Below are 55,977 nucleotides of genomic sequence, written 5' to 3'. Positions count from 1 at the left end.
TGCTCCTCCCCTTTTGACTGAACGATAATCGGAGCCGTCCTCCTGAGGCGACGCCAATGGGCTAAGCGGATTGCGGGTTCGTCTCCTTCGCCTCGCGAAGAAGCACGGACATGTCGGGGATGCCATCGGTGGCCGTCGCACCCTTGAGGCAATGCGCAGCTGCGGCATGGGCGACGGCGCAGATATGCTCGACCGGCCAGTTCTCATGCAGGCCGTAGAGCACGGCGGCGCAGAAAGCGTCTCCTGCGCCGACGGTACTGACGATGTCATCGGGATCGACAGCTCGTGAACGCGTGATGATCGTGGAAGCGCCTGATGCAAACCAGAAGCAGGTTTCCGGTGCATGGATGATCGCGCCCTTGACGACACCAGCGGCAAGCAGGCGCTCGCCCGCTTCCAAAAGCCCCGCCTCGATCAAATCTCCCTTCGCATCGCGAACGATAACGCCGGTTGCCCGCCCCGCCTCCATCTCGTTGATGATCAGATAATCGCAGAAGGGCAGAGCGACACCGACCTTCTTCGCAAATTCCGGGTCTTCGCTCGATACGAAATCCACACAGGTCGTAAGCCCGGCGCGGCGCGCCGCTTCCAGCAGGCGCGACGCTCCCGAACGACCGTCGGGACCAATGCCGTCGAGACCCGGCAACAGCATGAGATAACCGAGATAGAACAGCCGATAGCCGGCCTTGGCGAAGGCTGCGGGTGAGACAAGCTCGTCCGTGACGGCATCGTTGGCGCCGCCATGATAGAAGAAGGTCCGGTTCTGACCGGGCACATTCATGACATGCGTATGCGCCGTCACCCGGTCGGCAAGCGCGATCAGCCCACCGACATCGACGCCGGCAACTGCCAGGCGGGCCTTGACGATTTCGCCGTCCTGATCAGCGCCGATGCATCCCGCCGCCGCCAGCTTTCCGAGAAACCCAAGCGAGGCCAGATCGGTGACGACATTGGCCGCCCCGCCCCCCACGCCCAGATCCTGGTGCAGGATATGCGCGAGATTGCCCTGTTCGGGCCAATAGGACAGGGTGTGGACGCGATCGACAATGAAGTTTCCCGCGCAGACGATGCCGCCATGCTTCTGACCGTCGCGATCGCAAACCTCCTCCCCGGCTCGCATCAGTTGACTCCTTCGTTCCACAAGGGTCTCAGCGGCGGCTCGTCTTCCTCGATCGCGGCGAAGCGTGCGATCGGCTCCAGAAAGAAATTGTCGCTGTTGTCGTCGTTGACCTGACTGACCTCGCCGACAAGCACAGGTCCGCCCTCTTTCCTGCCGTAGAAGCGGTGGTAGAGCCCGGTGCGGATCGTCACGCTCTGCCCAGGCTGGAGAACCAGCGGTTCCCATGCAGCGAGCCGGTGCGCCAGCCCGTCTACCGGCACCGTTAGATCCTCCGCCAGCACATTGCCATCGGCATCGGTTGCGGCGAATTCGATGACGAGATCGCCGCCGGCGCGATTGATGATGTCTTCCATCTTCGCCGCATGACGGTGGGTCGGCGTGACCTGCCCTTCGCCAACGAAGAGCAGCTTTTCGGCATAGGTCCGTTCACCCAAGACATCGACGATGCCATTGCGCAGGCTAAACAGCACGAGACCGCATTCGGCAAACCGGTTCGAGCCGAAATCGGTGACATCCCAACCCAGCTGATGGGCGCGCAAATAGGCTGATGCCTCGGGATGAGCGGCAAAATCCGCCGCCGTCCAGGAACCCCATGCCGGCAGGGACCAGTGCCAGCGCTCGAGGCTCTCGGTTGCCCGCAGCAACGCGGCGTTGATCGCAGAACGCTTCATCAGGCTGACGCCCCGTCATACTCGACCGGCACCACGACGTCCTCGCGACCGGATTTGAGAGCTGCCGTCAGGACTGCGTGATGCGCCTGCGCCTCGGCCGGCGTCGCGCAGCCGAAACCGTTGGCATTGCCGCCGGCAAGCTCATCGACGAAGGCCGCCCACATCTGCTGTATGGCGTCGGCAAAACCGAATTCGAAGATCTTGCCTGTTATGGCCGGAAATAGCGAGCCATAACCCAGATCCTCGGTACTCCAAGCCTGCGCTCCGCCATTATAGTCCATCCACTGCCATTGGCGCGGCGACTTCGTGCTGAAGAACGCGCTTTTCTTCATGCCGAGAACTCTTAGGTACCAGGTGTTGGATTCGCCGGGCGCGATGCGCCAGGTTTTCAGCACCATCGGGAAATCCTGATCCCCGGTGCGCACGCGGCTGCTGATCGTGGCATTGTCCCAGGTGGTGCAGGGCAACATGCCGCCCTTGCCGTCAGGACGTTCGGTGACCTTTTTGACCAATTGTGCATGCAGGGTCGTCGGGCGCCAGCCGAGACGCAGCGGCACGTGCAGCACATGCATGCCGAGATCACCCATGCAGCCATAGTCGCCATTGATATCGGCCATGCGCTTCCAGTTGATCGGCTTCTGCCGGTCGATATCCGAAGAGTGCAGGAAACCCGCCTCGACTTCGATTATATCCCCCATCTCGCCGCTTTTTGCGAGCGCGATGACCTTCTGCGCGCCGGGGAAGAAAGGCATTTCCGACGAGCAGCGGACCAGAAGTTCCGGATGCTCGGCGAGAACCGCCATCATCTCCCGGTTCTGCGCGGCGTCCATGCCGAAGGGCTTTTCACCGAGAAGATGTTTTCCGGCCTTCAGGATGTCGATGTAGAATTGCTGGTGCAGCACATGCGGGACGGCGCAATAGACCGCATCGACCTCGGGATTGGCCAGAAGCTCCTTATAGTCAGCGGTGAACTGGCGAACAGTCGGCACATGATCCCTGAACCAGTCGAGCAGCGTCGCGTTGGTATCACAGACGGCGACGATTTCCGGTCGCGCTTTCACATCGGCCAGATGCAGCCAGCGCGCCGCAGCGCTCGCAAACTCGCGTCCCATCAGACCGCAGCCGATGACGCCGAAGCGGAATATTTTCGTCATGACATCTCCTCCCAAACGCGCATCAGCCAATATGCAGCGAAGCTTGCTCGACGGAAGCCTTGTCATGGACGATGGCCATCAAGGCCCGCGTCATGCCGGCGGGATTGTGATGTTGGATAACGTTGCGGCCATAGACGATGCCACGGGCGCCCTGCTCCATCAACTCTCTGGTGCGGATCAGGATTTCCTGATCCGAAACGCGGCCGCCGCCGCGCACGAGCACCGGCAGACCTTGGGCGATCTCGACCACGCGGTGATATTCCTCGACATTGTCGCAGGGGTCGGCCTTGATGATATCGGCGCCAAGTTCAGCCGCCTGGCGCACCAGCGGCAAGATCTTGTCGATCGCGCCATCGACCGTGTAGGCGCCCTTGGAATTGTCCTGCATGACGAGCGGCTCGACCATCAGCGGCATGCCGTAGATCTCGCATTCACGTTTCAGGCTGTTCACATTGCGCACGCAGGCGCGATAGACTTCCGGCTGGTCCGGAAGCATCAAAAGATTGACGACGACGCAAGCAGCATCCAATGCAACGCCCTGCTCCACCGCCCTGTCAATCATTTCGGAAAACAGCTGAGACGGCAGGGGATTGCCATAGATGTTGGCGATGTCGGTGCGCAGCACCAGTGCCGGACGCTGCTTGCCGGGGATCGCCTGCAGAAGGGGTGCCGTCCCCGGCGGCAGCTGAATGGCATCCGGCGCCGCTTGCGCGATCACCTCGATGGCGGTCTTCATGTTCTCGATGCCGGCGAGGAAGGTTCGTTCATTGAACATGCCGTGATCGATGGCCACGTCAAAACAATTTCCAGACACGCCGAAAAGTCGGTTCAATCGCGCGGATTTCATCGAATTCCTCCCAGATATGGTAACGTTTCCACATTCGAATAAACGGAGCAAGATGGCGAGTCAAGAAAATGTGGAAACGTTTCCATGTCGCCTCTTCCGGCGCGGGACGAGGCGCCGCTCGCGCCTCGTGCCGGAAGGACTACCAGCAGGTGAATCCTGCATCGACGTTGACGATCGCCCCAGTCATGAGGCTGGCGGCGCCTGACGCAAGGAAGAGGACTGCGCTGGCAACCTCCTCCGGCGTTCCCATTCTTCCCATCGGCGTGTCGGCGAGCCAAAGCGGGATACGCTCGCGATTGGCTTCGACGGCCACCACCATCGGCGTCTCGATGTAGGTGGGTGCGACGGCGTTTACCCTGATGCCGTGATGCGCCCACTCGGCGGCCAACGAGCGCGTGAGGTGATGGACCGCCGCCTTGGAAACGTTATAGGCGGTCTGAGGCTGGGGCCGGTTGCAGATGTGCCCCGACATCGAGCCGAGGTTGACGATGGCGCCGCGTTTCATCGAAATCATCGGACGACCGAAGGCGCGCGAGCACCAGAAGACGCCATTGAGATTGACGTCCATCATGCGCAGCCAATCGGCGTCGGTGAGATCCTGCGCCGGGATGCCGTTCTGGCCAATTCCAGCATTGTTCACCAGGATCGTCGCCGGCCGCCCGCCATCGGCAAGCTCGGTTGCGATCGCCTCCATTCGGGCCGCGTCGGTGACGTCGCCGACCCGGACTTCGACGTCGTAGCCTCTATCCCGGAGAGCAAGCGCTTGCTCAGCGTCGCTCTCACTGCGTTCGATGACAACGACGGCGGCGCCCGCTTCGGCCAGCGCCTCGGCGCAGCAGAGCCCGATCGCACGCCCTCCGCCCGTGACCACTGCCCGTTCGCCGTCGACGCGAAATTTCTGCTGGTAGCTCATCTCACCTCTCCTCAAATGTCAAAGGCGCTGGGAAGCACGACGATATCGCGGATGGTAACGTTGCGCGGCCGGGTCAGCATGAAGATGATCGCGTCGGCGACTTCCTTGGGCTCGATCAAGGCTCCGGCCTCCTTGGCCTTGCGAAGGTTTTCCTCCGGCCAATCCGCAAGCAAAGCGCTGATCACCGGCCCTGGAGAAACCGATCCCACACGAATGCCGTTTTTCAGAAGCTGGCGTCGCATCGTTTGGACGAAGCAGGTCATCGCCCATTTCGACGACGAATAGACCGGTTCCCATGGAATCGCCGAATGTCCGGCGACGGAACTGGTGACGACAATGTCGCCGGTGCCACGTTCGATCATGTGCGGAATGACGTTTCGAACGTTCTTGATGACGACATTGACGTTGAGATTGAGCATTCGATCGATGGTATCGAGATCGGTTTCCATCAAGTCGCCGCCGATATAGGTGCCTGCATTGGCATGCAGGATATCGAGCTTGCCGGTCTTCGACAGGATGCCCTCGAGCAGTCCAGCACACTCGCTCGAATCCAGCAAGTTGATCTTGAGCGGAATAGCGCGCTCGCCAAGCCGGGCACAAACCGTCTCAAGGGCCTTCTCATCGCGGTCGACCAGCACGACCGTCGCGCCAGCGGCGAGCATTGCCTCCGTCGAAGCCAGCCCTATTCCGGACGCAGCACCCGTGACCGCCGCGATCTTCCCATTCAATTCGTTCATCGATTTCTCCTCCTGTCTTGATGCTGATTGTCAATTCTTCCCAACGCCGCAGGCGGCGTGATAGTCCGAGAGACTCTTGGTCACTCTCCAGATCAAAACCTGTTCCGGATCGAGCGGTGCATCTGCGAAATCCTGAGCGGCCGGCATATGTTGCCAAAGCAATGGCAGCGGTACGGTTTGCCCTCGAAGGGCCTCGCACAGGCGTCGGACGGCTTCTTGTGCTTCAGCCGACGCCCAATAATAGCGGATGCGGTCGGACAGCGAATAGTGCCGCAACCAGCGCATCTCGGCGTTTGTCCCGTGGTAGTGGCGGCTCCAGTTGCCTGGCTGATCGATCATCAGCGCTTCCATCGCCTGATAGAGCGGACGCTGGCCGTAATCGGGCAGGAGGTCCGACGCGATCGTATCCAGCGCATAGAGCGCTTCGCGTAGGACGAAGGTCAGCTCGGGACCGACCTTCAGAATTGGAAACCCGTCCTCCACCAGCGCGGTCAACGGCCGGGTTCCCTGATAGTCGGTCGAATGCGCCTCGAAGACGAACTGCGGCTCATTGGTGAGCACCGATTTCAGCGCTTCTATCTTGCTCCGGTCGTAAAGGACGACATTCTGATTGCCGAACTCGACGCCCGGCTGCACGACCAGCCCGATGGCCCTTTCAAACGCCTGGCCGAGTCCGGCCTCCGCAAAGATCCGGCGGTGGACTTCGATCGTCTTCAGCGCCGCTGCGGCCGCCGTCGGATCGATGGTTGTCAGGGCATGATCGGCCCCGCCTGGCGGCGGCACTTCCGTGCCGATGACATAAACCGGCATTGCGCCGCCAGCCCTCTTCGCCGATGCCTCAGCGACCGCCGCAAGCCGGGCGGCGCGATGGGCGGTGGTTTCGTCATCGAGCGCCACCGGCTCGCCCTTGCAGCCCATCGAGGCGTCGAGGTGAATCTTGCGGAAGCCGGCCTCGACATAGGCGGCAACCATCTTCTCCGCCTCGGCCATGGCCTCTTCGGCCGGGCGATCGCGCCAAGGATTGGGGCCGAGGTGATCGCCGCCGAAAACGATCAGATTTTCGGGGCATCCCTCCTCGGCGGCTATTTTGCCGACTAGGGACGCGAAGTCGTTTGGCGTCATCCCAGTGTAGCCGCCGAGGTGGTTGACCTGGTTGCAGGTGGCTTCGATCAGGACGATGCTCTCATGTTGCCGCCCGTGTCGGAGAGCGGCGCGCAGCACGATCGGATGGGCGGAGCATACGGAGGTCACGCCTCTGGGGCGGCCCTCGATCCTCAGCCTGGCCAGGTCGTTGAGATGCACCTGCATCATGGGCGCCTTTCCGTTGAAGCGATGAACGCATCGAGTTCCCGACGGGTGCCGGCGCCCTCCATCGGACCGAGGACCGTCACGTTGCGGGCGCCGGCAGCCGAGCCATAGGTCAGAGCTTGCTGCGGAGACATTCCGAGCCGCCGGCAGGTGAGATAGGCACCGCCGAAGCAGTCACCGGCGCCGGTGGGGTCGACCTCCTGAACGACAAATGCCGGAGCATCGATGCGGTCTCCTTGCCTGCCGAAATAGGTCGCGCCTTCGGCCCCGCGCTTCAGCACGATCTCCTTGACGCCCATCTCGAACAAGCGGCGGATCGCTTCTGCCTCGCCTTCGACACCTGCGGCGCGCTCAAGCTCCTCTCCGGACGGCAGAAGCAGATCGGCGGCGGCGACAAGCTTGGAAAAGCGGCGCTCGGTGTCCTTGTCCAGCTTCAATTCCTTGCGAATGTTCGGATCCACCGAGAGCGTTCCCCCGCGGGCCTTGACGATGTCGACCGCCTGGTCGATCACCTCACGCGCACTGCGAACCGAGAGAGCGGAGCCCATCACGTGAAGATGACCGCTCCGATGGATGAGGTCGCCGACCGTTTGAGACCAGCCGAAGCGCGCAGCTGCCGATGTGGCGATGTTGTAGACGAAATCCCGGGAGCCATCCCTGCGGTAGCGGACAAAGGCGCTTCCTGTGGGATAATCCGGATCGATCGAGATCGTCGAAATATCGACGCCGTCGCGTTTGAGGCGATCCGTATTGACACGACCGAAATCGTCATCGCCGACGGCGCCCACCATGGCGGCCTTGCCGCCGAGGCGGCCGCACTGCGAGATGAAGATCGCCGGCGCTCCGCTCGCAAACGGACCGACAAGCGGCTGCGCTTCGAGAAACCCGTCTCCGACCGTCGTGGCGACGATCTCGACGAGGATCTCGCCCACGCAAACCGTGGGACCAAGCGCGTCCGGAGCCAGTACTGTAGCCATTTGCAATCCTGCTTTCCGATCGTTCTTGTCGTCAACTCGTCGGTGCCTGGACCGGCGCACCGTCCTCGCTGCCGAACTCCTCGCTCTCCAATGACAGAAAGCGCTGGTGCAACATGCATGCCGCCCCGAAGGCGGAACCGAACTCCGCATCACCATCCACGACGACCTCCGGCGTGGGAAAAGGGATGTTCTGCCCCTCCGACATGTGAACCGCCACGCGGGCGGCCACCATCGGGTAGAGGGATGCCACGGAGCCACCCAGCACGATCCTGTCGGGGTCGAGCAGGCGACAGGCCTGCAGCAATGCGTATGCGAGATGGCGCGACCAGGTTTCGGCGATATTGACGGCAGCCGGGACACGGTCGCGAACACCGCTGAGGAAATCCTGCAGATCCGCGTCCTCTCGGCCGACAGTCTCACGATACTGCCTGATGAGCACCTCGCGACCGATCAGTTGTTCAAACTTCTGACCGCCGCTCCCCGGCACCAGGGTGTGGCCGATTTCTCCCGCCAGGCCGTGGCCGCCCCGGAACAGCTTGCCATCGATCGTGATGCCGCCGCCGACGCCGGTTTCCATGAGCAGGAACAGGGTCACGCCTGCGGCGCCGTGACGATAGCTGTCGCCGATCGCAAAGGCGTTGGCATCGTTTTCAACCGCGATCGGAACGGCGGCCGGGAAGGCGGCCAGGAAGGCGGATCGGCCAATCTCCTTCAACGACACCTCTCGCCAGCCGATGATGGGTGCGAGGGTGACAATTCCGTCGGGCCGGATGTGGGCCGGCGCCGATATGCCGAGACCTTTGCACCGCCCGATCATCCTCTTTTCCATCGCACTGACAATCAGCTCGACGCCCTGCGCCACGGCCTCCTCCACCGTCGAAGACATGCTGTCGAACGCCATTTTCCGACATGCCCGGACGTCGGCGGAGAGATCGATAACTGCCGCCGAGATATGCTCGACGCCAATCTCTATCCCGACGAAGAATGCGGCATCGGGGACCAGTTCGAGCATGATGCCCGGGCGCCCGGCACGGGAATGTTCCAGGCGCTGCCTGCCGCTCTCGTCCGACTCCTGAACGAACCCGCCTTCCGTCAGTTCGGCGACGATCTCTCCCGAGGATGAGCGATTCATCCCGAGCTTCCGGGCGAGATCCGCGCGGCTGAGGCTTCGGTGAGCATAGATCGTCTGCAAGGCGGCGACGATATTGTTCTGCCGGATCCTGCGCGGCGAACTTCCGATGGAGACGGTGTCGTTCATATTTCAATTCCCTTCAAGTCGCCCAACCCTTACACGACTGGAACAGGCTGTCAGAAGGATAATCAGGGCCGCGCGTTTGTGGCGCGGCGACGCTTGGCCTCGTCATATTTCAGCTCGATGTAGCGCTTCGCGTGCGCCGCAAGCGGATCATTATCCTCCCAGGTGTCGCGCCAGATCGCGCAGGCGAGCGACAGGCCTTCGTCGACGACCGTCGTCGAGAAGCTCTCGAATACGATGTCGCCGATGTAGTCGATGTCGAGCAGAGCGTCGAAGATCAGTTCGAAGTTGATGACGCCGTCGCCGAGATAGCCGCGATTGCTCTCGCCGATGTGGAAGTAGCCGATCTTGTCGCCGGCCAGGCGGATCGCGGCCGCCGGATTGGCTTCCTCGATGTTCATATGGAACGTGTCGAGGTGGAGACGAACATGTTCCGATCCCGTCTCGGCGATGAACTTCAGCCCCTGCGCCGCCGTGTTCAGCAGGTTCGTCTCGAACCGGTTGACAACCTCCAGGACCAGGTCGACGTTCGCTTGTCTCGCGACTTCGGCGGTCGCGGCGATCGCGGCGACGCTGTTATCCCAGCCCTTCTTCGTCGGCTGGCGATTGTATTTGGTGTGCGCGGAATAGAGAATCCCGCCGAGCTTGTTGCCGCCGATATCGCGGACCGCACGAACGGCGTCGGCCAGCGTCTGCTTGCCAGCGGATACCGCAGAGGTATCCTCGCTCGATACGTCCTTGTCGAGCGGCAGACCCATCGTCACGCCAATCTCGACATCAAGCGACTGCGCAAGCTTTGCCAGTCGATCCAGATTGAATTTCTCGGGGCGCAGATAGGCAAATTCGATGGTGCGATATCCGTGTTCGGCCGTCTTGTTGAGGGCCATCTCCAGCCCTTCCTGCGTTTGGCCGCCTGTCCATACAAATGAATGGATACCCAATCGACGCATAGCCTTTTCCTCCAAAAAATGCCTTTGGCTGCGCACAGTGCTATGCCATTTAGTTTGGCAAGACAACAAATAATTTTGGTTGAAATTTTTTTGCTGCTTTGCGAAATGACCTTGCAATGCAATATTTTAAGCTTCTCGCCGTTACATTCCACTCTCTACGAGAAATTAGTTTCTGCAAAAATCAATGGGATAGACCCGTGATTTGCATGTTTAGACAACAAATGTTGCGCTGCCAGTTTTTTTGGCCTACACAAAGGACCGGCGAAATGATCTCGCTGCAATTTGGGAGGATTGAAAATGAATTATGCTTTGAAGGCTAGCGCGCTTGCGCTGACGCTCAGCCTCGCCGCCACTGCTTCGCCTGCCTGGGCTGACTTCTGGTCCGACGCCGGCGCCAAATTCAAAGGCGTGACGCTGCACGGCGTCACCGAAAGCACCCCGCCATCGAACTACATCAAGAACGTGCTCGCTCCGGAATTCGAAAAGAAGACCGGCATCAAGGTCGACATCGAGACGACGTCCTGGGATCAGATGTATGACAAGGCCATCAAGGACATGGAAGCCAAGACCGGCATCTATGACATGGTCTATATCGAGCAGGACATCATCTATTCCTATCTCGCCAGGAATTTCCTCGTCGACATCACCAAGACGCTGAAAGACCAGGCTGATCTGAAGGCGCCGACCTACGACGATGCGAACTTCACCAGCTTTGCCAACTACTTCAAGGACGCGAGCGGCGATCTCTTCGGCGTTCCGATGGAAGCCTTCCTGAAGACCTATCTCTATCGCAAGGACCTCTTCGAAGATCCGAAGATCAAGGAAGCCTTCAAGAAGGAAACCGGCAAGGACTTGAAGCCGGCCACCACACACGCGGAATACACCCAGATCGCCGAATTCTTCACGAAGTACGGCAAGGATAACGGCATGGAGCTCTGGGGCACGACCGCCCAGGCACATACAGGCCATCCGGCGTCCTGGTATGAATTCTTCGAGTCCATCGTGCCGACCTTCGGCGTCTACAATTGGGGCATCGACGCCAAGAACAACTATGCGGCGACGGTCGAACATGGCGGCGCGATGAACAGCGACAAGGCGAAGGCCGCGTTGAAGTACTGGCTGCACCTGCGCGACATTGCTCCTCCGGAATCGACGCAGTCAACCTGGACGGAAACAGCAACGACCTTCGCCGCCGGCCGTGTCGCCCAGGGGCTGATCTACGGTGAGAATGCCGCCTGGATCGCAAGCGATCCAGCGCAGTCGAAGGTGGTCGGCCAGGTCGGGTTTGCTCTGCCGCCGCTCGAGCCGGGCGTGCTGGACGACGCGAAAGCCGGAAAGGGCTATATCGGCTACTACGACGGCGGCGCCTTCGGCGTGCCGGTCACGTCCAAGAACAAGGAAGCCTCGCTGCTCTTCCTCGAATTCATCGGCCAAAACGACGTGCAGCCCGATTGGGCGATCGCCGCACCGCGCATCACCAATACGGCGACGTTCGACGATCCGAAGGTGAAGGAGATGGACGTCAAGCTCGGCGGCTTCTACACAATGCTGAAGGACGAGGGCAAGCTCTTCGCCGGCGCTCCTCCCTACCCCTTCCATGCGCAGGTACGTGAAGCGACCGCGCCTATCTTCTATGACATCCTGACCGGCAAGATCGGGCCCGATGAAGGCCTCGATCAGATGGCGGCCAAGGCCGAAGAGGAGCTCACCTCGCTCGGCTATCGCAAATAAGACATCCTCCCCAACTTGACGGGTCGCTCCGGCGACCCGTCATCTTCCGTTCCAGATGGAGCGGACATCCACTTAGTGTTCAATGGGGGACAGGCGATGCATTCGCAGAAGCTCGGGTGGCTGTTGCTGTCACCGACCATAGTGATCCTCGGATTGTTCGGGATCTTTCCTTTCATCTACGTCCTCTGGGTCTCTTTCCATTCATGGAACCCGTTCGCGGCCAATCCGGGCATGATTTTCAACTGGGCTGAGAACTATCGGCGGCTCGTCTTCGACCCGCAGTTTCTGGCATCGCTCGGCATCACCCTGGCATTCGTCTTCTTCGCGGTCGTGTCGGAACTGGTCCTCGGCTACATCCTCGCCCAGGCGCTGCTCAAGGACTTTCCCGGAAAGGCAGTGTTTCGCACGATCCATACTCTACCGCTGATCATGGCGCCGATCATCGTCGGCTCAGTCTGGAAGCTGATGACCACCCCGTCCATCGGCATCATTCCCTATCTTCTCAGAAGCTGGTTCGGCTACGATCTGAATATTGGCCAGAGCGCCGTTGCGGCCTTCACGGTCACTGTCATCATGGACATCTGGCACTGGACGCCGCTCGTCACCCTCTCGCTGATCGCCGCACTCGTCTCGCTTCCATCAGACCCGTTCGAGCAGGCGCAGATCGACGGCGCCGGCAAGAGCCAGATCTTCTGGCACATCACGCTCCCCTTGATCCGGCCGGCCATGCTGGCCACCGTGTTCATCAGGCTCATGGACGCGCTGCGCACCGTCGACGAAGTCCTGATGCTGACCGGAGGCGGTCCGGGTTCATCGACGCGCTACATCGGTGTCCATATCTTCAGGGAAGTCTTTCCCAAGACGAATTACGGCTACGGTTCGGCGATCTCCGTCATCGTCCTCTATCTCACCATCGTCGTCTGCTGGCTGCTCTACGTCGGCCTGATTGCACCCCGCGTGAAGAGAGGTTGAATCGATGAAGACCAAAAATCCCTGGCTTCCAGCCCTCCTGTGGACCTTGATAAGCTTCATCACCCTTTTCCCGATCTACTGGCTCTTCGTCATATCGGTGAAACAGCCCTTCGACCTGTTCTCGACGCCCGATGTCATTCTCAGGAGCTTCTTCTGGAAGAATTATCAGGACGTGCTGACCAATCCGACCTTGCGCGGCTACATGCTCAACTCGCTGATCATTTCGTCAGGCAACGCGCTGCTCGTCACCACGCTCGGCTTCCTTGCCTGCTACGCCCTGACGCGCTTCGACCTCGCCGGCAAGGAAAGCATCTTCTTCTGGACGATCACCAACCGCATGGCGCCGCCGGCGGTCTTCCTGCTGCCGCTTTTCCTGCTTTTGACGCAGGTCTACAGGATCGGCGACTTCTCGCTCGCCGATTCCAAGCTGGGCATGATCCTGGTTTATTGCTCTTTCAACCTCCCCTTCGCCATCTGGACCCTGCGCCCGACCGTGGACGGCATTCCGAAGGAGTTGGACGAGGCGGCCTATATGGACGGCGCGAGCCCATGGACCGTCCTCTATGACATCATCTTTCCTTTGGCACGGCCCGGACTTGCGGTGACGCTGATCCTGACCTGGGTGTTTGCGTGGAACGAATACCTGCTGGCGGCGACGCTCACCAACTTCCATGCGCGGACTCTGACCACCGGCTTGTCGGAATATGTGACGACCACGGGCACGGCCTGGGGCATCATGGCCGCGATCTCCATGCTGACATTGGTTCCGGCGCTCATCGTCTTTTCGGTGGTGCAGCGTCACATCGTCGCCGGCCTGACCTTCGGTGCCGTGAAAGGATGAAACGATGACGTCTCAATCAGGAAATAACGAACGCAAGCCGGGGTTTCTGCCGATCGAAACGAACTGGTTCGACCGGCTCTTCATCTCAGTCGTCATCTGGGTCGCGCTCTCGCTGTTCTGGATGCGGTTCATTGAACCCATCGGCCTTTCCGTATGGTTCGCGGCGGCGATCTCGGCAGTCCTTGGCGCCTACGTCGTCTGGAAGGGATGAGCCGATGAATTCTGTCAACGACATCAAGTCACAAGCCGCGCTGCTTTAGGGGGAACGACATTGGCAAACGTACAGGTTAGCGACGTCACCAAGAAATATGGCTCTCTTCAGGTCATGCATGGCGTCAGCGTCGACATCGAGGACGGCGAATTCGTCGTGCTGGTCGGTCCATCCGGTTGCGGCAAATCCACCCTGCTCCGGATGATCGCCGGGCTGGAGACGGTCAGCAGCGGAGACATCCGGATCGGCAGCCGTGTCGTCACCAACGCTCCCCCGAAGGAGCGTGACATCGCGATGGTGTTTCAGAGCTACGCGCTCTATCCCCACAAGACGGTCGCCGAGAATATGGGCTTTCCGCTGAAGATGGCCAAGCGACCGAAAGCGGAGATCGACGAGAAGGTCGGCAGGGCAGCCGAGATCCTCGACCTGACGCCCTATCTCGACCGCTATCCGAAGCAACTATCGGGCGGCCAGCGTCAACGCGTGGCAATGGGCCGTGCCATCGTTCGCGATCCGCAAGTCTTCCTGTTCGACGAACCGTTGTCGAACCTCGACGCCAAACTCCGCGTCACCATGCGCGTCGAAATCAAGGAGCTTCACCAGCGACTGAAGACCACCACGGTTTACGTCACGCACGATCAGATCGAAGCGATGACGATGGCCAACAAGATCGTGGTGATGCGCGACGGCAGGGTCGAGCAGATCGGCAAGCCTCTCGATCTTTACGACTTCCCGGTCAACCTCTTCGTCGCCGGCTTCATCGGCAGCCCATCGATGAACTTCCTCCAGGGCCGCATAGCCATCCGCGACGGCAGGAAGATCGTCGTCACCGACCAGGGCATCGCCCTTCCGATGGCAGACACAAATGCGGATGAAGGAAGAGCCGTTACCTACGGCATCCGACCGGAACACATCACGATCGGCGAAGAAGGCGTTCCGGTGGAGGTGTCGGTGTTCGAGCCGACGGGTTCGGAAACATTGATCTTCGGCCGGACGGGAGGCGTGCCGATCGACGCCCTGATCCGCGAGCGTATCGAGGTCGATCCCGGACGGACGATGTACTTCCATATCGATCCCCGACGTGCGCATATCTTCGATCGGGAAACAGGCCAGAGACTATAGGAGGACGCCCCATGGAGTTCAAAGGTAAGACGGTGATCGTGACCGGCGCCGGAAAAGGCATCGGACGCGAAATTGTAAGGATGCTCGCCGGACGGGGTGCGTATATCGTCGCCCTGACCCGCAGTGCCGCCGACGTCGACGCGCTGCGAGGGGAATTCGGCTGCCGGGCAATCCAGGTCGATCTCGCCGACGCCGATGCGACCAGAGAGGCTGTCATCGCTGCCCTTCCCGCAGATTTCCTTGTCAACTGCGCCGGCACGACCGAGCTTCAGCCGTTTCTCGAGACAACCGTCGAAGCCTTCGACCGTCTCGTCGCGGTCAACACGCGTGCTCCGATGATCGTCGCCCAGGAATATGCCCGCTCGCTGATCAAGGAGGGCCGTCCAGGTGCCATCGTCAACGTCTCGTCGGTCGCATCCTTCGTCGGCATCCCCGACCACGCTGCCTATTGTGCATCGAAGGGTGGGTTGGATGGCTTGACGCGGGTCATGGCCAAGGAGCTCGCGCCGCACGGCATCCGCGCGAACGGCGTCCACCCAACGGTGACGTTGACGCCGATGGCGGTGAAGGCGTGGAGCGATCCCGAGAAGGCCGCGGGGATGATGAAGCGAATTCCGGCTGGTCGCTTCGCGGAGCCGGCAGACATTGCCGAGGTTGTTCTTTTCCTGCTGTCCGATGAGGCTGCCATGGTGAACGGCATCTCGATGCCGGTGGACGGCGGTTACATGATTGCTTGAGGCTCAGGACGAACGTGCAGTGCGGCCCGGCGATTGCAACACCGGAAGCGGCGACGTTGACCGCCGCACCAATCGGCGCAGTTCATCCTGATCAACAAAGTGATCCGTCACGCCGGCCTCTTTATCCGGATGGCTGAAAACAAGACCATCAGCATCCTCAAGCTTCAGAGCTTGCTCCGTATTCATGATCCCGAGCGCCTGGCGCTCGTACTCGGACTCGAGCGCCGCCTCGACGATGGCTTTTCTCTTGCGCATGTCCATGTCCTCCGTTCCTCAAAGGGTAACGGGCGGCCGGACTCGCGGTTCCGATCATGGCATCACGATATGAGACAAGTTGAAACGAACGCCCGCCGATACGCCAGTACTGGCGACGCCGCCTAACTCGGCGAGGCGTCAGGCTCGCTGGCGGCTCTTTGAATCAAGCGGGCAACCACTTCAGTGCGGTTCTGCGCCTGTAACTTGCGCATGATGTGTTGCAGATGCATCTTCACCGTATGCCCCGACAAATTGAGTTTTCCTGCAATGACCTTATTTGAACAGCCGCATTGCAGCTCTGCGAGGACATCCGCTTCCCGGGGAGTGAAATCAGCAATCGCCAAGTACTGCGTCCTGTCATCCAAGCTCTTTTCGGCCTCATTTCTGACCGGAATATGCTCGCTTGCGCCTGCTGTAACAGCTCCCAATAGCTGCGGGAAAAATGTTCCTCCTGCCAGAACGAGACGAAGACCGGCAAGAGCAATGTCAACGGGAAGTGAGGTCGAGAAAAAGCCGCGGATGCCCATCTTGAGTGCTTGACGGGCTATGATGGCGTCATCCGTACCTGAGAGCAACGTGACAGGAGCCTCAGGAAAACGCGCGGCAATCGCCGCGAGATCATCACGCAGGCTGGTGCTCTCAACACTTCTGCCGGCCAGACCCAATACAATCAAACGCACCTCAGTTCCAAGAGCACTATCGAGACTCTCAGTCGAGATCAAATCTATAACGTTCCATCCGCCGAGTTCACGCTCCAGAAGCTTCACCACGGTGGTGCGCGCCAATGTAGAATGCTCGACGATGATCACAGTTGGTGCATTGCGCCCCATACGGCGCCTAGTTCCATTAATGTCGGACACTTGCGTGCTCCCCACGAATATTTGCAACGCAACAGCTATTCATATTATTCCTGTTCTCATTACATGTCATGATAAAAAGTGAGTGTATTTCAGATATTAATAGTCTGATCTCGCATGATAATTCTTATAGTCTATAAGATATCAACGATAGATAACTGGGCTTGCAGAGAACAGTTAAGAGATTTTTCATGACGTCCTGCTGGTTCGACTTGTCGCTGCAGACTTTCCAGCCTTCGCCGAATTCACGTATGGCAAGCGGGTCAACAAAGCTTTCAAAGGCATTGAAAAGCCAATCGATCTGCTACAGACCCATTTCGGAAAGCGCCAGTGGATATAACGAGCTGCCGATCGGCTCGGCTTTGTTTCCATGTCTCAATTCAAAGCAGTCGCAGACCCGACAACAAGACGACAAACGCGAAAAGCAGCAAAAGCCTGGGATCGCTGACTACCCGTTATGATTAGTAAAATCGTGCTCTAGTGACGCATTAATACCAGTTAGCATTGTTCTGCCGCAGGCAGCACTGCGCCGGCACCGACCGATAGCGGCCGGAGGTCACGGCCGCTGGCGGCCGAAATCGGCGACAATGCGGATGAGGTCATTGTGGAATGTTCGGGATCTCAGTGAGCCCGCCGCTCAGTGCCATGTCGGCCCAAGGAGCCGAATGCCGGGCGGAGGAAACAATTCAACACATGGCTTGAAAGATCGCACGAAGAACGGTTTCGTGCAGTTGAGCCTCTGCAATGCAAGCCGGGATTCTATCCCCTGGAGAATGATGCCGTGTGAGCGGTTTCGGCGACCCGGCTTAAAATCATCCTGCTCTAGCTATGCATGAAGGCCAGAATGTCGTCTACGAGAGCCGAATGGGCGTCGGTGAGGTTGCCTTCTCCGCCGTGACCCGCGATGCCGGCCAACTGGAGCGCATGTTGGTCATAGAGAACATGGTCGATCTGTTGGGCGTCCGCCGTCCCGCCAGCCGGAACGGCAATGTTGATGGGATGGAAATAGCCGAAATTGACATCGACCATGCTGCCGGCCGACGATCCTACGCCGCCACCGCCGCCCGCATGGTTGCCGGTGAAAATCGTGTCTGACGACAGGTTGAAGCCACCGCCATTGCCGCCGATGCCTGCGATCTGCACAGCGCCTTGATCGAAAATGACATTGTTTGTCTGATGGGCCTCCGCCGAGCCGCCCGCGGCGCCGATGGCGATGTTGATCGGCGAGAAGATGGCGATACTCACGTCGACCATAGTGCCGACGAAATATCCATCGCCGCCGTGGCCTGCATAATAGTCGCCGGTCAATGTGAGCGCAGTTCCAGGGCTCATCGACGGGCCATGGCTCGCGACGTTATGATCTCCGCCCGAGCCCCCCATGCCGCCGATCTGGGTTGCGCCCTGCAGGAACAGGGCGTTGTTCGATTGCTCGGCGTGAGCCTCCGCGCCAGGGCCCGCAGCCACGGCGGTATTGACGGGGGCAAACAGCGCGACTTCGGTGCTGACGAGTCCACCGTAGAAGAGCCCATTGCCGCCGGTGCCGGCATGATTGGCGCCATCGCCGCTGCCGACGGCAACATTGCCGCTTCCGCCATTTCCGCCTATCCCAGCCATTTCGGTGGGATGCTGATTGATGAGCGCATCACTGCCCTGGAAGGCGTCGGCACCCGAATGAGGTCCCGCAATGGCGGCATTGGACGGCATGAAGACGGCCAGCGCGTTGCTGCTGATCACGCCTTCGCTTATCCCGTCACCACCGCTGCCGGCTGAATTATGGCTCGGACCGGAAGCGACATCCAATGGAAGCCAAGTCGGCACCAGCGCCAGATGCCCCGCGGCCACATTGGAGGCGAGGTGTTGATCGGTGCCCGCCTTGGGCAGGTCCAATAAGGAACGAGTTTCCGCCATTACCGTCTCCATCCACGGTCAACCGCATGTCCCCCGAGCGTGCGGCGCCATGCAGCCTGAATTGTTCAGGCATTGTGCCTCTGAACGTCAGAAAAGCAGAGCCTGCAATTCGTCTACATCCCATCGGCTAGTTCTGTAGCCATTTGGCCGTCATGACCGCAGCATCCCTTGTGCGAGTTGCAAGCACGCAATCGGCCTTTGGATCAGAGGCCCCGGCGTCGCTTCGGCGAGGTCGAAGGCTTGATCATGACATGCCACCCTGCGCCAAATCGCCAACACCAATCAAATAACGCTCGGCTATATCAAAAATACATCCGAAGGAATGTCCCCGAATATCTAGGTAGTTCGAAGTTTAAATCGCGGGCAATATTCGTCCGCGGTCGTATTGACTGCGGCGATATGCCGGAACGCACGTCGTAGTGGGACGCCGTAAAAAAACTAACTCGCAAACCAACTAGAAGGAGTGACATCAATGCCTATTCCACAAATATCCGACACGATTCATCTCAATCATCCGGATGCGGGTGACGCGAATGCCGGCAACGGTGGTGATGGCCACAACGATGGGAACATCAACTACAACCCGGTCGCCTATGTCGACCCCACACAAAAGGTCTACGGGGCAACGACCGATGTGCACAACGGCGATCACGTTTGGCAGACGGCAGACTGGGACGCCGGCCATGGCGGAAACGGTGGCTTTAGCCAAGCCCAGAACAACTTCCTAGCGGCAATCGCGCATAGCGGCGCCGGCGGCGCGGGCGGAGATTCCAACTCCAACGGCAGTCAAGGAAACACAAGCGGCGGCGACACGGCTGCGGTGGCTGCGGCGACGACCGCGACACAATATACGCAGCTTATGGCCGATCAGCATGCCACCATCCTCGCCGGTGTCGGCGGCAACGGCGGCAACGGAAACATGGCTCACGGCGGCGATATCTCGTCGGCATTGGTTCACACGGATCCCGAAACGACGACGGTGACCAATTCTCTCGATCACTTCATCAACGCCTTCGGCCATATCGACGTCGACCATCTCGGCTCCTGAACTCAGACCTCAAGGGCCGCTGGTTTCGGCCGGCGGCCCTCAAGGTAAGCATCCTCTTCTTGTCAGTATCAAGTGCAGCGAGATCTGATAATGACAACAATTTCCATAAAGCCACCGTGCCCGCCGACGCAGCTCGTTGTTGCACTCCGGGCCTGTGCCGGAGCCTTCGGCTTGGTCTTCGTTTACAGCTTCGGCTACAATCTCTTTCTTCTCACGCCTTCCATCTATCTCCTGCAGATCTACGATAGGGTCCTGTCGAGCCGAAGCGCCGACACGCTCCTGATGCTGACGATGATCATCGCCATCGCCGTGTTGGTCGGGTCGACGCTCGATATCGTGCGCAGGGCAGCTCTTTCGCGCATCGGCAGCTGGCTGGACCACAGGCTACGGCCCATGGTGCTCACCGCATCGTTCGAATATGCCGCTCACGCCGATACGGGAGCCGCCACAGAGTGTTACAGGGATCTCTCCGCGCTACGCCAGTTCCTCGATTCACCGGCCAGCTCGCTTTTATTTGACGTTCCCTGGGCGCCGGTATTCCTGCTTCTGCTCTTTCTTGTTCACCCGCTGCTTGGGACCATCGGTCTTCTGTGCGCAGTTGCACTTCTGCTGTTTGCGTTCATGACGGAACTGGCGACACGCGAGCCGCTTGCCCACGCCAATCTCGCCCTTTCGAGGAGCTATATCCGATTTGCGACCGCCCTCAAAAACATCGAGGTGATCCGGGCAATGGGCATGCAGGATGGCGCAGCGCTGATCGTCTATCGCGATGCGGAGATGGCAAGAAGGGCCCAGGACATAGCGATGCATCGCACGGAGATCATTCTTGGTTTCTCCAAATCGATCCGCACACTGGCGCAGATCCTGATGATGGGATCGGCGACCTGGCTGGTGCTCGTCAACAGCGGCAGTCCGGGAATCATCTTCGTTGCGAGCCTGCTGCTCGGGCGCGGGCTCGCACCGATCGAGGGCGCAATAGGCGCATGGCGCTCCTTTATGTTTGCGCGCAACGCCTTCAATCGCTTGAACAGAATGCTGATTACAGTTGCATCGGAACGCGACGCCCGAATGGTGCCGCGACCGGAACCCAATGGCCTCGTTCTCGAAAACGTCAGCTATTTCAAGCCATTCGCCGATCGGCCAATACTGACTGATATCACATTGCGGCTCGCGCCAGGCGATTGCATAGCTCTCATCGGTCCGTCGGGATCGGGAAAATCGACATTGGGTCGCATCATGGCAGGCGTTGTGCCGGCAACGAGCGGATATGCTCTTCTCGGTGGGGTCGATATCTCGGCTCTGCGCCTTTGCGGGGGGACTTGCCACGTCGGATACCTGCCGCAGGATATCGAACTCTTCGGCGGAGCAATCAAGGATGTGATCGGCCGGCTGGACGGGGGAGACCCCGGCAAAGCCATCGACGCCGCAAAGCTAGTTGGATTGCATGAAGCCATCATGCGGCTGCCGCAGGGCTACGAGACCGATATCGGTGACGGTGGAAACCTGCTCCTTCGGGCTCAGCGCCAACAGCTGGGGCTGGCACGGGCGGCTTATGGGAATCCGTCACTTATCGTTCTCGACGATCCGAATTCGAGCTTGGATTATGACGGCGAACGCATGCTGTTTGCGGCAATCGAGCGCATGAAATCCAGGGGAATGACCGTCGTTATCATAACGCACCGGATGGGTATCCTGCCGGCCACCAACAAGATTGCCATCATGCGTAACGGGACGGTGGCTGCCTTCGGCGACAGCGAGCGGATTTACGAAACCTATCTTCAACCACCGTCGCGAACAGGAACCTAGGGAGAAATGCTGCCATGACCCTTGTTCAACTGGATGCAACGCCGGCGAAATTATCAAATTCGTCAAGGACAGGTCGGCAGTTGGCTCAACGACCGGCAGCGACAGCCAGGCAACAGACGGCCTATTTGCCGGTGATCGAACAGAAACAGCGCGGACCCGCCGCCCCTTCGCCGATGCCGGGACTCAGAGGGGTTGTCTGGACGGGGAACATGTTGATCCTGGTCTTCATCGTCGGATTGGGAATCTGGTCGGTCCTGGCGCCGCTGCAAAGCGCTGCGGTCGCATCGGGCGTTATCGAACCGGAGTCCAGCCGCAAGACCATTCAGCATCTCGAGGGCGGAATCGTCCGACGGATCCTCGTCAGGAACGGCGATACGGTGGTGGCCGGGCAAATCGTGATAGCACTCGACGATACGAAGTCTCGCTCGGAGCGCGACAGCATCCAAGGGCAGCTTTGGGACGCCGAAGGAAGCCGCGCCCGCCTACTTGCCGAGCAGACGGGCGGCGACCATGTCGCCTATCCCGAGGATCTCAGGGTAGCCATGGACAAATATCCTTCGGTCAGCGCGATTCTGATCGGGCAACAGAAAATCTTCGAGGCCCGCCGCCGGGTCATGCGGGCGGAAATTCAGATCGGCAATGAAAAAATCGCGCAGGTGCGGCAGGAAATCGTCGGGCTTGGCGCGCAGAAGGCGGCACTGGCCGACAGAGCCGCAATCTCGCAGGAGGAACTGGATCAGGTTACGGTGCTCGCCGCCAAGGGCCTGGAACGAAGGAGCAGGCTTCTCAACCTCGAGCGCGAAAAAGCAGACCTTGACGGCCAGCAGGGCCAGGTCGAGGCACAGATCTCTCGCGCCTACCAGGTGATCAGCGAGTCGCAGGCCGATCTCGCAAAGCTTGAGAGCGACCGGTTGAGCGAAGTCGCCCAAGGCATGCGCGATACGGAAAGCCGGATCATGCAATTGCGCGAGCGCCTGCGGGCGATCGACGACCAACTTTCAAGGACCGATATCCGGGCTCCCGAAGATGGAACAATCATGAACCTGCGCATCCACACATCAGGTGGCGTGATCGGCGCGGGCGAACCGCTGGTCGATCTTCTGCCACGCTCCGACCGCCTGATCGTGTCTGCCCATGTCAGACCGGAGGACATCAATCTTGTCCATGCGGGGCTGGAGGCACAGGTGCACCTTCTTCCATACAATCAGCGGCGCGTTCCCCTCCTGAAAGGACGGGTGGAGTATGTGTCAGCCGACCGCCTCACCGATACGCAGAACGGCCAACCCTACTTTGCCGCGACAATCAGTGTCACGGACGAGCGGTTGGCGAAAATGAAAGACGTCGCGCTGGTCGCCGGCATGCCCGCACAGACACTGATCGAAACCGGCAAAAGCAGCGTAGCGCTCTATGCTGTCAGACCACTCCTCGACAGTTTCAACAGAGCATTTCGCGAGGACTGAGACCGTGATGGGCAAACGAAAATTCGACGACGACCAGATTACCGGTATTCTGAAGGAGCACCAAGCCGGGGTGACGGTGGCAGATGTTTGCCACAAGCACGGTATCAGCGAGCCGACCTTCTATCGGTGGCAATCCCTGCAGTTCGGGAATGTCGGTCTCCATGCCAAAAGGTTGAGAGCACTGGAGGAGGAGAACCAGAAGCTCAAGAAACTTTTGGCCGAATCGATGCTTTCGGCGGCAACACTGAGCGAGATGCTGGCCAAGACATTGAAAGGGCGACACTAAGGCGACTTCGAACAATAATCGCACGATTACGGCAGCTGGCGCGGTTTGATCGTGTAATTCCTTTGGGGTGGAAGGGGTCGCCAGCGATGTTGAGGCTCGCCATCTCGGCGTCGAGCGTGCGGATAACGCCCACACTCCAATGCGCTGGCGTCACGTGCGGTCTAGGCAACCACGAACTCGGTCGTGCGGGCGGTGATGCCGACACTGACGAAGCCCCGTTGGCGGCCACGTCGTGGCCCCCCGTAAGGCGCCACCTGCCGAGGGCGGCCTGGCGCCCGAGGTCGTGGATCTTGACGCTCGGAGGCGCCTTCCGGCGGGAGCCGGCCGAACGGTCGGGCGGCAATGGCGCCGCCCGGCCTGATCCTCTATTGGCTTGCTGCGGTCGTCGGATCGCATGATACCTTCGGATTCATGTCGGCGAAAGCACCTGTCGGGTTGCCCTTCCAGGCCCAGACATGCAGTTCGTAGAATTCACCCAGGCCGTAGCGGTTGGGCGCGCTGTTGAAATTGAAGAGATGTCCGTCCAGCGCGGCCGGCCCCTTCGAGGTAATGTATTCGACCGCTATCAGCTTGAGCGTGCCGTCGGCCATCGGCTCGTACATGACGGCTTCGGGCGAGCCAGATCGATCTTGTCGTCTTTCAAGTACTGGCCATTGACATAGTGGATGCCCATGGCCCCTCCGGTGATGCCGCTGGCGCAGGGGATGGGCACATAGCCCTCCGATGTGGCAGCCTTGACGTCAAGAAAACGGCTGTTCGCAGCCCGAACCTTGTCGGCCAGCGGATTGGGACCGGTTTCAGGCGCGGCGGCCTCCTGATGCGCCTGTGCGAATGTGGCGCAGGCGGACAGCACGGCCGCGGCCATGAGAAGCCTGTTGTAAAAGTTGATTGTCATATTCATTCCATTCTTCCTGAGAAGCACAGCGGGCCGGCCATCGAAAATATGGAGGTCCGATAGGCAAGCGCTGCGACTGTTGTTGCTTGGTGATCCGAATTCGAGGCTACGAGTTCCGGGAAGAATCATCCCTTCGGCAGATAGGAAATCGTTCCAGCCAGATCGGTGTTGTCGATCAGCTGGAAACGGCTGTCGCTGCCGCCCTGACGGGCCGACACGAAGGGAGAGTAGGCGGGATCGTTGGTGAAGGCGCGCGCCGCCACCTCCGACGGGAACTCCATCAGGGCGATCAGGGTTGTGTCGAGCGGCTTGCCTTCAAGCGTCTTCACGTTGCCGCTGCGCGACAGATATCTGCCTCCGTGCTTGTGAACGAGGTCGTGGACCGAAGCGGCGTAGGCCCGCATCCACTGTGGGTCCTTCACCTTGATGTCTGCAATGACGTAAACGGTCATGGGTTATGTCTCCTGGTTGCCGCGCACAGGCCATCCCGTGCACCGGACAAAGGGCTCGCACGGTAGGGGGCCCGCCAGCCAGTCCTCGAACTGTACTGGGCCGGTACAGTTTCTGTACTCGCCGCGCCGCGGGCGAAGGCCTATGGTTCCCGAGAGGTTGGAAGGAGAGGCTAAAATCATGACTGAGCACGGATACAAACAGTTCTGCCCGCTATCGATGGCCGCCGAGGTGCTGTGCACCCGCTGGACGATGGTACTGATGCGCGAATTGGTGGCGGGGTCGACCCGTTTCAACGATCTGCGCCGGGGCGTGCCAAAAATGTCGCCGACCCTTCTGTCGCAACGGCTCAAGGAGCTGGAGCTGTCGGGAATCGTCGTGCGCAAGGAGATCCAGGGCGAGAAGGGCATCTTCGAATATCAGCTGACGGAAGCGGGCCGTGATTTGCGCCCCGTTGTCGAAGCGATGGGCTTCTGGGGACAGAAATGGGTCGAATCCCGGCTGTCCCTGAAGAATCTCGATCCGTCGCTTCTGATGTGGGACATGCGGCGCAATCTGAACCCCTCCCCGCTACCCGAGGGCAGAACGGTGATACAATTTCTGTATCAGGACCTGCCGGCGTCCAAACGGTCGTGGTGGCTGATCGTCGAAAAGCGTGGTGAGGTCGATCTGTGCTGGTACGATCCGGGGTTCGACGTTGACCTTTATGTTTCGACCGACCTGCACACCATGACCGAGATCTGGATGGGGCTGGTCACGGTCGAGAAGGCCGGAGCGAAGGTCGCCTTGACCGGCGACCATGATATCGCAAAGAAAATGCAGACGTGGTTGGGGCTCAGCCCCTTTGCGATCGAACCGAAGCGCGCGGCCTAGCAGAGGCGAGTGCTCCCCCCCTGCATATCAGGCGTGAGGCATAGACTAAGCCACTGAAATATCTATACTATTCCGATACTGTGTATATGACATTGGTTTTAGGGGGCTGAGTGGTGCCCAGGACCGGAATCGAACCAGTGACACGCGGATTTTCAATCCGCTGCTCTACCAACTGAGCTACCTGGGCTAACCTACTTCCAATGGTTCTTTTCAGAAAAGAACCGCGGGGCCTTGGTTCACCCCGGAAGCGAGCGGGGTTATAGCATCTTGTTCGCCCATGGCAAGCGTCAAATGACTCTTTTTTGACGGTCTTGTCGGCTTTGCGGATTCGTGAGGAAAAATAAGAGCTTCGCTGGCGGAATTCTTTCAAGCGCGTCGCGCCGATAGCGGATTCATGCGCCCCGCTTTGGATCTTTGATTGATGCTGTCGTTGTCCCAAAACCGCGGCGCACCTTTGCGCGAAATGCACTAGTTTTCCTCATCCGGATATTCGGCCTTCGTCTCGTCGTCGGCAACCGGAATGGCATAGGCGCCGGTCAGCCAGCGGGAGAGGTCGGCCTCGCGGCAGCGGTTGGAGCAGAAGGGGTAATGTTCGCGATGGGAGGGTTTGCCGCATTCGGGGCAGGGGCGCGTCTTGCGCAGCGGTTCGACCTTGGCGGCCGCTTTCTTGTCTTCAGGCATATCGGTTCATCCTATGGGATTAGCCGTCGGGCTCAGCCCTCGGGCCACCGGCTATGCACATCGAAGCCTTCGCCGGTCAAAAGCAGAATGGTTTCATAAAGCGGCAGGCCGACGACATTGGTGTAGGAGCCCACCATCTTCTGCACGAAGGTGCCGGCAAGGCCCTGGATGCCGTAGGCGCCTGCCTTGCCGCGCCACTGGCCGGAGGCCAGGTAGTTCTCGATCTCGAAGCCGGAGAGACGCTTGAAGCGGACCTTGGTCTCGACGATCTTCTGACGGATCTTTCGATCCGGCGTCACCAGGCAAACGCCGGTGTAGACCATATGGTTGCGTCCCGACAAGAGATGCAGCGAGTTCAACGCCTCATCGGCGAACTCAGCCTTGCCGAGGATGCGCCGTCCAACGGCGACCACCGTATCGGCAGACAGGATATAGCTGCCCTTCCAGGTGATATCGCCCTTGATGGCGGCAAGGGCTGCTTCCGCCTTCTCAGCCGAAAGCCTGCGGGCGAGCGACCGCGGATGCTCCGATTTCTTCGGCGCCTCGTCGATATCCATCGGCATCAGGCGCGAGGGCTCGATGCCGGCCTGGTTGAGCAGGTCGACGCGACGGGGCGAGCCCGAGGCCAGAATGAGCTTGTATTTCAGCGCCATGGAACCTCGACCACCGGCAGACGGGAGTGGGGCAAGCTTATTTGAAACGGTAGGTGATACGGCCCTTGGTCAAATCGTAGGGCGTCATTTCCACAAGCACCTTGTCGCCAGCGAGAACGCGGATGCGGTTCTTGCGCATGCGGCCGGCGGTGTGGGCGATGATCTCGTGTTCATTTTCGAGCTTCACGCGGAACGTCGCATTCGGCAGAAGTTCGGTGACAATTCCCGGGAATTCGAGGACTTCTTCTTTAGGCATATAAGTGTTTTCTTCCTGTGAGTTGAATAGGCAGCGCAGCGCGCGCCTTGAAATTTGGGCGGAAACTACACAATCAACGAAGGTTTGTGAACCTTGTTGATCAGGCTTTCCTTTATTTGTTTTCATGCCGATTGCGCGGCAATGCCATTTCGCTTGAGTAGCCGGCTTTCGATGAGGCCGGCCAGGTGATCGCGGACCTCGCGATAGCTTTGCAGAATCTGCTCGCGCGTTCCGCTCGCAACCGTTGGATCCATGGTCGGCCAGTAGATGACATCGACAGCACTCGACCGCGTCAGCTCGAGTGCTGCGTGATGGGCCTGCGGTGACAGCGTGATGATCAGATCGAAATAATCGTCCTCGAGCTCTTCCAGCGTCTGCGGCTGGCGGCGCCCGAGGGAAAGCCCGATCTCCTCGAGCACTGCATCCACGAAGGGATCGCGCTCGCCGGCGCGAACGCCAGCGGACCTGATATAGGTATTGGCGGGCAGTATACCACGGGCGATCGCTTCTGCCATCGGCGAGCGGATGGCATTCATCCCGCACATGAAGAGAATGGCGCCTGGCCGCTTTCCTTCTTCGACGTCGACGGCGCGCTCCATCGGCGTCATCCGCGCCAGTAGAGCACGCAGACCAGCGTGAAAAGGCGCCGGGCGGTATCGAAATCGACCTCTATCTTGCCGGCCAGCCTATCCTTCAGCGTCTGCGAGCCCTCATTGTGGATGCCGCGCCGGCCCATGTCGATCGCCTCGATGCGGCTCGGCGTCGAGGAACGGATCGCTTCGTAATAGCTCTCGCAGATCATGAAGTAATCCTTGACGATCCGTCGGAAGGGCGTGAGCGACAGGATATGGGTGGCGACGCCGCCGCCCTCTTCGGTGGTGATGGCGAAAACCAGCTTCGAATCGACCAGCGAGATGTTCAGCCGGTAAGGCCCGCCGCCATGGCCGAGCGGCTCGAACCTGTTCTCCTCGATCAGATCGAAGATGGCGACGGCGCGCTCATGCTCGACATCGGGCGTCGAACGGCCGATCGTGTCGTCAAGGACGACGTCGCAAAGCCGGAAATCGCCCTTCGCCATGCCCTCACCTTTCGAGGTTGAGGCGGATCGCGACCGATCGCGCATGGGCATCGAGGCCTTCGGAAACGGCAAGGGCGATCGCCGCCGGGCCGAGGGTGCGGAGTTGCTGCGGGCCGAGACGCAGGATCGAGGTGCGCTTGACGAAATCAAGCACCGAAAGGCCGGATGAAAAGCGCGCCGAACGCGCCGTCGGCAGCACATGGTTCGAACCGCCGACATAATCGCCGATGACCTCAGGCGTATGGGCGCCGATGAAGATCGCGCCGGCATTGCGGATGCCGTCGAGCAGCCGGTCCGGATCGGCGACGGCGAGCTCCAGATGCTCGGCAGCGATACGGTTTGCCAGCGGAATGGCCTGTTTCAGAGCGGCAACGAGGATGACCGCGCCGAAATCCCGCCAGCTTGCCGCCGCCGTCTCAGCACGGTTCAGCGTCTTCAGCTGACGTTCGACCGCCTGCTCCACCGCCTTGCCGAATGCGGCATCGTCGGTGATCAGAATCGCCTGGGAGCTGACGTCGTGCTCGGCCTGCGCCAAGAGGTCGGCGGCGATCCAATCCGGATTGTTGTCCTTGTCTGCAATGACCAAAACCTCGGAAGGGCCGGCGATCATATCGATGCCGACGGTGCCGAAGACATGGCGCTTGGCGGCGGCGACATAGGCATTGCCGGGGCCGGTGATCTTGGCGACCGGGGCGATCGTCTCGGTGCCATAGGCAAGAGCCGCGATCGCCTGGGCGCCGCCGACACGATAAATCTCCGTGACGCCGACAAGCTTGGCAGCGGCAAGCACCGCCGGGTTGACGGCGCCGCCGGTGGCGGGAACGGCGATGACGATGCGATCGACGCCGGCGACCTTGGCCGGCACGGCGTTCATCAGCACTGAGCTTGGATAGCTCGCGGTGCCGCCCGGAACATAGAGCCCGACCGCTTCGATCGCCGTCCATCGCGAGCCGAGACCGACGCCCATATCGTCCTCGTAGATATCGTCCTTCGGCAGCTGCCGGCGATGATAGGATTCGATGCGCAGTGCGGCGAGCTTCAGCGCGCCCAGCACTTCCGAAGGCACCGCCTCGATCGCCGCGTCGATCTCTTCAGCTGTGACGCGCATCGGGACGGTGGCGTAATCGATGCCGTCGAACTTCAGCGAATATTCGGCCAGCGCGACATCGCCGCGGGCTCTGATATCATCGATGATGGCGCGAACGACGACGTTCACATCCTCGGAGACTTCACGCTTCGTTGTCAGAAAGGCGGCAAAATGCTGCTCGAAACCTTCCGATGCCTGATCCAGCCAGATTGCCAAGGCCGATATTCCTTCTCAACTCGAAACTGCGATGTTCAAACTCAAGGCGTCAAGCACTAGCGGTGGCGAGGCTTGGCGACAGCCGCCCAGGCACCGCCGGTATCGGCCATCTGGACCTCGATGCATTCGACATCGAGCGCAATCGACGCCGTGCCCGACAGCGCCAGCTCGACCGTACCATCAGGCCCCTCGCCCTTCTTTTCGAAGCGCAGCGCCAGCAGTGACAGCACCTCGTCACGTTTGCCGCGATCGATGCCGAGCGAACGGACGGCAAGCACGCGCTTGAAAACAAGGGCTGCGCGGCGGCGCTCGAAACCCCTGCGCTTGCGCTCGGCACCTTCCCAGACGAAACGATTGGCGGCAAGCGCGAACTGCGCGTCGCGCGGCGACCAGTCGATGTCGCCGACCTTGAAGACGCTGTCCTGCATATGCGCGGAAATGATCGCAAGATCCTCGTCATCGAGCGCAACAAGTTTCAGGTCGGTCATTCCGTCTCATCCCATTGGCGGCCAAGGCCGGGCACCGCCGGAATGGCGATGCGTCAGACAAGGGAAATAAGGCGCTGCGGCCAATTACGCAACCAGGATAAAGGGCGCCTTAGCACCCTCTCCTCATTCGCTGATGCGCTCGACGATGGCGCCGCAGCGGGTCAGCTTTTCCTCGAGCCGCTCGAAACCGCGGTCAAGGTGATAGACACGGGAGACCGTGGTTTCGCCCTCGGCGGCAAGACCGGCGATGACGAGCGAAACGGAGGCGCGCAGATCGGTCGCCATAACAGGCGCGCCGCGCAGGCGTTGGACACCCTCGATCTTCGCAGTCTGGCCGGACAGCGAGATCCTGGCGCCGAGGCGGGCAAGCTCCTGCACATGCATGAAGCGGTTTTCGAAGATGGTCTCGGTGACATGCGAGACGCCGGAAGAACGGGTCATCAGCGCCATGAACTGCGCCTGCAGATCTGTGGGGAAACCCGGGAAAGGATCGGTGACGATATCGACCGGTCTGATGCCGGCGCCGTTGCGCTTGATGCGCATGCCGTTGTTGGTCGACGAGATTTCCGCACCGGCGCGGCGCAGCGTTTCAAGCGCGGTTTCGAGCAACGCCATGTCGGTATTTTCGAGCACGACGTCGCCGCCGGCCATGGCGACGGCCATGGCATAGGTGCCGGTCTCGATGCGATCCGGCAGAACGCGATGGCGAGCGCCGGAGAGCGAGGTGACACCTTCGATGGTGATCGTCGCCGTGCCGGCGCCGGTAATTTTGGCGCCCATGGCGTTCAGGCAGTTGGCGAGATCGACGACCTCAGGCTCACGGGCGGCATTGCCGATGACCGTCGTGCCGCGGGCAAGCGTTGCCGCCATCATCACCACATGGGTGGCGCCGACGGAGACCTTCGGGAAGGTGTAGCGTGCGCCGATCAGGCCGCCGGCAGGCGCCTTGGCGTTGATATAACCGGAATCGATCTCCATGGTCGCGCCGAGCGCCGTCAGGCCCTCGATGAAGAGATCGACGGGGCGCGTGCCGATGGCACAGCCGCCCGGCAGCGAAACGCGGCAATGGCCTTCGCGCGCCAAGAGCGGCCCGATGACCCAGAAGGAGGCGCGCATCTTCGAGACCAGTTCATAGGATGCGGTGGTATCGACGATGGTGCGGCAGGTGAAATGGATCGTGCGCGCATAGGAGTCTTCCTGGCGCTCGCGCCGCCCGTTGACGGCAACGTCGACGCCGTGGTTGCCGAGGATGCGCATCAGCAGCTCGACATCGGCCAGGTGCGGCACGTTTTCGAGCGTCAGCGTGTCGCTGGTCAGAAGCGAGGCGATCATCAGCGGCAGTGCAGCATTCTTGGCGCCGGAAATCGGAATGATGCCATTCAGCTCATTACCGCCGACGATTCTGATACGATCCATGTGCGCTTACGGGCAGCGCCCGCCTTTCCTGAAAGTTCTGCCTTGAAATAAGGAGTGAGGTGTTTAGGGGATTTATCGACACGCTTCAATTCGCGACGGACGGAACATTACGATTCGTCCATTTTTGCGGCGGGCAGTCCATTTGTTTCGTCGGCTTGGCCGGAACGGCGGGCGCGCACCTGCTGTTTGCGTCTCCCCAGATTTTCCCTGAGCTTTTCGGCGGCGCGCTCGCGGCGCAGTTTCGCCTGCGCTTCGATCGCCTCTTTGCGGCTCTGCTGGCCGGTTTCGGTCTTTTCGTTCATGCGACAGGATTAGCCGAATTCGCGCCAATCCAAAAGGCCCTTTGCCTCAATCCATACGAAGTTGGAATTTGCGGCTTGCGCTGGCCGCCAAGCTGTGGCAATAGCCCCCCGTTCTCGCGATTGAGCCACCCGGCTCGCACGAGTACTGGTCCTGCTGCCGTAGCTCAGTGGTAGAGCACACCCTTGGTAAGGGTGAGGTCGGTGGTTCAATCCCACTCGGCAGCACCAGTTTTCTCTCAAGTATCGGACATTATTTCTCGCACGCGCGGCTAGACAAGCAGGAAGCCGTGTGCTGCCGTAACAATGTGGACTGGGCGCAAGACCGGCCCCTTGTATCTGCATGTTAGATTTTATGTGCGATGGAAGCGATTGAGCCTCTGGCTGGGTGGCCACCCAGCCAGAGGCGTGACGAAGTCGCCCGTTTCCCCCTCCGGTTACAACCGTGGATGAGCCTGGGATCTTCGTCATCGTCACGTACGACCGAATAGTCGCTTGGCTTCAACCGCACGCACAAGGCAGGTTACCGTGAACAGAGTTATATGTGGAGTGGATGTTTCGAAGGACTGGCTGGATGCGTTTATCCGCCCGTCCGGGGTTTTTGAGCGTTTCAGCAACGATGCGGCCGGCATCGGCGCGCTGGCTGCGCTCTGCCGGGAGCAGGGTGTCGAGCTCGTCGTCATGGAGGCGTCGGGCGGCTACGAGCGTTCGGCCTTCCTGCTGTTGTGGGAGTTGGGGATCGCCTGCGCGCTTGCCAATCCGCGCCATGTGCGCCGCTTTGCCGAGGCCATGGGCTTTCTGGAAAAGACCGACCGGATCGATGCGGCGATGATCGCCCATTATGCCGAGGCCAGGCGGCTGTCTGCCCTGCCGCCGCCGAAAGCCGCGCAGCTGCGGCTGTCGGCGCTGATGACGCGGCTGTCTCAGGTCACCAGCGATCTGACCGTCCAGAGGCAGCGCCGCAGTGCTGCCCGCGATCAGCAGAGTGTGGCAAGCCTCGACGAAGTGATCGCGCTTCTGGTGCGCCAGAGCCGCACCCTTGAGGGCGAGATTGCCTCGATGATCGACGACGATCCGCTCTGGGCCTGCCTCAACCAAGCCTTTCGCTCGATCAAGGGGGTGGCGGACCGTACCGTTGCCCGGCTGATGGCCGAACTGCCCGAAATCGGCCGAATCTCCAACAAGGCGATCGTCAAACTGGCCGGCCTGGCGCCGATTGCCAACGATAGCGGCAAACGCAGCGGACCCCGGCCGGTGCGCGGCGGGCGCTCCGGACCGCGTGGCATCCTGTTCCTGGTCGCCGCCACCGCGGCCAGGTACGATCCGCATTTGGCTGCCTTCAGGCAAAGGTTGCAGAGCGCTGGCAAGCCAAAAATGGTTATCCGCATTGCGCTCGCCCGAAAACTGCTGGTCATTCTCAATGCAAAAGCACGGGATGCGCGAAGAGAATTCGAATGCGCAACTTGACAACCCAGATAGTCGCTCATCCGGCTGCCGCCACCTTCTCCCCGCTTGCGGGGCGAAGGGGATATGCCGCTACCTCTCCGTCCCCCACTCACCTCTCGCAGGGCACGTCCCCTCGCCCCGTTTTTACGGGGAGAGGGTTAGGGTGAGGGGCTGCCATCGGCATGAATTGGACAGCATTGCAGTACAATCGGGAATGTCGTTGACTTCCAGATAATAAGGTAGGAACGGGGATAACTGCCACTGTTGGATCAGTTCGCCTGTTACCACCACCTCTTCACCTGGGATTGGCGGATGGGGCAGGGCATTAACCCCATCAAAAATGCCCTCGACATACCATCGATCAACGCTCTCTGATAGAATATAGGCGGCGATATCTATCGTCTCCCCCTTCCCCAGCCGCTCAAGGTTGGTACGCAAATATTCACGCTGCATTCTAGGGATAACCTCGCTGGAAATACGCGCCAGCAAGGCGTCTTCAGCAGATATCTCCGCGCCGCCGGCAACGGCCGGCATTGCCAGCGCCCCGCAAACAAAAGCAGCCCGAATTCCTTTTCGATTCCAAACCACGTTGAACCTCTCATGTCCGCGAGCATGGTAGCGGCGGTGTGGCGCTGGCGCCATACAACTTATTTGCGACTGTTTAAAAAGCTGCTCATGACTCCCGGGCGTCCGCGACCTCTTCCGCGATCGACACTTCGCCTCATCAGCATCAAACGATTCACCATTGTTGACCGCAAAAATCCCGCTAGAATGCGTATTATGGCGGCGTGTCCCTAAGGATAGGGAAGCGTTGCACTTCGTTTCTGTCGAAAATCGTGGAGGAGTGTCGATGGCAACTGAAAGATGGAACAGCCCGGTCAAGGTTGGTTTCGAAGATGCCGATGCGCGAACGGTCAATGGGCCGTTCGATGCGCTGAAGTGCCTGGCGGATCTCTGGCCGAGTGTGCGCGGGCTTCACTACATCAAGGCCCGCAGTGCCTGCCGGGCGGCGCTCGACGGGCGCAAGAGCGTGGAAGAAGCAAGAGCCGAGTTCCTGGCGGCCGCCGAAGAAGCGAAGCTGAAGCTGCATTAGCAGTTCGGCAAGGAATTTCGGCGATTTTCGCCTTCTGGCGCGCAAGCGTGCCGGAACGGGACAATGCTTTAATTTTGGTTTAACCCTGCAACAAGTGCGTGCCGGGTTTTGGTGCAAAGGGCGTTGCGCCCGGTACAGGTGTATTCATAGAAGATGCCCAGCCATCATGATGATGGTTAGAGGCTCGTCACCTCTGCGGGAACGCAGGCGAGCCTCGTCTGAGCAAAGCGGACGCCTCAGCAGTTCGCGCCGCCCTCACCCTCCACTTCGATATAACTGACACCGATGATCGTGCCATCCGATGCGCGGATGAAGGACGGCAAATACCGAGGCTCTGCCGGCGTGCAGGCGATGGCCCCGGTATATTCGTTGAGGGCGATCTGGTCCTTCGGCAAAGCGGAATAATTTGTGCCGTTTTCCAGCGAGGCGTAGGCGGAGCCGGCAAAGACACTGCCTGAAATCAAGGTGGTTGCCCAAAGGCGAAGAAGCAACGACATGAGGGTCTCCAGCGTTTAGATCCGGCATTTCAACACGCGGGAGAGCACTTGGTTCCCCTTATGCATCGCAAGGACAGGTGAGCAGAGGGCCGGGGCACCATCTTACGATTTCAGCGTCGCAGCAGGCGGCTGCGCACATAGCCTCGGCCGACGACGCTCTCGGCAATCTCGATCGCCCGCTCGACATCACCCCGCCGGCGTATGAAACCTTCCAGGATTACATATGAGCCCGATATGTCGACGATGATTTCCGCCACTTCGATATCGTCGACGGCATGAAGGGCGCTCTCCACCGAGGCGCGTGTCGCCGCGTCGCTGTGATCCTGACGGCCGGATTCCTCATGGTTCGTGAATGCTGCAAAGCCGAGCACAGTGGCCTCTCCTGATGTCAGTTGATATCCGTTAACGCCTCGGCAAAGCATTTCGTTGCGGTGCGCTGGGTTATTTCCCGTGGACCCTGGCATGGACGATCCTTGGCGAAAGGCGCCGCGGCTTCCATATCTGGCTGCAGTCGAATGAGGGATGATGACAATGAAAGCGCTTCTGCCCGCCTTGTTTGCCGGGGCATTGCTTGCCGGCTGCTCCTCGGCCCATAGGCCGGCGCTGGAACCCATTCCGGGCAGCATCACCTATGGCGGCCAACCGCGAACGAAGCTCACCAAATCGCCGGTCGGCAGCGTCGTCTACAACCAGTTTTACAACGGAACGGGCCAGCGCGTTGAGGAAACCTATATCCTTCAGCCCGACCGCAGCCTGAAGCTGGTACGGCGCGAGATCGGCCCGGATTTTCCCGACTGAGGTGTTGCTCGCGCGCCAGATCGCTTGACAGGGACGGCAATCGCGAACATTCAAGGAACATCTAATCTTTCCCCAGTGATTCTGCGGGAGCCCGACCGGACGGCTGGATGTATCTCGAAAAGCTCAATTCGCAGCAGCGCATGGCCGTCGAGCACGGCACGCTCATCGACGGCAGCCATATTGCCGGGCCGCTGCTGGTCATTGCCGGCGCCGGCTCTGGCAAGACGAATACCTTGGCGCATCGGGTCGCCCACCTGATCGTCAAGGGCGCCGATCCCCGCCGCATCCTGCTGATGACCTTCTCGCGCCGAGCAGCCGCCGAGATGGCGCGGCGCGTCGAGCGCATCTGCCGCGATGTGCTTGGTGCAAACGCCGGCGTCATGGCGGACGCGCTTTCCTGGTCCGGCACCTTCCACGGCATCGGCGCGCGGCTGTTGCGCGATTATGCCGAGCAGATTGGCCTCGATCCGGATTTCACCATACACGACCGCGAAGACAGCGCCGATCTGATGAACCTGATCCGGCACGACCTCGGCTTCTCCAAGACGGAAAGCCGCTTTCCCACCAAGGGCACCTGCCTTGCCATCTATTCCAGGGCGGTGAATTCGGAAACCGCGCTCGACCTCGTGCTGCGCGACGTCTTTCCCTGGTGCGCGGCGTGGGAGAAACAGCTGCGCGAACTTTTCGCTTGTTATGTCGAGGCCAAGCAGAGCCAGAACGTGCTCGATTACGACGATCTGCTGCTCTACTGGGCGCAGATGGTCGGCGAGGCTGTCATTGCCGAGGATATCGGCAGCCGCTTCGACCATGTGCTGGTCGACGAGTATCAAGATACCAACCGGCTGCAGGCCTCGATCCTGCTGGCGCTGAAGCCCGAAGGCCAGGGGCTGACCGTGGTCGGCGACGATGCGCAGTCGATCTATTCATTCCGCGCGGCGACGGTGCGCAATATCCTCGATTTTCCCGCCGCCTTCAGCCCGGCGGCCAATATCGTCACGCTCGACCGCAATTACCGTTCGACGCAGCCAATCCTCGCCGCCGCCAACGCCGTCATCGATCTCGCCTCGGAGCGCTTTACCAAGAACCTCTGGACCGAGCGGCAATCCTCCGAGCGGCCGCGCCTGGTCACGGTGCGCGACGAGGCCGAGCAGGCGCGCTACATCACCGACATGGTGCTCGACAACCGAGAGGAAGGCCTCACGCTCAAGCAGCAAGCCGTGCTCTTCCGCGCCTCGCATCACAGCGGGCCGTTGGAGGTCGAGCTGACCCGGCGCAACATTCCGTTCGTCAAGTTCGGCGGGCTGAAGTTTCTCGACAGCGCGCATGTGAAGGACATGTTGGCCGCCCTTCGCTTCGCACAGAACCCGCGCGATCGGGTGGCGGGCTTCCGGCTGATGCAGATCCTGCCGGGCGTCGGGCCGTCGACGGCGCAGAAGACGCTCGACCTGATGGCCGAGGATGCCAGTCCGATTTCTGCTCTTGCTGCCATGCCGGCGCCGCCCCGCTCGGGCGAGGACTGGACAATGTTCGTTTCGATGCTGCAGGAGCTGAAGACCGGCAAGGCCGGCTGGCCGGCGGAAATCGGCCTGGCGCGGCAATGGTACGCGCCGCATCTGGAACGGCTGCACGAGGACGCAGCGACGCGGCAGGCCGATCTGCTGCAGCTCGAACAGATCGCCGGCGGTTATGCCTCGCGCGAGCGTTTCCTGACCGAACTCACCCTCGATCCGCCGGATGCGACCAGCGACCAGGCAGGCGTGCCGCTTCTCGACGAGGACTACCTCATCCTTTCCACCATCCATTCCGCCAAGGGCCAGGAATGGACGAAGGTGTTCATGCTGAACGTCGTCGACGGATGCATACCGAGCGATCTCGCCGTCGGCACCACCGCCGAAATCGAGGAGGAACGCCGGCTGCTCTATGTGGCGATGACACGCGCCAGGGATGGTCTCGACCTCGTCGTGCCGCAGCGCTTCTTCACCTATGGGCAGAACTCGCAGGGCGACCGGCACGTCTATGCCTCCCGCAGCCGCTTCATTCCCGCGACCCTGCTGCAGTTCTTCGAGGCCTGCAGCTGGCCGCAGGGAAAATCGGAGGCCGCGCAAGCGCAGGCGCGGCAGGTGCGCATCGATGTCGGCGCCCGCATGCGCGGAATGTGGCGATAGGTCAGATAGAGTTCAGAGTGAAAGCGGCGGTTCGGCCGGTTTCAGGAAATGCTCGACCCTTGCGGCCCCCACAGCCTCGACAGTTGCCGGCGACCATTGCGGATTGCGGTCCTTGTCGATGATGGCGGCGCGGATGCCCTCGAAGAAATCGGGATTATCCAGCATCTGCAGACAGGCACCGAGTTCACGGCCGAGGCATTCGGCAAGCGAGGCGCTGCGGCGGCCGGCCCTCAGCAGCCGCAAAGCGAGCTTCAAGCTGGTCGGCGAACGCGTCAGCAGCACCCGGCGCGTCTCGGCGGCGAATTCGCCCTCCTCCGCGGCAAGCGCTGCCAGGATCTCCTCGACGCTGTCGAACCGAAATCCGCGATCGATCATCGCCGCGTTTTGCTTGAGCCGGCTTTCTCCCTGAGGCTCCGAAAACGCCTGCAGCGCGGCATCGACATCGCCGGATGAGCTGGCGCGCGGCAGGCCGGAGAGAGCGTCGACCACCTCGCCGAGCCGCGACGAGGCGATCTGAAGGTCAGCAAGGCGGGCGTGGATCGCATCGGCCGCACCAATATCGAGCCCTGTCAGGCCGAGCCATGTTCCGGCCTCGCCCGGCGCACGGGGCAGCAGCCAAGTGGCACCGACATCCGGGACATAGCCGATGCCGGTTTCGGGCATGGCCAGCCGCGTGCGCTCGGTGACGATGCGGTGGCGGCCGTGCGAGGACAGGCCGACGCCGCCGCCCATGGTGATGCCGTCCATCAGCGCGACATAGGGTTTGGGATAGGCGGCGATCAGATGGTTGAGGCGGAACTCCTCGCGCCAGAAGGTACCTGCAAGGCCATCGCCGGCGCGGGCGCTCTCATGCAGGGCGCGGATATCGCCGCCGGCACAGAAGCCGCGTTCGCCCTCTCCCGTCATCACGACGCATGCCACCTCGGGGTCACCGGCAAAATCATGAAGGGAAGCAGTGATCGCACCGATCATCGGCAGGGTCAGGCTGTTCAGCGCCCGCGGCCGGTTGAGGCGGATGACGCCCGCAGTCCCCCGCTGTTCAATGATGACTTCGCCTTGCATGGTTCACCTCATTGTTACGACCATGAATAGACGACGACGTAGCTTCGCTCCAGTCGATTCAAGTCCGGCCGGGAGATTGGTTCAGGCAGACAGCGAATTGCGGGCGGAGGCTTCGGCCTCGCACCGGACGGCGTAATCAATGGCAAGTTCCAGCGTCAGCGGCCGCGAGAAATGATAGCCCTGCGCCAGGCGAACGCCCATCGCCTTCAATCCCTCGGCGATCTCTTCGCTTTCGACGCCTTCGGCGACGGAGGCAATGCCAAGATTCTGGCAGAGATTGGCGACCGAGCGGGTGATGTTCATGCAACGGGCGTCGCGATCGAAATTCATCACGAAAGACTTGTCGATCTTCAGCTTGTCGAAGGCGAGACGATGAATATGGCTGAGGCTCGAATAGCCGGTGCCGAAATCGTCAAGCGCGATCGAGATGCCGGCAGCGCGCAGCATCGATATCACCTGGTCGGCGGCGTCGAAATCGGAGAGCAGCGCCGTCTCGGTAATCTCGAATTCGATGCGCCTGGGATCGATGCCGGAGCGGGTGATCATCGCAAGCAGCGCCATCGACGTTTCGTGGTCGCAGATATCGCGCGCCGAGAGATTGAAGGACAGCCTGAGATGCCGTGGAATGATCGCCAGCGCTTCGAGCGCCTTGGCGAAGAGGATGCGTGTCATGCGGCCGATGACCGCCGTGCGCTCGGCAGCGGGGATGAAGGCGTCCGGGCTGATACGGCCGAAGCGGGCGCTGTCCCAGCGGGCAAGAGCCTCGTAAGCGACGACGCGGCCGCTCTTCAATTCGACGATCGGCTGATAGTCGAGTTTCAATTCCTTGGCGAAATCGTTCGCCTGCAGTTCGAGTTCGATCAGGTGGCGCTGCGTCAGGATCTTCTCGTGCTCGGCCGAGAAGAATTCGACGCCGCTGCTGCGCTTGCTCTTGACCTGATAGAGGGCGAAATCCGCTTTCTCGTAGAGATCCTCGGCGGTATATGTGCCGATATCGGGATAGACGATGCCGCAGGAGCCGAAGACGCGGACCGAGCCATCGGGGATTTCGAAAGGGTCGCGGACGGCAGCACAGAGCGCCTGACCGAGATCGGCGATCGCCTGGCGTGTCATCGAGCAGGGGAAGATGATCCCGAACTCATCGCCGCCGAGACGGGAGACGATGCCCTCTTCGCCGACCAGCGCGACGAAGCGGCGGGCCGTCTCCTTGAGCACGAGATCGCCGGCGGCATGGCCGAAGACGTCGTTGACGGGCTTGAAGCCATCGAGATCGAGAATGCCGAGGACGGGCGGCGCGGATGGGTTCTTCTGCAGCCGTTGTTCCAGCGAGAGAAAGAAGCTGCGGCGGTTGGCAAGGCCGGTCAGCTGGTCATGCAGGGCGTTGCGGCTATTCACGAGGTTCAGTTCCTCGGCCTCTGCCTGCTTCTGCTTCAGTTCCTCGGTCAATTGCACGAGACCGACGAAATTCTGGAAATAGCTGTTGATCACCCTGAGGAAGGGCAGGATCAGGAAGAGGCCGCTGATGGCGGTCGCGACAAAAACGGGATTGCCCGAGAACAAGAAGGTCGCGACCATGGCCGAGAAGGTGATGACCGTGGTCAGCGCCGCCGCCATCGGCAGGTGCATCAGGCAAAAGATGCAGGAGATGCCGGTCACGACGAGGAAATAGGCGATCTGGCCCTGCTGGGAAGCATCGCCATATTGGTAAAGCGCGATCGCCCAGCCGCCGAAAGCAACGGCCAGCATGCCGGCCCCCGATATCGTCACCTTCATCAGCCTGTAGGCCCGCTCGGCGGTCACATCTTCCTTGCCCCGGATCTCCCACCAGCAGAGACGGAAGACACAGACGACGCTCAAGACCACCGGAATGTAGAGCGAGAGCCAAAGGGGGGCGGATTTGAGGTGGGTGATCGCCACCGCGAGAGCGTTGATGATCAGCAGGACATAGAGAATGGGGATCTGCGACGACAAGGCCCGGAACTGCGCTAGCAGAAGCGTCGGATTGTCTTTTTTCAGCTGCAATGAGGCCAGAAAGTTCTTCATCTTCTCCTTTCCGTCGGCCAGAGCCAGCCAGAGAAAGCTTGATTTTTCCTTATTCACGTCACGGCATGTGGTCCCCGCAGGCGCGGGGATGGTAAACAGGTTTCTGCATCAGAACGAAGCGGCGGCCAGTGCCCGGTGGATACTGTGCAGGTCGTCGACACTCTTGTTCGACAGGAACAGTTCCCAATCGAGCGAGCTCTGAACGATGGTTTCCAGCGAATCGTATCTGGGCTTCCAGTCGAGCACCTGCCGGGCGAGCGAAGCGTCTGCGACGACGCTTGCCGAATCGCCGGCGCGCCGCGGCGCCATGTGGATCTTGAAGGAATGCCCGTGCAGGCGGGTGACCATGTTCAGCACGTCGAGCACGGAATAGCCGCTGCCATAACCGCAATTGGCAACGAGCGAGCCCTTGTCCCTGCGCAGGTGCTGCAACGCTTTCAGATGCGCATCGGTGAGATCGCTGACATGGATGTAGTCGCGCACGCCGGTACCGTCATGGGTGGGATAGTCGATGCCGTAGACATTGACGCTGTCACGCCTGCCGAGCGCTGCCTCGCAGGCGACCTTGATGAGGTGCGTGGCGCCTGAAGTCGACTGGCCGGCGCGGTGATGCGGGTCGGCGCCGGCGACGTTGAAATAACGCAGCGCGACATAGTTGAAATCATAGGCGGCGGCGGCATCGCGCAGCATGAACTCGGTCATCAGCTTCGACTGGCCGTAGGGATTTTCCGGATTGAGAGGGGCCGTCTCCTTCACCGGCAGGTCGGTCTTTTGCTGACCGTAGACCGCCGCCGTCGAAGAGAAGACGAAGTTGCGGATACCGGCCTTGACCGAAGCGCTCAGCAGCGCCCGGGTCTTGCCGGAATTGTTGTCGTAGTAGGAGAGCGGATCCGCGACCGAGACCGGGACGACGGCGGAGCCGGCGAAATGGATGATCGCCTCGATGTCGTTTTCGATGAAGACCTTTTTCAATATGTCGGGATCGGCAATGTCGCCGAGATAGAAACGCGCCGCCGGCGCCACGGCCCAGCGAAAGCCCGTGGAGAGGCGGTCGAGCACGACCACATCCTCGCCCGCATCGAGCAGCGCCCAAACCATGTGACTGCCGATATATCCGGCCCCGCCCGTCACCAAAACCGCCATGTCCCGCATCCCTGCTTTCATTTTTATAAGCAGGGGCATCAGGCGCTGGTTTTTCTTTCCAATTTTCTTATCGAACGGCCATTGGCAGGCCCTTGAACGGGTATGTTTGGAGTCGTGGTTAGAGGCCGATTTCGGGCTTTGCTAGAGTTTTATCGATCCGGCGATTCCGGCACAAAATCGCGGCATTCGCGGCTGATGGCTGCCCCTCACCCTAACCCTCTCCCCGTTCTGACGGGGAGAGGGGACGTGCCCTGCGCGACGTCAATGGGGACCGAGATGTCGCCGCATACCCCTTCGCCCCGCGAGCAGGGAGAAGGTGCCGGCAGGCGGATGAGGGGCAGACCTCGGCGATCTCCTACGGAAATAGCCATGACAACTTCTCCTTTTCGCTGCAGGCGGACACTTCTCAGAGCTTGAGAATATAGTCGCAGAGGCGCTCGGCCGCGATGGCCACCTGCGCGGGGTCGCGCAGGAAACAGGCGCGCAGGAAGAGTTCGCCGCCTCGGCCGAAAGCGGTGCCGGGGGCAAGGCCGACGCCAGTCTTGTCGACGATATCGAGCGCTGCGCTGCGGCTATCGGCGACGCCGTCGATCTTCAGGAAGGCGTAGATCGCGCCGTCCGGCTTCAAAGTCTCGACCCGGTTGGTGGCGATCAGCGCATCGCAGAGAATATCGCGGGAGCGAGCCGCCTTGGCGATATTGGCAGCGACGAAATCGTCACCTTGATCAAGGGCGGCGACGGCGCCCTTCTGCATGAACTGTGCCACACCCGATGTCGAATACTGGATGAGGTTTTCGAGCACCTGGCCCATCTCAGGGGGTGCTGCGATCCAGCCGACGCGCCAGCCGGTCATCGACCAGTTCTTCGAGAAGGAATTGACGAAGATGACCTTGTCGCCCTCTTCCATCACATCGAGGAAAGAGGGGGCTCGGCCGCCGGCAAAATAGTAGCGGGCGTAGATTTCATCCGCCATGATCCAGAGGTCGTGTCTGCGGGCAAGCGCCAGGATATCGCCAAGATCCTGCTTCGTTGCCGTCCAGCCCGTCGGGTTCGACGGCGTGTTGATGAAGATACCCTTGGTCTTCGGGGTGATCGCGGTTTCGATGCGGTTCAGATCGACCGCCCATTTACCGGCTTCGAACTGCAGCTCGACACCGAGCGAGCGCGCACCGGATATTTCGAGAGCGGCGGCGATATTCGGCCAGGAAGGAGAGAGGTAAACCAATTCGTCGCCCGGCGAGGTCAGCGCCTGCACGGCGATCTGGATCGCCTGCATGCCGGAGCCGGTGACGTAGAAATGTTCGACCGGAAGCCGGATTCCGAAATGTCTGCTGTAATAATCCGAAAGCGCCTGGCGAAGCTCCGGAATGCCGCGCTGCCAGGTGTAGAAGGTCTCGCCTGATGCAAGCGCCTCCATTGCCGCGCGGCTGATGAAATCGGGCGTCGGCAGGTCGCCTTCACCCACCCAGAGCGGCAGCAGACCCTCGCGGCCACGGGCATAATTGACGACTTCGACGATCCCGCTTTCGGGCGCCGCCAAGGCGCGCGGGCTGAGGCTGCTGACGATCGACATGCATATCTCCGGTTTCCGCCTTCATAGCGGATTTGCACCGGCAAATCCCATGATAACCAGTGATGGCTTATCGATTTTCGTGATGATTGAGCCCGGCCGCAGCGGACGGGATCAAGCCGTCGGGCGCTTGGCGAGAAGATCGCGGATTTCCGTCAGCAGCTGAACGTCTGCCGGCGGCGGGGGCAGCTCTTCCGGTGCCGCCTTTTCCTGGCGCTCGATCTGGGCACGCATGGTGTTCACGCCCTTGACCATCAGGAAGATGATCCAAGCGAGAATGAGGAAGTTGATGAGCACCGTGAGGAAACTGCCATAGGCAAACACCGCTCCCTGGGCGCGGGCGGCGGCAAGCGTCGGCGCGTTGACGGCCGACGAGAGCGGAAGGAAGTAATTCGAAAAATCGAAGCCGCCGAAAATGGCGCCGACGATCGGCATGATGAGGTCATCCACCAGAGATTTGACGATGCCACCGAAGGCGCCGCCGATGATGACGCCGACTGCAAGATCCATGACATTGCCGCGGGCGATAAAGGCCTTGAACTCGTTAAGCATCGGAGTCCGTCTCCCTTGGATACAGTTGTTTTTATTAGCTACATCTTCATTGCAATTAATCAATCGTCAATCGCAATTCTCCGCCTGAACCTCACCCGTCTTTGACTTAAGGCCTAGACGGCCAGGAATTTCCAAGGCGTCTGAAATGACTTAAGCTGAGCAACGTTGCAGGAGGTCCCGGCGGGTTTTCCGTCGGCGGAGGGTCAATGCTTCCAGGCTGGGTCATATTCGCGTCTGCCTTCGGCTATCTGCTCCTGCTTTTCGCCGTGGCAAGCTATGGCGACCGCAAGAACCGCGGCCAGGGCATGCTCGACCGCGGCCCGGGCACGCGGCAAGGCGGCCCGGGCACGCTGGAAGGCGGATGGCCGGTTGTCTATGCGCTGAGCCTTGCGATCTACTGCACTTCCTGGACCTATTTCGGCAGCGTCGGGCTTGCGGCGCAGCGGGGCCTGGAATTTGCCGGCATCTATATCGGCCCCATCCTGGTCTTCACGCTCGGCATGCCGCTGCTTCGCCGCATCATCGAGCTCGCCAAGGCGGAGAAGCTCACCTCGGTTGCCGATTTCGTCGCCGCCCGCTACGGCAAGAACTCGACGGTCGCAACGATCGTCGCATTGATCTCGCTGATCGGCGCCATTCCTTATATTGCGCTGCAGCTCAAGGCGATCTCCAGCACCGTCAGCGCCATGGTCAATCCCTCCGATTACGGCATCGGCAGCGGCAATCTCTATTTCCTCGACCTGCCGCTCGTCGCAACGCTGGTGCTTGCCTGCTTCGCCATCATGTTCGGCACGCGGCATACGGATGCGACGGAGCATCAGGACGGCCTCATCCTCGCCGTTTCTATGGAATCGGTGGTCAAGCTCGTCGCCTTCCTGACGGCCGGCGTCTGCGTCATCTGGTTTCTCTTCGATGGCCCGACCGATCTCTGGCGCAAGACCGTCGACAATGAGCTGGTCATGTCGGCGCTCAGCTACCATACGCCGATCAGCCGCTGGATCACCCTGATCATCTTGTCGGCCTTTGCGATCATCCTGTTGCCGCGGCAATTCCACGTGACGGTTGTCGAAAACCGAACCCCGAAACAGCTGAAACTCGCGGGCTTCCTGTTTCCCACCTATCTCATATCAATCAATCTCTTCGTGCTGCCGGTGGCAATCGGCGGGCTGCTGACCTTCGGCGGCAGCGGCAATGCCGATTTCTACATGCTGTCGCTGCCGCTTGCCGGCCAGATGCCTCTGATTTCACTGATCATCTTCATCGGCGGTTTCTCCGCCGCAACGGCGATGGTCATCGTCGATTCCGTCGCGCTGTCGATCATGGTGTCGAACGACATCATCATGCCGATCTTCCTCAGGCGCAAACTTGCCGGCCGCGCCGGCCAGCGCGACAATTTCGCCAAGACGCTGCTCAACATCCGCCGCAGCGCCATTTTCGCTGTGCTGCTGTTCGGCTACGCCTATTACCGTTCGACCGACAGCACCGCCGGCCTTGCCTCGATCGGCCTTCTTTCCTTTGCCGCGATCGCGCAAATCGCCCCAGCGCTTTTCGGCGGGCTGATCTGGCGGCGGGCGAACGCGCGCGGCGCGATCCTCGGGCTGACCTCGGGTTTCGTCATCTGGATCTACCTGCTGTTCCTGCCCTCGCTCGGCGGCCCCGATTATTCCTATGTGGCGAGCGCCGTGCTCGGCTTCATCTTCCCCGGCACGACATTGTTCACCGCAGCCGACGCCGATCCGCTGGTCAATGCGACAGCGATGAGCCTGCTCGTCAACACCGCCTTCTTTATTGTCGGCTCGCTCACCCGCAACGCCAGGCCGCTGGAACGTATCCAGGCCGGCATCTTCGTCAAGCGGCATTCGCGCTCGCAATTTGCTACGCGCGGCTGGAAGACCCGCATCAGCGTCGGCGATCTCAAGGCGGCGATCTCGCGCTATCTCGGCGAAGAGCGCATGCAGCGCTCATTGACGACCTACGAACAGAGCTCCGGCCGCAAGCTGGAGGACGAGCAACCGGCAGACATGGCGCTCATCCATTTCAGCGAACAGCTGCTCGGCAGCGCCATCGGCTCGTCCTCGGCCCGGCTGGTGCTGTCGTTGATCCTGCAGAAGATCGAGGATGCCTCTTCCGACACGGCCTGGCTGCTCGACCAGGCGAGCGAGGCGCTGCAATATAACCAGGACATGCTGCAGACAGCCCTTTCGCAGATGGACCAGGGCATTGCGGTCTTCGACAGTTCCAACCGGCTGACGATCTGGAACCGGCGCTTCCGGCAATTGCTGGATCTGCCGGAAAGTGCCGGCCAGGTCGGTTTTCCCCTGTCCGATATCGTCACTACGCTCAGCCAGCGCGGCGACATCGCGCCCGGCGATCTCAGCCAGACGGTGCGACATTTCCTGACGCTCGACAAACCCTTTTCGCTGGTGCTCGGCGGCGGCGAGCGGATCATCGAGGTGCGTTCCAATGCCATGCCCGACAAGGGCATCGTCGCCACCTTCACCGACATCACCCAGCGCGTGAGTGCCGACCAGGCGCTGAAACAGGCGAATGAAACTCTGGAGCAGCGCGTTGCCGAACGTACGGCCGAGCTTACCCGCGTCAACCACGAACTCGGCGAGGCACGCGCCGCTGCCGATGAAGCGAATATCGGCAAGACACGCTTTTTTGCCGCCGCCGGCCACGATATCCTGCAGCCGCTCAATGCAGCCAGGCTCTATTCCTCGGCGCTGGTCGAGCGCATGGCGCAATCCGACAACAGCCTGATCGTGCGCAACATCGATTCCGCGCTGGAATCGGTCGAGACCATTCTCGGCGCGGTGCTCGATATCTCAAGGCTCGATACCGGCGCCATGCGACCGCGGCTTGCCTCCGTCGCCCTCTCCGACCTACTGAAGCGAATTGAGACCGACTTCGCGCCGATCGCCCGCGAAAAGCAGCTGAAGCTGGTGGTCATGCCGACATCGCTACGCGTCCGCTCCGATCCCAACCTGCTGCGCCGGCTGGTGCAGAACCTCGTTTCCAACGCCATCAAATACACGATCAGCGGCAAGGTGCTGGTCGGCGCGCGGCGGCGCGGCAACCAGGTGATCATCCAGGTGATCGATTCAGGCATCGGCATTCCGCCATCGAAATTCCGCACCGTGTTCAAGGAATTCGCGCGACTGGACGAGGGCGCGAAAACCGCCTCCGGCCTCGGGCTCGGCCTTTCGATCGTCGACCGCATCGCCCGCGTGCTCAACCATCCGGTCGAACTGCACTCGACGCATGGCAGGGGCACGGAATTCCGAATCACCATGCCGCTCGACGTCTCGCGCCCAGCCGAGACGCTAGCGGCAGTCACGCCCGCCGACCGTCCGGGGCAGCCGCTGAGCGGGCTGAAAATCCTCTGCATCGACAACGAGCCGAAGATCCTCGAGGGCATGCGGCTGTTGATCAGCGGTTGGGGCTGCGAGGTGGCGGCGCTGGATTGTCTCGCCGACGTGATATCAAGCGACGGTCGCGACGGGCCGCCAGATATCGTCATCGCCGATTATCACCTCGGCGACGGCACCGGCATTGCCGCTATCCTGCATCTGCGCCGGCAGTTCGACGCCGATATTCCCGCTTTACTGATCACGGCCGACCGCACGCCGGAGGTTCGTAGCGAGGCCGAGCGATACGGCATCGCCGTTCAGCACAAGCCGGTGCGGCCGGCAGCACTGCGCGCCTATATCACCCAGATTTCCGGCCTCAAGCGCGCCGCCGCGGAGTAACAGATACGCTCAGTCCGTCGCGCCCATGACACGGGCGACCAGATCGCGCACGCGCGCTGCATCCGGCACGTCAGCGAACAGGATGCGGTACATGATCGGCGCCACGACCTGGTCCATGACGCGGTCGACATCCGGAAAGACCTCGCCGCGGGCCTTTGCCCTCTCGGCGATGACGCCGATCTGCTGGCGGGTAAATTCAGCGCATTTGCAGGCATTTGCGCCCGCCTGCGCCGCCAGCACGTCGCGGATCATCTCGCGGCCCGGGCCGGAGGACATTTCCTCGGCATATTGCTCGGCCCAGGCTTCGAGATCGGCCTTGCCACTGCCGGCATCGACCGGCTGCATATCCGGGCGCAGCCGATCGACGGCGACATCGGCGAAAAGCTCCTGCAGGTCGCCCCAGCGGCGATAGATGGTCGATGGCGTCACCCCCGCCTTGCCGGCGATCAGGGGGATCGTCACCTCGGCGCGGCTCATCTCGGCCATCAGCTCGCGGACCGCCTTGTGCACCGATGCCTGAACCCGGGCGCTTCTGCCGCCCGGACGGAGATTCTCTTTCACTGTCATGCGGGCAACCCGACTTTCTCTCCTTGATGCCGATGGTTCAAAATCTTTGACAGACCTATTAACGCAAAGAATTTGCTTTTACGAAATGCCTGCTCTACATAAGCTAACGCAACGGCTTAGCTTTAAGGAGCTTATATATGTTCGTCGCAGCCAAATCCACCGAGAATTCGCCGCGCCCCTCGATCGGCTTTCATGCGCTGACGCTCGCGACCTTCTTCGGCGCCTCCGCGGCGCCGACGCCGCTCTACCGGATCTATCAGGAAAACTTCTCCGTCTCGCCGGTGCTGATCACGGTGATTTTCGCGGTCTACGCCTTCGCGTTGCTGGCGGCGCTACTGACCGCCGGTTCGATCTCCGACCATCTCGGCCGCAAGCCGGTGATCTTCTTCGCCCTTGTGCTCGAAATCGCCGCCATGGCGCTCTTCATCGTCGCAAGCGGTCCCGGCTGGCTGATCGCAGCACGGATTGTGCAGGGGCTGGCAACGGGAATTGCCGGTGCCTCGCTCGGGGCGGCGCTCGTCGATGTCGACCGGGCAAAGGGACAGATCGTCAACTCGATCGCACCGCTTTCCGGCATGGCGGTGGGCGCGGTCGGCACCAGTGCCTTGATCCAATACGGGCCCTTCCCGATGCATCTGATCTATGCGCTGCTGCTCGTCGCCTTCACGCTGCAGGCAGCGGTCATCTGGCTGACACACGAGACCGGCGGCACGCGGCCCGGCGCACTCGGCTCGCTGATACCACGGGTCACCATTCCGCCGCAGGTGAAGCGACCGCTCTCGCTGGTGACGCCGATCAATATCGCCAACTGGACGCTTGCCGGCTTCTATCTCTCGCTGGTCCCGTCCCTGGTCGCCACCACAACCGGCAGTCGGGCGCCGCTGACCGGCGGGGCCGTCGTCACCGCATTGATGGTGAGCGGAGCGATCGCCGTCTATCTCAGGCGCAGCAAGACGGCCTCGGCCAATCTCGCTTTCGGCGTATCGGCCAAGACGCTCGGTATCCTGACCGTCGTTGCCGGCGTGCATCTCGCCAATGTGCCGCTGCTGCTGATCGGCACGATTTTCACCGGCGCCGGTTTCGGCACCAATTTCCTCGGTTCGATCGGCACCATCATGCCGCTCGCCAAACCGGACGAGCGAGCCGGGCTGCTGTCGGCCTTTTACGTCCAGAGCTACCTCGCCTTCAGCCTGCCGGCGATCCTTGCCGGGTTCCTGGCGAAATCGGCCGGTTACGCGCTGACGACGGATATCTATGCGACGGCGATCCTGCTTTTGATGGGCGTCGGACTGATGAGCATTCGCGCCGACCGGCGGAAGGTCGCGGGGAGTGCTGCCTGACGGTCTTCACGGCTTGAGATCGAGCAGCGCCCGGCCGCTGCCGTCCATGGCGAAGGGCACCGAGGCGTGCTGATGGGCAACCAGCCAGCGGCCATCCTGCTTGACGAGGCCGAGGGTCTGGCGGAACCAGAGATCGACTTCGGTGCCGTCGGTCTTGGTCCCGGTCATGCGCGTCAGGCCGCTCCAGAAAGCAACATCTTCACCAACCGTCAGTCTGGCATCGCGTACATCGCCGCCGATCGGGCCTTCCCAGGTATCGAACCATGCCTGCAGGCCCGCCTCGTCCTTGCCGTAGTAGACGAGCGGCGGCGCCAGCGAAAACTCGACCTCATCCTCGGTCTCGTAGGAAAGCGCATCCTTGGCGTTTTTTTCGCCCAGCGCCTTGGCGCGCATCATCAGCATGGCGATGATCGCCTCTTCCTCGATCTTGGCGTTCGCTTCGTCTTTCACGGTCGTTCTCCTTCTCCGTTATGGACAGAGGACGAAGGGGAGGACGACGTTCCGACATCAGCGATAGAACCGCTGCGCACTTTTGGAATTGCGTCAGAGATAACTCGTCACCGCCGGTTCGTTCCACCAGGCATCGTGCCTGCCATCGGCATAACGGATAGGCAGTGCTGCCAGTTCCTCGGGCGTGATATCGTCGAGGCAGGCGATGTTGATCGAGACATAGGCGCCGCCGATCGCTTCGACATAACCGTCGCCATAGGCCGGCACACCGCAGGTGCGGCAGAAGCGATGATGACCGCTCCTGGTGTTGAACTGATAGTCGGACGTTTCCGCCTGGTCGCACATCAGTCGGAAATCCTCCGGCTTGACGTTGGCGCCCCAATAGCGGCGCTTGGCGCAGATCGAACAATTGCAGCGGCCGGTTCCCTCCTCGAGGTCCATGTCCACCTCGTAGTGCACTTTGCCGCAATGGCAGCTTCCCTTGTAGGTTTTCTTCACGGTGATCCTCCTTCGGCGTTGCCTTCAGTTTTCGGATATGACAATATGTTGTCATTATGGATGAAATACAAAATCGACAACATGTTGTCAAACAAAATCGACCGGAGCGGACATTGGAAGGGGATGCCTTTTCCGCTTTCGCGATCACCGCCCTTCGCCTGGCCGGCCATTTGACGGCCGCCGGCGACCGACTGGCAAAGCCGGCAGGACAGACGAGCGCGCGCTGGCAGGTGCTGGCGGCGGCACGACGCGGCGACATGTCGGTAGCGCAGATCGCCCGCGCCCTCGGCGTCGCCCGCCAGGGCGTGCAGCGGCTTGCGGACGTACTGGAGAGCGAAGGGCTGATCGCCTATGCCGACAACCCGCAGCACCAGCGCGCCAAGCTGGTGCGGCTGACGGAAGAAGGGGCGGCGCGGCTCGGTGTCATTGAGACCGCGCAAGCCGGTTGGGCCGACGAGCTGGGGGCTGCATTTACGTCAGCAGAACTCGATGCGGCGCGGGCGGTGATGGCGCGGGTCATGGAGATGCTGGAGGGTAGCGAGGCGGCAGGAGGCTGAACGACTTACTTGTGTTGCGGGGCTCGTTGTCGCCGGTGACGCTCTCGGCTTGGCGACACGAAAGATTCTCTAAGGTCGTGCCGTGGCCGCCCCCCTCTGCCCTGCCGGGCATCTCCCCCACAGGTGGGGAGATCACAAGCGGCTTGACCTTCTCGATCCTCGGCCGTTCGCCGTGCTGCAACGCCAATTGTTTGGGGAAGCCGGTGCGCCCAGCCGATCTCCCCACCTGTGGGGGAGATGCCCGGCAGGGCAGAGGGGGCTTACACGGCACGACTTATGCGCCAAGGCGATGCCGGCTACTCCGCCAATCGGGCACAACATCAGCCAACCAAATACAAAAAAAGGCCGGGTGAACCCGACCTTCCCTGCTATCTCAACGAACCGTGCCAGTACATCCGTGGTCACGATCCGGAGATGATATTTAGAGCCTTGAAGGCTCAGGCCGCCTGGAGGCGGTCTGCCGACATCTTGCCGGACTTGTTGTCGCGGACGAGCTCGTAAGACAGCTTCTGGCCATCCTTGAGATCGCGCATGCCAGCGCGTTCAACGGCGGAGATGTGGACGAAAACGTCGGCTGCGCCGTCATCCGGCTGAATGAAGCCGAAGCCCTTGGTTGCGTTGAACCACTTTACGGTACCTGTGCTCATGACGATATCCTTTTCGAATCGTTCATTAAAGATTGCAGCTCGGATAAATGCCAAGCGGCGATGAAAACCGATTTTGGAGGAAGTTCGCCAGGAACGACACAAGGCCGTTTCAAAGTTCATCTAGCAAGATCGATGCGCGCACATGTAATCGGAAATTGTGTCGGTGACAAGGCCGCAGCTAGGGAAAGTGGAATTCAGCTGGCGAGGTGAAGTCGAGTAACTCTTGAACGTCGTATGTGGGCCGCCCCCCTCTGGCCTGCCGGCCATCTCCCCCACAGGTGGGGAGATCACAAGTGGCTTGAACTTCGTATCCTATTGTTTCGTCGTGCTGGACGCCGATTGTTTGGGGAAGCCGGTGCGCCGAGCCAATCTCCCCACCTGTGGGGGTCCGAAGGACGGGTCGAGACGCGTGGCTCGACCCCGGGGCCCGGCAGGGCAGCGCGGGGCGCCGCGGCACGATACAGAGGCCTAAGCCGCCTTCCCTACCTTCGCATAGGGGTCGAACCGGCCGTAAAACGTCTCGCCCTTGGCGGCCATGTCCTTCAGCAGCGGCGTCGGCTTGAAGTGACTTCCGTAAGCAGCAGCTAACTTTTCCGCCAATTCCACGAAAGCCTTCGCGCCCATCCCGTCGATATAGCTCAGCGCCCCGCCGGTATAGGGCGCGAAGCCGAAGCCCAGGATCGAGCCGACATCCGCCTCGCGCGGATCGGTGACGATGCCTTCCTCCACGGTGCGGGCGGCTTCGAGCGCGATGGTGACGAGGAAGCGTTGCTTCAGGACGTTGACGTCGACCTCATCCGCCTGCTTCTGCGGGTAAAGGGTCTTGAGGTCGGGCCAGAGGGACTTCTTCGCCGGCTTCGGCGGGTAGTCGTAGAAGCCCTTGGAATTCTTGCGGCCGAAGCGGCCCTCCTTTTCCACCATGCGGGAGATGAGTTCCATATGCCTGGGGTCGATGGCCTTTTCGCCGAGATCGGCGGCCGTCGCCTTGAGGATCTTTAGCGAAAGGTCGATCGCCACCTCGTCGTTGAGCGCCAGCGGTCCCACAGGCATGCCGGCCATCTTGGCGGCATTCTCGATCATGATAGGCGGCACGCCCTCGATCAGCATGTCGTAGCTTTCCGACATGTAACGCAGCACGCAGCGATTGACGAAGAAGCCGCGGGTGTCGTTGACGACGATCGGCGTCTTCTTGATGGCTGCGACATAATCAAGAGCGACGGCCAGCGCCCTGTCGCCGGTGTCGCTTCCGAGGATGACCTCGGTCAGCATCATCTTCTCGACAGGCGAGAAGAAGTGGATGCCGATAAAATCGGCAGGGCGTTTCGAATTCCTGGCGAGACCTGAGATCGGCAGGGTCGAGGTATTGGAGGCGAAGATCGCGCCTTCCGGCAGCACGGCTTCGACCGCCTCGATGACCGCTTTCTTCACCTCGCGATCCTCAAACACCGCCTCGATGACGAGATCGGCATTGGCGAGGTCGGCATAGTCTGCCGAGGGCGTGATGCGGGAGAGCAGTGCAGCCGCCTCGTCCTGCGTAAGACGCCCCTTACCGACAGAATCCTTGACCAGGCCTTCCGAGACGGTCTTGCCCTTGGTCGCTGCTTCGATGTCGCGATCGATCAGCGTCACCGGAATGCCGGCGGCAGCCGTGACATAGGCGATCGAGGCGCCCATGAAGCCGGCGCCGACGACGCCTATATGTTTCAGCTCGGTCTTCGCGTGACCTGCCGGGCGGCGGGCACCCTTGCCGAGTTCCTGCATGGAGATGAACAGCGAACGGATCATCGAGAAGGCTTCGCGGGTCTGCAGCACCTCGGTGAAGTAACGCTGCTCGATCTTCAGGCCGGTGTCGAACGGCACCTGCAGGCCTTCGTAGACGCATTTCAGGATGGCAAGCGCTGCAGGATAATTGCCCGATGTTTCCCGGCGGAGGATTGCCGGGGCTGCCGGCCAGAGCTGGGCGGAAGCCGGCGTCCAGATGCCGCCGCCCGGGGCCTTGTAGCCCTTCTCGTCCCAGGGGGCGACCGGCTTCAGGCCGTCCTTGATCATCTGCTTGGCGGCCGGGATCAGCTGATCCGGCTCGACCACCTGATGCACGAGGTTCATCGCCTTGGCGCGGGAGCCGGTCAGCGACTGGCCTGTGGTCATCATCTGCAGCGCATCCTGGGCGTTCGCCAGCCGCGGCACACGCTGCGTGCCGCCGGCGCCGGGGAAGATACCGACCTTCACCTCGGGCAGCGCAATCTTGACGCTCTTGGCATTGGAGGCGACGCGGCCGTGGCAGGCGAGCGACAGTTCAAAGGCGCCGCCCATGCAGGTGCCGTTGATGGCGGACACCCAGGGCTTGCCCGATGTTTCGAGCTTGCGGAACAGGCCGCTCATGCGGCCGACCAGACCGAAGAGGTTCTGCACCGCCGTCTCTAGGCTCTTTGCCTTCTCATCCTGATAGGAGCTGAACATCGACTTGATCATCGACAGATCGGCGCCGCCGGAGAAAGAGGATTTGCCCGAGGTGAAGACGACACCCTTGACGGCGGCATCTGCGGTCGTGGCGTCGATGATGGCGTCGAGTTCGGCCATCACCTCGGCGGTGAAGACGTTCATCGATTTGCCGGGCATGTCCCAGGTGACGAGAGCGATGCCATCGGCGTCGGTTTCGAGCGTGAAATTGGTGTAGGTGCTCATCTTGGGAATTCCTCTCCCTGAATTCTCTGGCGGTGAAGCCCCTCCCCCTTGTGGGGAGGGGTTGGGGAGGGGGTTTCCTTGGCGAGAAGACCCCTCCCCTCGCTTTGCTCGACCCTCCCCACAAGGGGGAAGGTTTCGGTCCCATCAGACCCTTTCGATAACCGTTGCGGTGCCCATGCCGGCGCCGATGCAGAGCGTCACCAGCGCGGTGTTGAGATCGCGGCGTTCAAGTTCGTCCAGCACCGTTCCGAGGATCATCGCGCCGGTGGCGCCGAGCGGGTGACCCATGGCGATGGCGCCGCCATTGACGTTGATCCGGTCATGGTCGATGTCGAAGGCCTGCATGTAGCGCAGCACCACGGCAGCGAAAGCCTCGTTGAGTTCGAAGAGGTCGATGTCGGCAAGGCTCATGCCTGATCGTTTCAACAGCTTCTCGGTGACGTCGACAGGCCCGGTCAGCATCAGGGCCGGATCGGAGCCGATATTGGCGAAGGCCTTGATCCGGGCACGCGGCTTTTTGCCCATGCTCTGACCGCCGGCTTTGGAGCCGAGAAGGACGACACTGGCGCCATCGACGATGCCGGAGGAATTGCCGGCATGGTGGACATAGTTGATGCGCTCGATCTCAGGATGGGCCTGTATGCCGACGGCCTCGAAGCCGCCCATCTCGCCGGGCATCTGGAAGGACGGATTGAGGGAGGCGAGCGCCTGCATGTCGGTGCCGGGACGCATGTGTTCATCCTTTGCCAGGATCGTCAGGCCGTTCTGGTCTTTGACCGGGATGACCGACTTGTCGAACCAGCCCTTTTCCCAGGCATGGGCGGCACGCTTCTGGCTCTCGACCGCATAAGCGTCGACATCGGTTCTGCTGAAGCCGTATTTGGTGGCAATCAGATCGGCCGAGACGCCCTGCGGCATGAAATAGGCCGGAAAATTCACCGAAGGATCCATGAACCAGGCGCCACCGGACATGCCGAGACCGACGCGGGACATGCTTTCGACGCCGCCGGCAATGACGATATCGTCGGCCCCTTGGGCGATCTTGCCGCCGCCGAAATTGACGGCATCGAGGCCGGAGGCGCAGAAGCGGGAGATCTGCATGCCGGGCGCCTTCGTGGAGTAACCGGCTTCGAAGGCGGCGGCCTTGGGGATGACGGCGCCGGCATCCATGACCGGATCGACGCAGCCCATGATGATGTCGTCGACCGTGCCCGTGTCCAGCCCGTTGCGGTCGCGGATCGCTTCCAGCGTCTTTGCCGCGAGCCGGACGGAGGGCACCTCATGCAGGGCGCCGTCCTTCTTGCCGCGGCCGCGCGGCGTGCGCACGTGGTCGTAAATGAAAACCTCGGTCATTGTCTCATCTCCCTGACGGCGCGGCGGCGCCGGTGAATTTCGTTCTTCCCTCTTCTGCCCAACGGGCCACCTCTGCCTGGGTCGAGCCACCGGTCTCGGCCCGTCCTTCGGAACCCGGCTGGGGAGAAGGGGACACAATCAAAACGCTTCGGCGGCCAGTTCCATCATCGTGTCGGCGCCGGCTTCGATGCGGGCCTTGCG

General features: G+C 61.0%; 55 protein-coding genes, 2 tRNA genes and 2 pseudogenes (1 of these 59 cut by a window edge). 19 read left to right on the top strand and 40 right to left on the bottom strand.

What is annotated here, in order from left to right; all coding sequences use genetic code 11:
- Nucleotides 1–61 precede the first annotated feature (61 nt).
- The 10 genes from N2A41_RS01405 to N2A41_RS01360 all read right to left on the bottom strand — a co-directional run bounded on the left by N2A41_RS01405 (nt 62) and on the right by N2A41_RS01360 (nt 9,932).
- Nucleotides 62–1,120: a carbohydrate kinase family protein gene (locus tag N2A41_RS01405; protein WP_260110055.1), complete on the bottom strand. Its 1,059-nt coding sequence runs from the start codon at nt 1,118–1,120 to the stop codon at nt 62–64.
- On the bottom strand, nt 1,120–1,791 hold the full coding sequence (locus N2A41_RS01400; protein WP_260110054.1) for a D-lyxose/D-mannose family sugar isomerase: 672 nt from the start codon (nt 1,789–1,791) through the stop codon (nt 1,120–1,122). The genes N2A41_RS01405 and N2A41_RS01400 overlap by 1 nt, the downstream gene beginning before the upstream one ends.
- The gene (locus tag N2A41_RS01395) at nt 1,791–2,945 is read right to left on the bottom strand and encodes a Gfo/Idh/MocA family protein (protein WP_162117858.1); all 1,155 of its coding nucleotides are present in this window, start codon (nt 2,943–2,945) and stop codon (nt 1,791–1,793) included. The genes N2A41_RS01400 and N2A41_RS01395 overlap by 1 nt, the downstream gene beginning before the upstream one ends.
- Nucleotides 2,946–2,967: 22 nt before the next feature.
- The gene (locus N2A41_RS01390) at nt 2,968–3,792 is read right to left on the bottom strand and encodes a class I fructose-bisphosphate aldolase (RefSeq protein ID WP_260110053.1); all 825 of its coding nucleotides are present in this window, start codon (nt 3,790–3,792) and stop codon (nt 2,968–2,970) included.
- 139 nt (nt 3,793–3,931) lie between these two features.
- A complete protein-coding gene (locus tag N2A41_RS01385) occupies nt 3,932–4,705 on the bottom strand; it encodes an SDR family NAD(P)-dependent oxidoreductase (RefSeq protein ID WP_260110052.1) in 774 nt (257 codons plus the stop codon).
- An 11-nt stretch (nt 4,706–4,716) separates the two neighbouring features.
- Nucleotides 4,717–5,442 (bottom strand): SDR family oxidoreductase, encoded by a 726-nt coding sequence (locus tag N2A41_RS01380; protein WP_260110051.1) that lies wholly within the window; start codon nt 5,440–5,442, stop codon nt 4,717–4,719.
- Between the two features lie 30 nt (nt 5,443–5,472).
- Nucleotides 5,473–6,753 carry a D-tagatose-bisphosphate aldolase, class II, non-catalytic subunit gene (locus N2A41_RS01375; RefSeq protein WP_260110050.1) on the bottom strand — a complete coding sequence of 427 codons (1,281 nt, stop codon included), beginning with the start codon at nt 6,751–6,753 and terminating at the stop codon, nt 5,473–5,475.
- Nucleotides 6,750–7,727 (bottom strand): tagatose kinase, encoded by a 978-nt coding sequence (locus tag N2A41_RS01370; protein ID WP_260110048.1) that lies wholly within the window; start codon nt 7,725–7,727, stop codon nt 6,750–6,752. Before N2A41_RS01370 ends, N2A41_RS01375 begins: the two co-directional genes overlap by 4 nt.
- A gap of 31 nt (nt 7,728–7,758) precedes the next feature.
- Nucleotides 7,759–8,985, bottom strand: a complete 1,227-nt coding sequence (locus N2A41_RS01365; protein WP_260110047.1) for an ROK family transcriptional regulator — start codon at nt 8,983–8,985, stop codon at nt 7,759–7,761.
- Between the two features lie 62 nt (nt 8,986–9,047).
- The gene (locus N2A41_RS01360) at nt 9,048–9,932 is read right to left on the bottom strand and encodes a sugar phosphate isomerase/epimerase family protein (RefSeq protein WP_162117864.1); all 885 of its coding nucleotides are present in this window, start codon (nt 9,930–9,932) and stop codon (nt 9,048–9,050) included.
- A 297-nt stretch (nt 9,933–10,229) separates the two neighbouring features.
- On the opposite strand from N2A41_RS01360, the gene N2A41_RS01355 reads away from it, so the two are divergent.
- The 6 genes from N2A41_RS01355 (at nt 10,230) to N2A41_RS01330 (ending at nt 15,546) form a co-directional block, all read left to right on the top strand.
- The gene (locus N2A41_RS01355) at nt 10,230–11,663 is read left to right on the top strand and encodes an extracellular solute-binding protein (RefSeq protein WP_222386414.1); all 1,434 of its coding nucleotides are present in this window, start codon (nt 10,230–10,232) and stop codon (nt 11,661–11,663) included.
- Nucleotides 11,664–11,759: 96 nt separating this feature from the next.
- Complete coding sequence (locus N2A41_RS01350; protein ID WP_017966968.1) at nt 11,760–12,635, top strand: carbohydrate ABC transporter permease; 876 nt, start codon at nt 11,760–11,762, stop codon at nt 12,633–12,635.
- A gap of 4 nt (nt 12,636–12,639) precedes the next feature.
- Complete coding sequence (locus tag N2A41_RS01345) at nt 12,640–13,476, top strand: carbohydrate ABC transporter permease (protein WP_017966967.1); 837 nt, start codon at nt 12,640–12,642, stop codon at nt 13,474–13,476.
- Between the two features lie 4 nt (nt 13,477–13,480).
- Nucleotides 13,481–13,687, top strand: a complete 207-nt coding sequence (locus N2A41_RS01340; protein ID WP_222386415.1) for a DUF2160 family membrane protein — start codon at nt 13,481–13,483, stop codon at nt 13,685–13,687.
- Between the two features lie 60 nt (nt 13,688–13,747).
- Nucleotides 13,748–14,809, top strand: a complete 1,062-nt coding sequence (locus N2A41_RS01335; RefSeq protein WP_017966965.1) for an ABC transporter ATP-binding protein — start codon at nt 13,748–13,750, stop codon at nt 14,807–14,809.
- Nucleotides 14,810–14,820: 11 nt separating this feature from the next.
- Complete coding sequence (locus tag N2A41_RS01330; protein ID WP_222386416.1) at nt 14,821–15,546, top strand: SDR family oxidoreductase; 726 nt, start codon at nt 14,821–14,823, stop codon at nt 15,544–15,546.
- A gap of 3 nt (nt 15,547–15,549) precedes the next feature.
- Here N2A41_RS01330 and N2A41_RS01325 read toward each other — a convergent pair whose 3' ends face one another.
- The 3 genes from N2A41_RS01325 to N2A41_RS01315 form a co-directional block, all read right to left on the bottom strand.
- The gene (locus tag N2A41_RS01325) at nt 15,550–15,807 is read right to left on the bottom strand and encodes a hypothetical protein (RefSeq protein WP_222280844.1); all 258 of its coding nucleotides are present in this window, start codon (nt 15,805–15,807) and stop codon (nt 15,550–15,552) included.
- A 116-nt stretch (nt 15,808–15,923) separates the two neighbouring features.
- Nucleotides 15,924–16,688, bottom strand: a complete 765-nt coding sequence (locus N2A41_RS01320; RefSeq protein WP_260110045.1) for a LuxR C-terminal-related transcriptional regulator — start codon at nt 16,686–16,688, stop codon at nt 15,924–15,926.
- A gap of 792 nt (nt 16,689–17,480) precedes the next feature.
- The gene (locus tag N2A41_RS01315) at nt 17,481–18,566 is read right to left on the bottom strand and encodes a hypothetical protein (protein WP_222386418.1); all 1,086 of its coding nucleotides are present in this window, start codon (nt 18,564–18,566) and stop codon (nt 17,481–17,483) included.
- Between the two features lie 472 nt (nt 18,567–19,038).
- On the opposite strand from N2A41_RS01315, the gene N2A41_RS01310 reads away from it, so the two are divergent.
- The 4 genes and pseudogenes from N2A41_RS01310 to N2A41_RS01295 all read left to right on the top strand — a co-directional run.
- Entirely contained in the window at nt 19,039–19,614 is a 576-nt protein-coding gene (locus N2A41_RS01310; RefSeq protein ID WP_003584165.1) for a hypothetical protein, read from the top strand.
- 90 nt (nt 19,615–19,704) lie between these two features.
- Nucleotides 19,705–21,420, top strand: a complete 1,716-nt coding sequence (locus N2A41_RS01305) for a type I secretion system permease/ATPase (protein WP_222386419.1) — start codon at nt 19,705–19,707, stop codon at nt 21,418–21,420.
- A gap of 14 nt (nt 21,421–21,434) precedes the next feature.
- Entirely contained in the window at nt 21,435–22,880 is a 1,446-nt protein-coding gene (locus tag N2A41_RS01300; protein WP_260110043.1) for an HlyD family type I secretion periplasmic adaptor subunit, read from the top strand.
- 7 nt (nt 22,881–22,887) lie between these two features.
- Nucleotides 22,888–23,151, top strand: a pseudogene (locus N2A41_RS01295) (transposase); the annotation flags it as partial.
- Nucleotides 23,152–23,531: 380 nt separating this feature from the next.
- On the opposite strand, the pseudogene N2A41_RS01290 reads toward N2A41_RS01295, so the two are convergent.
- Both N2A41_RS01290 and N2A41_RS01285 read right to left on the bottom strand, forming a co-directional pair.
- A pseudogene (locus N2A41_RS01290) lies at nt 23,532–24,031 on the bottom strand (hypothetical protein).
- Nucleotides 24,032–24,186: 155 nt separating this feature from the next.
- Entirely contained in the window at nt 24,187–24,513 is a 327-nt protein-coding gene (locus tag N2A41_RS01285; RefSeq protein ID WP_260110042.1) for a DUF1330 domain-containing protein, read from the bottom strand.
- A 178-nt stretch (nt 24,514–24,691) separates the two neighbouring features.
- On the opposite strand from N2A41_RS01285, the gene N2A41_RS01280 reads away from it, so the two are divergent.
- Nucleotides 24,692–25,384: a winged helix-turn-helix transcriptional regulator gene (locus tag N2A41_RS01280; RefSeq protein ID WP_260110041.1), complete on the top strand. Its 693-nt coding sequence runs from the start codon at nt 24,692–24,694 to the stop codon at nt 25,382–25,384.
- A gap of 111 nt (nt 25,385–25,495) precedes the next feature.
- Here the strand turns inward: N2A41_RS01280 and N2A41_RS01275 are convergent.
- From N2A41_RS01275 to N2A41_RS01230, 10 genes are all read right to left on the bottom strand, one after another.
- A tRNA-Phe gene (locus N2A41_RS01275) sits at nt 25,496–25,571 on the bottom strand.
- 281 nt (nt 25,572–25,852) lie between these two features.
- Nucleotides 25,853–26,065, bottom strand: a complete 213-nt coding sequence (gene yacG / locus N2A41_RS01270; RefSeq protein ID WP_017966948.1) for a DNA gyrase inhibitor YacG — start codon at nt 26,063–26,065, stop codon at nt 25,853–25,855.
- A 32-nt stretch (nt 26,066–26,097) separates the two neighbouring features.
- Nucleotides 26,098–26,718, bottom strand: a complete 621-nt coding sequence (locus tag N2A41_RS01265; RefSeq protein WP_003556345.1) for a Maf-like protein — start codon at nt 26,716–26,718, stop codon at nt 26,098–26,100.
- Between the two features lie 37 nt (nt 26,719–26,755).
- Nucleotides 26,756–26,974 carry a translation initiation factor IF-1 gene (gene infA, locus N2A41_RS01260; RefSeq protein WP_003545338.1) on the bottom strand — a complete coding sequence of 73 codons (219 nt, stop codon included), beginning with the start codon at nt 26,972–26,974 and terminating at the stop codon, nt 26,756–26,758.
- A 122-nt stretch (nt 26,975–27,096) separates the two neighbouring features.
- Nucleotides 27,097–27,582 carry an arsenate-mycothiol transferase ArsC gene (locus N2A41_RS01255; protein WP_260110040.1) on the bottom strand — a complete coding sequence of 162 codons (486 nt, stop codon included), beginning with the start codon at nt 27,580–27,582 and terminating at the stop codon, nt 27,097–27,099.
- Nucleotides 27,579–28,052: a UPF0262 family protein gene (locus tag N2A41_RS01250; RefSeq protein WP_260110039.1), complete on the bottom strand. Its 474-nt coding sequence runs from the start codon at nt 28,050–28,052 to the stop codon at nt 27,579–27,581. Before N2A41_RS01250 ends, N2A41_RS01255 begins: the two co-directional genes overlap by 4 nt.
- A 4-nt stretch (nt 28,053–28,056) precedes the next feature.
- Nucleotides 28,057–29,355: a histidinol dehydrogenase gene (gene hisD, locus N2A41_RS01245; RefSeq protein WP_260110038.1), complete on the bottom strand. Its 1,299-nt coding sequence runs from the start codon at nt 29,353–29,355 to the stop codon at nt 28,057–28,059.
- A gap of 56 nt (nt 29,356–29,411) precedes the next feature.
- Nucleotides 29,412–29,843 carry a DUF2948 family protein gene (locus N2A41_RS01240; RefSeq protein WP_260110037.1) on the bottom strand — a complete coding sequence of 144 codons (432 nt, stop codon included), beginning with the start codon at nt 29,841–29,843 and terminating at the stop codon, nt 29,412–29,414.
- Between the two features lie 123 nt (nt 29,844–29,966).
- Nucleotides 29,967–31,259 (bottom strand): UDP-N-acetylglucosamine 1-carboxyvinyltransferase, encoded by a 1,293-nt coding sequence (gene murA / locus N2A41_RS01235; RefSeq protein WP_260110036.1) that lies wholly within the window; start codon nt 31,257–31,259, stop codon nt 29,967–29,969.
- 107 nt (nt 31,260–31,366) lie between these two features.
- A complete protein-coding gene (locus tag N2A41_RS01230) occupies nt 31,367–31,561 on the bottom strand; it encodes a hypothetical protein (RefSeq protein ID WP_017966943.1) in 195 nt (64 codons plus the stop codon).
- 153 nt (nt 31,562–31,714) lie between these two features.
- On the opposite strand from N2A41_RS01230, the gene N2A41_RS01225 reads away from it, so the two are divergent.
- Nucleotides 31,715–31,789, top strand: a tRNA-Thr gene (locus N2A41_RS01225).
- Between the two features lie 297 nt (nt 31,790–32,086).
- On the top strand, nt 32,087–33,025 hold the full coding sequence (locus tag N2A41_RS01220; protein ID WP_260109994.1) for an IS110 family transposase: 939 nt from the start codon (nt 32,087–32,089) through the stop codon (nt 33,023–33,025).
- Between the two features lie 123 nt (nt 33,026–33,148).
- Here N2A41_RS01220 and N2A41_RS01215 read toward each other — a convergent pair whose 3' ends face one another.
- Entirely contained in the window at nt 33,149–33,538 is a 390-nt protein-coding gene (locus N2A41_RS01215; protein ID WP_407752072.1) for a hypothetical protein, read from the bottom strand.
- A gap of 316 nt (nt 33,539–33,854) precedes the next feature.
- Between N2A41_RS01215 and N2A41_RS01210 the strand changes: the two genes are divergently transcribed.
- The gene (locus tag N2A41_RS01210; RefSeq protein ID WP_162119242.1) at nt 33,855–34,097 is read left to right on the top strand and encodes a DUF982 domain-containing protein; all 243 of its coding nucleotides are present in this window, start codon (nt 33,855–33,857) and stop codon (nt 34,095–34,097) included.
- Between the two features lie 236 nt (nt 34,098–34,333).
- Here N2A41_RS01210 and N2A41_RS01205 read toward each other — a convergent pair whose 3' ends face one another.
- Nucleotides 34,334–34,594, bottom strand: coding sequence for a hypothetical protein (locus N2A41_RS01205; protein WP_260110034.1), 261 nt, complete (start codon nt 34,592–34,594; stop codon nt 34,334–34,336).
- Nucleotides 34,595–34,704: 110 nt separating this feature from the next.
- Nucleotides 34,705–34,965, bottom strand: a complete 261-nt coding sequence (locus N2A41_RS01200; RefSeq protein WP_170256339.1) for a BON domain-containing protein — start codon at nt 34,963–34,965, stop codon at nt 34,705–34,707.
- A gap of 160 nt (nt 34,966–35,125) precedes the next feature.
- Here N2A41_RS01200 and N2A41_RS01195 point away from each other — a divergent pair, with 160 nt between their 5' ends.
- Both N2A41_RS01195 and N2A41_RS01190 read left to right on the top strand, forming a co-directional pair.
- The gene (locus N2A41_RS01195) at nt 35,126–35,392 is read left to right on the top strand and encodes a hypothetical protein (protein WP_260110033.1); all 267 of its coding nucleotides are present in this window, start codon (nt 35,126–35,128) and stop codon (nt 35,390–35,392) included.
- A 107-nt stretch (nt 35,393–35,499) separates the two neighbouring features.
- Nucleotides 35,500–37,557 (top strand): ATP-dependent helicase, encoded by a 2,058-nt coding sequence (locus tag N2A41_RS01190; protein ID WP_260110032.1) that lies wholly within the window; start codon nt 35,500–35,502, stop codon nt 37,555–37,557.
- Nucleotides 37,558–37,569: 12 nt separating this feature from the next.
- Here N2A41_RS01190 and N2A41_RS01185 read toward each other — a convergent pair whose 3' ends face one another.
- The 5 genes from N2A41_RS01185 to mscL all read right to left on the bottom strand — a co-directional run bounded on the left by N2A41_RS01185 (nt 37,570) and on the right by mscL (nt 43,927).
- Entirely contained in the window at nt 37,570–38,619 is a 1,050-nt protein-coding gene (locus N2A41_RS01185) for an enoyl-CoA hydratase/isomerase family protein (protein WP_260110031.1), read from the bottom strand.
- 81 nt (nt 38,620–38,700) lie between these two features.
- On the bottom strand, nt 38,701–40,662 hold the full coding sequence (locus tag N2A41_RS01180; protein WP_260110030.1) for a putative bifunctional diguanylate cyclase/phosphodiesterase: 1,962 nt from the start codon (nt 40,660–40,662) through the stop codon (nt 38,701–38,703).
- A 108-nt stretch (nt 40,663–40,770) separates the two neighbouring features.
- Nucleotides 40,771–41,805 (bottom strand): UDP-glucose 4-epimerase GalE, encoded by a 1,035-nt coding sequence (galE, locus tag N2A41_RS01175; RefSeq protein ID WP_075224277.1) that lies wholly within the window; start codon nt 41,803–41,805, stop codon nt 40,771–40,773.
- Between the two features lie 406 nt (nt 41,806–42,211).
- Complete coding sequence (locus tag N2A41_RS01170) at nt 42,212–43,378, bottom strand: pyridoxal phosphate-dependent aminotransferase (RefSeq protein ID WP_260110029.1); 1,167 nt, start codon at nt 43,376–43,378, stop codon at nt 42,212–42,214.
- A 111-nt stretch (nt 43,379–43,489) separates the two neighbouring features.
- A complete protein-coding gene (mscL, locus tag N2A41_RS01165) occupies nt 43,490–43,927 on the bottom strand; it encodes a large conductance mechanosensitive channel protein MscL (RefSeq protein WP_018483913.1) in 438 nt (145 codons plus the stop codon).
- Nucleotides 43,928–44,133: 206 nt separating this feature from the next.
- Between mscL and N2A41_RS01160 the strand changes: the two genes are divergently transcribed.
- A complete protein-coding gene (locus N2A41_RS01160) occupies nt 44,134–47,679 on the top strand; it encodes a PAS domain-containing hybrid sensor histidine kinase/response regulator (protein ID WP_260110028.1) in 3,546 nt (1,181 codons plus the stop codon).
- 9 nt (nt 47,680–47,688) lie between these two features.
- On the opposite strand, the gene N2A41_RS01155 is transcribed toward N2A41_RS01160, so the two are convergent.
- Entirely contained in the window at nt 47,689–48,246 is a 558-nt protein-coding gene (locus N2A41_RS01155) for a TetR/AcrR family transcriptional regulator (protein WP_260110027.1), read from the bottom strand.
- Between the two features lie 137 nt (nt 48,247–48,383).
- Here N2A41_RS01155 and N2A41_RS01150 point away from each other — a divergent pair, with 137 nt between their 5' ends.
- Nucleotides 48,384–49,586, top strand: coding sequence for an MFS transporter (locus tag N2A41_RS01150; RefSeq protein WP_260110026.1), 1,203 nt, complete (start codon nt 48,384–48,386; stop codon nt 49,584–49,586).
- Nucleotides 49,587–49,592: 6 nt separating this feature from the next.
- Here N2A41_RS01150 and N2A41_RS01145 read toward each other — a convergent pair whose 3' ends face one another.
- Both N2A41_RS01145 and N2A41_RS01140 read right to left on the bottom strand, forming a co-directional pair.
- Nucleotides 49,593–50,036 (bottom strand): YybH family protein, encoded by a 444-nt coding sequence (locus N2A41_RS01145; protein ID WP_260110025.1) that lies wholly within the window; start codon nt 50,034–50,036, stop codon nt 49,593–49,595.
- A gap of 93 nt (nt 50,037–50,129) precedes the next feature.
- Entirely contained in the window at nt 50,130–50,534 is a 405-nt protein-coding gene (locus tag N2A41_RS01140) for a GFA family protein (protein WP_260110024.1), read from the bottom strand.
- A 56-nt stretch (nt 50,535–50,590) separates the two neighbouring features.
- Here N2A41_RS01140 and N2A41_RS01135 point away from each other — a divergent pair, with 56 nt between their 5' ends.
- Complete coding sequence (locus N2A41_RS01135) at nt 50,591–51,091, top strand: MarR family winged helix-turn-helix transcriptional regulator (RefSeq protein WP_260110023.1); 501 nt, start codon at nt 50,591–50,593, stop codon at nt 51,089–51,091.
- Nucleotides 51,092–51,528: 437 nt separating this feature from the next.
- Here the strand turns inward: N2A41_RS01135 and N2A41_RS01130 are convergent, their stop codons facing one another.
- The 4 genes from N2A41_RS01130 to N2A41_RS01115 all read right to left on the bottom strand — a co-directional run.
- Nucleotides 51,529–51,738, bottom strand: a complete 210-nt coding sequence (locus N2A41_RS01130) for a cold-shock protein (RefSeq protein WP_003545273.1) — start codon at nt 51,736–51,738, stop codon at nt 51,529–51,531.
- A gap of 468 nt (nt 51,739–52,206) precedes the next feature.
- Nucleotides 52,207–54,423 (bottom strand): 3-hydroxyacyl-CoA dehydrogenase NAD-binding domain-containing protein, encoded by a 2,217-nt coding sequence (locus N2A41_RS01125; protein ID WP_260110022.1) that lies wholly within the window; start codon nt 54,421–54,423, stop codon nt 52,207–52,209.
- Between the two features lie 144 nt (nt 54,424–54,567).
- A complete protein-coding gene (locus tag N2A41_RS01120) occupies nt 54,568–55,776 on the bottom strand; it encodes an acetyl-CoA C-acetyltransferase (RefSeq protein ID WP_260110021.1) in 1,209 nt (402 codons plus the stop codon).
- A 138-nt stretch (nt 55,777–55,914) separates the two neighbouring features.
- Nucleotides 55,915–55,977 carry the 3' portion of an acyl-CoA dehydrogenase C-terminal domain-containing protein gene (locus N2A41_RS01115; protein ID WP_260110020.1) on the bottom strand. It continues 1,734 nt past the right edge of the window, so 63 of the gene's 1,797 nt are visible here — the last part of the coding sequence; the start codon falls outside the window, past its right edge; its stop codon occupies nt 55,915–55,917.

Source organism: Rhizobium sp. SRDI969 (assembly GCF_025152725.1).
Classification (GTDB): domain Bacteria; phylum Pseudomonadota; class Alphaproteobacteria; order Rhizobiales; family Rhizobiaceae; genus Rhizobium; species Rhizobium leguminosarum_I.
The sequence above is the reverse complement of the archived record's forward strand: the minus strand, read 5'-3'. Positions and strand labels throughout refer to the sequence as shown.

Bases quoted from the DNA above. Each gene is read 5' to 3' on its own strand.
- N2A41_RS01170 (WP_260110029.1), bottom strand. From the start codon at position 43,378: ATGTCGATCGTCAGCAGCCTCAGCCCGCGCGCCTTGGCGGCGCCCGAA.
- N2A41_RS01195 (WP_260110033.1), top strand. From the start codon at position 35,126: ATGAAAGCGCTTCTGCCCGCCTTGTTTGCCGGGGCATTGCTTGCCGGC.
- N2A41_RS01230 (WP_017966943.1), bottom strand. From the start codon at position 31,561: ATGAACGAAAAGACCGAAACCGGCCAGCAGAGCCGCAAAGAGGCGATC.
- N2A41_RS01390 (WP_260110053.1), bottom strand. From the start codon at position 3,792: ATGAAATCCGCGCGATTGAACCGACTTTTCGGCGTGTCTGGAAATTGT.
- N2A41_RS01180 (WP_260110030.1), bottom strand. From the start codon at position 40,662: ATGAAGAACTTTCTGGCCTCATTGCAGCTGAAAAAAGACAATCCGACG.
- N2A41_RS01160 (WP_260110028.1), top strand. From the start codon at position 44,134: ATGCTTCCAGGCTGGGTCATATTCGCGTCTGCCTTCGGCTATCTGCTC.
- N2A41_RS01315 (WP_222386418.1), bottom strand. From the start codon at position 18,566: ATGGCGGAAACTCGTTCCTTATTGGACCTGCCCAAGGCGGGCACCGAT.
- N2A41_RS01280 (WP_260110041.1), top strand. From the start codon at position 24,692: ATGACTGAGCACGGATACAAACAGTTCTGCCCGCTATCGATGGCCGCC.
- infA (WP_003545338.1), bottom strand. From the start codon at position 26,974: ATGCCTAAAGAAGAAGTCCTCGAATTCCCGGGAATTGTCACCGAACTT.
- N2A41_RS01240 (WP_260110037.1), bottom strand. From the start codon at position 29,843: ATGACCGACCTGAAACTTGTTGCGCTCGATGACGAGGATCTTGCGATC.
- N2A41_RS01360 (WP_162117864.1), bottom strand. From the start codon at position 9,932: ATGCGTCGATTGGGTATCCATTCATTTGTATGGACAGGCGGCCAAACG.
- N2A41_RS01400 (WP_260110054.1), bottom strand. From the start codon at position 1,791: ATGAAGCGTTCTGCGATCAACGCCGCGTTGCTGCGGGCAACCGAGAGC.
- N2A41_RS01285 (WP_260110042.1), bottom strand. From the start codon at position 24,513: ATGACCGTTTACGTCATTGCAGACATCAAGGTGAAGGACCCACAGTGG.
- N2A41_RS01125 (WP_260110022.1), bottom strand. From the start codon at position 54,423: ATGAGCACCTACACCAATTTCACGCTCGAAACCGACGCCGATGGCATC.
- N2A41_RS01190 (WP_260110032.1), top strand. From the start codon at position 35,500: ATGTATCTCGAAAAGCTCAATTCGCAGCAGCGCATGGCCGTCGAGCAC.
- N2A41_RS01255 (WP_260110040.1), bottom strand. From the start codon at position 27,582: ATGACGCCGATGGAGCGCGCCGTCGACGTCGAAGAAGGAAAGCGGCCA.
- N2A41_RS01250 (WP_260110039.1), bottom strand. From the start codon at position 28,052: ATGGCGAAGGGCGATTTCCGGCTTTGCGACGTCGTCCTTGACGACACG.
- N2A41_RS01330 (WP_222386416.1), top strand. From the start codon at position 14,821: ATGGAGTTCAAAGGTAAGACGGTGATCGTGACCGGCGCCGGAAAAGGC.
- N2A41_RS01120 (WP_260110021.1), bottom strand. From the start codon at position 55,776: ATGACCGAGGTTTTCATTTACGACCACGTGCGCACGCCGCGCGGCCGC.
- N2A41_RS01380 (WP_260110051.1), bottom strand. From the start codon at position 5,442: ATGAACGAATTGAATGGGAAGATCGCGGCGGTCACGGGTGCTGCGTCC.
- N2A41_RS01185 (WP_260110031.1), bottom strand. From the start codon at position 38,619: ATGCAAGGCGAAGTCATCATTGAACAGCGGGGGACTGCGGGCGTCATC.
- N2A41_RS01325 (WP_222280844.1), bottom strand. From the start codon at position 15,807: ATGGACATGCGCAAGAGAAAAGCCATCGTCGAGGCGGCGCTCGAGTCC.
- mscL (WP_018483913.1), bottom strand. From the start codon at position 43,927: ATGCTTAACGAGTTCAAGGCCTTTATCGCCCGCGGCAATGTCATGGAT.
- N2A41_RS01350 (WP_017966968.1), top strand. From the start codon at position 11,760: ATGCATTCGCAGAAGCTCGGGTGGCTGTTGCTGTCACCGACCATAGTG.
- yacG (WP_017966948.1), bottom strand. From the start codon at position 26,065: ATGCCTGAAGACAAGAAAGCGGCCGCCAAGGTCGAACCGCTGCGCAAG.
- N2A41_RS01405 (WP_260110055.1), bottom strand. From the start codon at position 1,120: ATGCGAGCCGGGGAGGAGGTTTGCGATCGCGACGGTCAGAAGCATGGC.
- N2A41_RS01300 (WP_260110043.1), top strand. From the start codon at position 21,435: ATGACCCTTGTTCAACTGGATGCAACGCCGGCGAAATTATCAAATTCG.
- N2A41_RS01305 (WP_222386419.1), top strand. From the start codon at position 19,705: ATGACAACAATTTCCATAAAGCCACCGTGCCCGCCGACGCAGCTCGTT.
- N2A41_RS01150 (WP_260110026.1), top strand. From the start codon at position 48,384: ATGTTCGTCGCAGCCAAATCCACCGAGAATTCGCCGCGCCCCTCGATC.
- N2A41_RS01375 (WP_260110050.1), bottom strand. From the start codon at position 6,753: ATGATGCAGGTGCATCTCAACGACCTGGCCAGGCTGAGGATCGAGGGC.
- N2A41_RS01355 (WP_222386414.1), top strand. From the start codon at position 10,230: ATGAATTATGCTTTGAAGGCTAGCGCGCTTGCGCTGACGCTCAGCCTC.
- N2A41_RS01205 (WP_260110034.1), bottom strand. From the start codon at position 34,594: ATGTCGTTGCTTCTTCGCCTTTGGGCAACCACCTTGATTTCAGGCAGT.
- N2A41_RS01265 (WP_003556345.1), bottom strand. From the start codon at position 26,718: ATGGCGCTGAAATACAAGCTCATTCTGGCCTCGGGCTCGCCCCGTCGC.
- N2A41_RS01385 (WP_260110052.1), bottom strand. From the start codon at position 4,705: ATGAGCTACCAGCAGAAATTTCGCGTCGACGGCGAACGGGCAGTGGTC.
- N2A41_RS01340 (WP_222386415.1), top strand. From the start codon at position 13,481: ATGACGTCTCAATCAGGAAATAACGAACGCAAGCCGGGGTTTCTGCCG.
- murA (WP_260110036.1), bottom strand. From the start codon at position 31,259: ATGGATCGTATCAGAATCGTCGGCGGTAATGAGCTGAATGGCATCATT.
- N2A41_RS01395 (WP_162117858.1), bottom strand. From the start codon at position 2,945: ATGACGAAAATATTCCGCTTCGGCGTCATCGGCTGCGGTCTGATGGGA.
- N2A41_RS01210 (WP_162119242.1), top strand. From the start codon at position 33,855: ATGGCAACTGAAAGATGGAACAGCCCGGTCAAGGTTGGTTTCGAAGAT.
- N2A41_RS01365 (WP_260110047.1), bottom strand. From the start codon at position 8,985: ATGAACGACACCGTCTCCATCGGAAGTTCGCCGCGCAGGATCCGGCAG.
- galE (WP_075224277.1), bottom strand. From the start codon at position 41,805: ATGGCGGTTTTGGTGACGGGCGGGGCCGGATATATCGGCAGTCACATG.
- N2A41_RS01345 (WP_017966967.1), top strand. From the start codon at position 12,640: ATGAAGACCAAAAATCCCTGGCTTCCAGCCCTCCTGTGGACCTTGATA.
- N2A41_RS01310 (WP_003584165.1), top strand. From the start codon at position 19,039: ATGCCTATTCCACAAATATCCGACACGATTCATCTCAATCATCCGGAT.
- N2A41_RS01370 (WP_260110048.1), bottom strand. From the start codon at position 7,727: ATGGCTACAGTACTGGCTCCGGACGCGCTTGGTCCCACGGTTTGCGTG.
- N2A41_RS01215 (WP_407752072.1), bottom strand. From the start codon at position 33,538: ATGCCGGCCGTTGCCGGCGGCGCGGAGATATCTGCTGAAGACGCCTTG.
- N2A41_RS01155 (WP_260110027.1), bottom strand. From the start codon at position 48,246: ATGACAGTGAAAGAGAATCTCCGTCCGGGCGGCAGAAGCGCCCGGGTT.
- N2A41_RS01135 (WP_260110023.1), top strand. From the start codon at position 50,591: ATGGATGAAATACAAAATCGACAACATGTTGTCAAACAAAATCGACCG.
- N2A41_RS01130 (WP_003545273.1), bottom strand. From the start codon at position 51,738: ATGAGCACAGGTACCGTAAAGTGGTTCAACGCAACCAAGGGCTTCGGC.